This window comes from Paracoccus cavernae (assembly GCF_042430175.1).
Taxonomy (GTDB): domain Bacteria; phylum Pseudomonadota; class Alphaproteobacteria; order Rhodobacterales; family Rhodobacteraceae; genus Paracoccus; species Paracoccus cavernae.
In genome coordinates, this window is sequence record NZ_JBHMDZ010000044.1 from 1 (window position 1) to 57,416 (window position 57,416).

At 63.9% G+C, this 57,416-nt stretch carries 50 protein-coding genes (1 of these 50 running past the window's edge); 36 read left to right on the forward strand and 14 right to left on the reverse strand.

The window, feature by feature from the left end:
• Positions 1-83: 83 nt before the first annotated feature.
• From ACFFUC_RS14065 to ACFFUC_RS14080, 4 genes are all read right to left on the reverse strand, one after another.
• On the reverse strand, positions 84-1,043 hold the full coding sequence (locus tag ACFFUC_RS14065) for a LysR substrate-binding domain-containing protein (protein ID WP_377687259.1): 960 nt from the start codon (positions 1,041-1,043) through the stop codon (positions 84-86).
• 166 nt (positions 1,044-1,209) lie between these two features.
• Entirely contained in the window at positions 1,210-1,884 is a 675-nt protein-coding gene (locus tag ACFFUC_RS14070; protein WP_377687262.1) for a DUF1028 domain-containing protein, read from the reverse strand.
• Positions 1,885-1,888: 4 nt separating this feature from the next.
• On the reverse strand, positions 1,889-2,305 hold the full coding sequence (locus tag ACFFUC_RS14075) for a RidA family protein (protein WP_377687265.1): 417 nt from the start codon (positions 2,303-2,305) through the stop codon (positions 1,889-1,891).
• Between the two features lie 43 nt (positions 2,306-2,348).
• Positions 2,349-3,650: a flavin-containing monooxygenase gene (locus ACFFUC_RS14080; protein ID WP_377687267.1), complete on the reverse strand. Its 1,302-nt coding sequence runs from the start codon at positions 3,648-3,650 to the stop codon at positions 2,349-2,351.
• Between the two features lie 245 nt (positions 3,651-3,895).
• Here ACFFUC_RS14080 and argE point away from each other — a divergent pair, with 245 nt between their 5' ends.
• Together argE and ACFFUC_RS14090 are read left to right on the forward strand one after the other, a co-directional pair.
• A complete protein-coding gene (gene argE, locus ACFFUC_RS14085) occupies positions 3,896-5,107 on the forward strand; it encodes an acetylornithine deacetylase (RefSeq protein ID WP_377687269.1) in 1,212 nt (403 codons plus the stop codon).
• 87 nt (positions 5,108-5,194) lie between these two features.
• Positions 5,195-6,136, forward strand: coding sequence for a nucleoside hydrolase (locus ACFFUC_RS14090; RefSeq protein ID WP_377687271.1), 942 nt, complete (start codon positions 5,195-5,197; stop codon positions 6,134-6,136).
• A gap of 7 nt (positions 6,137-6,143) precedes the next feature.
• Here the strand turns inward: ACFFUC_RS14090 and ACFFUC_RS14095 are convergent, their stop codons facing one another.
• On the reverse strand, positions 6,144-7,421 hold the full coding sequence (locus ACFFUC_RS14095; RefSeq protein ID WP_377687273.1) for an NAD(P)/FAD-dependent oxidoreductase: 1,278 nt from the start codon (positions 7,419-7,421) through the stop codon (positions 6,144-6,146).
• 191 nt (positions 7,422-7,612) lie between these two features.
• Between ACFFUC_RS14095 and ACFFUC_RS14100 the strand changes: the two genes are divergently transcribed.
• The gene (locus ACFFUC_RS14100; protein WP_377687275.1) at positions 7,613-8,368 is read left to right on the forward strand and encodes an alpha/beta hydrolase; all 756 of its coding nucleotides are present in this window, start codon (positions 7,613-7,615) and stop codon (positions 8,366-8,368) included.
• Positions 8,369-8,370: 2 nt separating this feature from the next.
• The gene (locus ACFFUC_RS14105) at positions 8,371-9,732 is read left to right on the forward strand and encodes a glycoside hydrolase family 15 protein (protein ID WP_377687278.1); all 1,362 of its coding nucleotides are present in this window, start codon (positions 8,371-8,373) and stop codon (positions 9,730-9,732) included.
• Here ACFFUC_RS14105 and ACFFUC_RS14110 read toward each other — a convergent pair.
• From ACFFUC_RS14110 to ACFFUC_RS14120, 3 genes are read right to left on the reverse strand one after another with little or no spacing between them, the layout of a single operon-like run.
• Positions 9,690-10,964: a glucoamylase family protein gene (locus tag ACFFUC_RS14110; RefSeq protein ID WP_377687279.1), complete on the reverse strand. Its 1,275-nt coding sequence runs from the start codon at positions 10,962-10,964 to the stop codon at positions 9,690-9,692. The two genes, ACFFUC_RS14105 and ACFFUC_RS14110, sit on opposite strands and share 43 nt — an antisense overlap.
• The gene (locus tag ACFFUC_RS14115; protein WP_377687281.1) at positions 10,952-13,246 is read right to left on the reverse strand and encodes a glycoside hydrolase family 3 N-terminal domain-containing protein; all 2,295 of its coding nucleotides are present in this window, start codon (positions 13,244-13,246) and stop codon (positions 10,952-10,954) included. Before ACFFUC_RS14115 ends, ACFFUC_RS14110 begins: the two co-directional genes overlap by 13 nt.
• A 13-nt stretch (positions 13,247-13,259) precedes the next feature.
• Entirely contained in the window at positions 13,260-15,209 is a 1,950-nt protein-coding gene (locus tag ACFFUC_RS14120) for an ATP-binding cassette domain-containing protein (protein WP_377687283.1), read from the reverse strand.
• 702 nt (positions 15,210-15,911) lie between these two features.
• On the opposite strand from ACFFUC_RS14120, the gene kduD reads away from it, so the two are divergent.
• The 3 genes from kduD (at position 15,912) to ACFFUC_RS14135 (ending at position 20,515) form a co-directional block, all read left to right on the forward strand.
• A complete protein-coding gene (gene kduD / locus ACFFUC_RS14125; RefSeq protein WP_377687285.1) occupies positions 15,912-16,658 on the forward strand; it encodes a 2-dehydro-3-deoxy-D-gluconate 5-dehydrogenase KduD in 747 nt (248 codons plus the stop codon).
• Between the two features lie 224 nt (positions 16,659-16,882).
• Positions 16,883-17,782 (forward strand): hypothetical protein, encoded by a 900-nt coding sequence (locus tag ACFFUC_RS14130; protein WP_377687287.1) that lies wholly within the window; start codon positions 16,883-16,885, stop codon positions 17,780-17,782.
• A gap of 171 nt (positions 17,783-17,953) precedes the next feature.
• Positions 17,954-20,515, forward strand: coding sequence for a GcvT family protein (locus tag ACFFUC_RS14135; protein WP_377687289.1), 2,562 nt, complete (start codon positions 17,954-17,956; stop codon positions 20,513-20,515).
• A gap of 78 nt (positions 20,516-20,593) precedes the next feature.
• Here the strand turns inward: ACFFUC_RS14135 and ACFFUC_RS14140 are convergent, their stop codons facing one another.
• On the reverse strand, positions 20,594-21,523 hold the full coding sequence (locus ACFFUC_RS14140; RefSeq protein ID WP_377687291.1) for a LysR substrate-binding domain-containing protein: 930 nt from the start codon (positions 21,521-21,523) through the stop codon (positions 20,594-20,596).
• 165 nt (positions 21,524-21,688) lie between these two features.
• On the opposite strand from ACFFUC_RS14140, the gene ycaC reads away from it, so the two are divergent.
• A complete protein-coding gene (ycaC, locus tag ACFFUC_RS14145; protein ID WP_377687293.1) occupies positions 21,689-22,336 on the forward strand; it encodes an isochorismate family cysteine hydrolase YcaC in 648 nt (215 codons plus the stop codon).
• A 123-nt stretch (positions 22,337-22,459) separates the two neighbouring features.
• Here the strand turns inward: ycaC and ACFFUC_RS14150 are convergent, their stop codons facing one another.
• A complete protein-coding gene (locus ACFFUC_RS14150; RefSeq protein WP_377687295.1) occupies positions 22,460-23,191 on the reverse strand; it encodes a metal-binding protein ZinT in 732 nt (243 codons plus the stop codon).
• A gap of 349 nt (positions 23,192-23,540) precedes the next feature.
• Between ACFFUC_RS14150 and ACFFUC_RS14155 the strand changes: the two genes are divergently transcribed.
• From ACFFUC_RS14155 to ACFFUC_RS14185, 7 genes are all read left to right on the forward strand, one after another.
• On the forward strand, positions 23,541-24,245 hold the full coding sequence (locus tag ACFFUC_RS14155; RefSeq protein ID WP_377687297.1) for a FadR/GntR family transcriptional regulator: 705 nt from the start codon (positions 23,541-23,543) through the stop codon (positions 24,243-24,245).
• Between the two features lie 45 nt (positions 24,246-24,290).
• Positions 24,291-25,259, forward strand: a complete 969-nt coding sequence (locus ACFFUC_RS14160; protein WP_377687299.1) for a tripartite tricarboxylate transporter substrate binding protein — start codon at positions 24,291-24,293, stop codon at positions 25,257-25,259.
• A gap of 3 nt (positions 25,260-25,262) precedes the next feature.
• Entirely contained in the window at positions 25,263-25,721 is a 459-nt protein-coding gene (locus ACFFUC_RS14165) for a tripartite tricarboxylate transporter TctB family protein (protein WP_377687302.1), read from the forward strand.
• A complete protein-coding gene (locus ACFFUC_RS14170; RefSeq protein ID WP_377687304.1) occupies positions 25,721-27,244 on the forward strand; it encodes a tripartite tricarboxylate transporter permease in 1,524 nt (507 codons plus the stop codon). Before ACFFUC_RS14165 ends, ACFFUC_RS14170 begins: the two co-directional genes overlap by 1 nt.
• A gap of 13 nt (positions 27,245-27,257) precedes the next feature.
• Positions 27,258-27,755 carry a 2,4'-dihydroxyacetophenone dioxygenase family protein gene (locus tag ACFFUC_RS14175; RefSeq protein WP_377687306.1) on the forward strand — a complete coding sequence of 166 codons (498 nt, stop codon included), beginning with the start codon at positions 27,258-27,260 and terminating at the stop codon, positions 27,753-27,755.
• A 16-nt stretch (positions 27,756-27,771) separates the two neighbouring features.
• Positions 27,772-28,518 (forward strand): SDR family NAD(P)-dependent oxidoreductase, encoded by a 747-nt coding sequence (locus ACFFUC_RS14180; protein WP_377687307.1) that lies wholly within the window; start codon positions 27,772-27,774, stop codon positions 28,516-28,518.
• A 70-nt stretch (positions 28,519-28,588) separates the two neighbouring features.
• Positions 28,589-29,593: a zinc-dependent alcohol dehydrogenase gene (locus ACFFUC_RS14185; RefSeq protein ID WP_377687309.1), complete on the forward strand. Its 1,005-nt coding sequence runs from the start codon at positions 28,589-28,591 to the stop codon at positions 29,591-29,593.
• Between the two features lie 30 nt (positions 29,594-29,623).
• Here ACFFUC_RS14185 and ACFFUC_RS14190 read toward each other — a convergent pair whose 3' ends face one another.
• The 3 genes from ACFFUC_RS14190 to ACFFUC_RS14200 all read right to left on the reverse strand — a co-directional run bounded on the left by ACFFUC_RS14190 (position 29,624) and on the right by ACFFUC_RS14200 (position 32,228).
• The gene (locus tag ACFFUC_RS14190; RefSeq protein ID WP_377687311.1) at positions 29,624-29,953 is read right to left on the reverse strand and encodes a potassium channel family protein; all 330 of its coding nucleotides are present in this window, start codon (positions 29,951-29,953) and stop codon (positions 29,624-29,626) included.
• Between the two features lie 223 nt (positions 29,954-30,176).
• Positions 30,177-31,427: a Hint domain-containing protein gene (locus ACFFUC_RS14195; protein ID WP_377687313.1), complete on the reverse strand. Its 1,251-nt coding sequence runs from the start codon at positions 31,425-31,427 to the stop codon at positions 30,177-30,179.
• A 474-nt stretch (positions 31,428-31,901) separates the two neighbouring features.
• Positions 31,902-32,228: an I78 family peptidase inhibitor gene (locus ACFFUC_RS14200; RefSeq protein ID WP_377687315.1), complete on the reverse strand. Its 327-nt coding sequence runs from the start codon at positions 32,226-32,228 to the stop codon at positions 31,902-31,904.
• A 401-nt stretch (positions 32,229-32,629) separates the two neighbouring features.
• Here ACFFUC_RS14200 and ugpB point away from each other — a divergent pair, with 401 nt between their 5' ends.
• From ugpB to ACFFUC_RS14220, 4 genes are all read left to right on the forward strand, one after another.
• Positions 32,630-33,925 (forward strand): sn-glycerol-3-phosphate ABC transporter substrate-binding protein UgpB, encoded by a 1,296-nt coding sequence (gene ugpB / locus ACFFUC_RS14205; RefSeq protein WP_377687317.1) that lies wholly within the window; start codon positions 32,630-32,632, stop codon positions 33,923-33,925.
• A gap of 83 nt (positions 33,926-34,008) precedes the next feature.
• Positions 34,009-34,890, forward strand: a complete 882-nt coding sequence (gene ugpA, locus ACFFUC_RS14210; RefSeq protein WP_377687318.1) for a sn-glycerol-3-phosphate ABC transporter permease UgpA — start codon at positions 34,009-34,011, stop codon at positions 34,888-34,890.
• On the forward strand, positions 34,883-35,743 hold the full coding sequence (gene ugpE, locus ACFFUC_RS14215; protein WP_377687319.1) for a sn-glycerol-3-phosphate ABC transporter permease UgpE: 861 nt from the start codon (positions 34,883-34,885) through the stop codon (positions 35,741-35,743). Before ugpA ends, ugpE begins: the two co-directional genes overlap by 8 nt.
• The gene (locus tag ACFFUC_RS14220; RefSeq protein ID WP_377687321.1) at positions 35,744-36,811 is read left to right on the forward strand and encodes a sn-glycerol-3-phosphate import ATP-binding protein UgpC; all 1,068 of its coding nucleotides are present in this window, start codon (positions 35,744-35,746) and stop codon (positions 36,809-36,811) included.
• Between the two features lie 96 nt (positions 36,812-36,907).
• On the opposite strand, the gene ACFFUC_RS14225 is transcribed toward ACFFUC_RS14220, so the two are convergent.
• Positions 36,908-38,221: a Hint domain-containing protein gene (locus tag ACFFUC_RS14225; RefSeq protein ID WP_377687323.1), complete on the reverse strand. Its 1,314-nt coding sequence runs from the start codon at positions 38,219-38,221 to the stop codon at positions 36,908-36,910.
• Positions 38,222-39,307: 1,086 nt separating this feature from the next.
• Here ACFFUC_RS14225 and ACFFUC_RS14230 point away from each other — a divergent pair.
• The 17 genes from ACFFUC_RS14230 to ACFFUC_RS14310 form a co-directional block, all read left to right on the forward strand.
• On the forward strand, positions 39,308-40,363 hold the full coding sequence (locus ACFFUC_RS14230) for an ABC transporter ATP-binding protein (protein WP_377687325.1): 1,056 nt from the start codon (positions 39,308-39,310) through the stop codon (positions 40,361-40,363).
• Positions 40,364-40,461: 98 nt separating this feature from the next.
• Positions 40,462-41,778, forward strand: coding sequence for an ABC transporter substrate-binding protein (locus tag ACFFUC_RS14235; protein WP_377687328.1), 1,317 nt, complete (start codon positions 40,462-40,464; stop codon positions 41,776-41,778).
• Positions 41,779-41,943: 165 nt separating this feature from the next.
• The gene (locus ACFFUC_RS14240) at positions 41,944-42,882 is read left to right on the forward strand and encodes a carbohydrate ABC transporter permease (RefSeq protein WP_377687329.1); all 939 of its coding nucleotides are present in this window, start codon (positions 41,944-41,946) and stop codon (positions 42,880-42,882) included.
• Between the two features lie 12 nt (positions 42,883-42,894).
• Entirely contained in the window at positions 42,895-43,773 is an 879-nt protein-coding gene (locus ACFFUC_RS14245) for a carbohydrate ABC transporter permease (protein WP_377687332.1), read from the forward strand.
• A gap of 150 nt (positions 43,774-43,923) precedes the next feature.
• Positions 43,924-44,439, forward strand: coding sequence for a MarR family winged helix-turn-helix transcriptional regulator (locus tag ACFFUC_RS14250; protein WP_377687334.1), 516 nt, complete (start codon positions 43,924-43,926; stop codon positions 44,437-44,439).
• 191 nt (positions 44,440-44,630) lie between these two features.
• Positions 44,631-45,656, forward strand: coding sequence for an ABC transporter substrate-binding protein (locus ACFFUC_RS14255; protein ID WP_377687337.1), 1,026 nt, complete (start codon positions 44,631-44,633; stop codon positions 45,654-45,656).
• A 166-nt stretch (positions 45,657-45,822) separates the two neighbouring features.
• Complete coding sequence (locus ACFFUC_RS14260; RefSeq protein WP_377687339.1) at positions 45,823-46,908, forward strand: ABC transporter ATP-binding protein; 1,086 nt, start codon at positions 45,823-45,825, stop codon at positions 46,906-46,908.
• A 3-nt stretch (positions 46,909-46,911) separates the two neighbouring features.
• A complete protein-coding gene (locus ACFFUC_RS14265) occupies positions 46,912-47,769 on the forward strand; it encodes an ABC transporter permease (protein ID WP_377687341.1) in 858 nt (285 codons plus the stop codon).
• On the forward strand, positions 47,766-48,554 hold the full coding sequence (locus ACFFUC_RS14270; protein ID WP_377687344.1) for an ABC transporter permease: 789 nt from the start codon (positions 47,766-47,768) through the stop codon (positions 48,552-48,554). The genes ACFFUC_RS14265 and ACFFUC_RS14270 overlap by 4 nt, the downstream gene beginning before the upstream one ends.
• 33 nt (positions 48,555-48,587) lie before the next feature.
• Positions 48,588-49,418: a polysaccharide deacetylase family protein gene (locus tag ACFFUC_RS14275; RefSeq protein ID WP_377687345.1), complete on the forward strand. Its 831-nt coding sequence runs from the start codon at positions 48,588-48,590 to the stop codon at positions 49,416-49,418.
• Positions 49,415-50,170 (forward strand): SDR family NAD(P)-dependent oxidoreductase, encoded by a 756-nt coding sequence (locus ACFFUC_RS14280; protein ID WP_377687347.1) that lies wholly within the window; start codon positions 49,415-49,417, stop codon positions 50,168-50,170. Before ACFFUC_RS14275 ends, ACFFUC_RS14280 begins: the two co-directional genes overlap by 4 nt.
• A gap of 21 nt (positions 50,171-50,191) precedes the next feature.
• A complete protein-coding gene (locus tag ACFFUC_RS14285) occupies positions 50,192-50,929 on the forward strand; it encodes an SDR family NAD(P)-dependent oxidoreductase (RefSeq protein ID WP_377687349.1) in 738 nt (245 codons plus the stop codon).
• 13 nt (positions 50,930-50,942) lie between these two features.
• A complete protein-coding gene (locus ACFFUC_RS14290) occupies positions 50,943-52,319 on the forward strand; it encodes an amidase (RefSeq protein ID WP_377687351.1) in 1,377 nt (458 codons plus the stop codon).
• A 286-nt stretch (positions 52,320-52,605) separates the two neighbouring features.
• Positions 52,606-53,790, forward strand: coding sequence for a plasmid partitioning protein RepA (gene repA, locus ACFFUC_RS14295; RefSeq protein ID WP_377687353.1), 1,185 nt, complete (start codon positions 52,606-52,608; stop codon positions 53,788-53,790).
• On the forward strand, positions 53,790-54,761 hold the full coding sequence (gene repB / locus ACFFUC_RS14300) for a plasmid partitioning protein RepB (protein WP_377687356.1): 972 nt from the start codon (positions 53,790-53,792) through the stop codon (positions 54,759-54,761). Before repA ends, repB begins: the two co-directional genes overlap by 1 nt.
• 180 nt (positions 54,762-54,941) lie before the next feature.
• On the forward strand, positions 54,942-56,090 hold the full coding sequence (repC, locus tag ACFFUC_RS14305; RefSeq protein ID WP_377687358.1) for a plasmid replication protein RepC: 1,149 nt from the start codon (positions 54,942-54,944) through the stop codon (positions 56,088-56,090).
• A 1,016-nt stretch (positions 56,091-57,106) separates the two neighbouring features.
• Positions 57,107-57,416, forward strand: the 5' portion of a protein-coding gene (locus ACFFUC_RS14310) for a flavin monoamine oxidase family protein (RefSeq protein WP_377687360.1). It continues 1,277 nt past the right edge of the window; 310 of the gene's 1,587 nt are visible here — the first part of the coding sequence; the start codon lies at positions 57,107-57,109; its stop codon lies beyond the right edge, outside the window.

Consider the following 57,416-nt stretch of genomic DNA (forward strand, 5'->3'; position numbering starts at 1 on the left):
CTCGTGATCTTCTCCATCGCGCTCCTCACAACCGTCGAGCTCCTGCGAAGAAGAACCGAAAGGCTGAGGGGCGTCACCCCGCGTTAGGGCTGTTTGCCCGCCTTGCTCCCTTGAATGCGGCCGCCGGTGATGCGGCCGCTATTCGTTGAAATCCACGCTTTCGCGGCATCGAGAAAGGCCTTGTGCAGGCTTGAACGATCAAGCGAGGTATTCATCAACATCCCCATTTTCATCGGGCGCGGATGACCGGCCAAGGGGATGAAACGCAAGGGCTGCCCGTCGGGCGCAAGATCGTTCAACGGCCTGATATTGAAGATGGAATAGCCGAAACCATTGGCGACAAGCGAACGCGCCACCGCCATGTCGCGGGTGCGTTCGGCGATATTGGCGCGCAGGGATTTCTGCGCGAAGAACGACAGGAAATAATCGGCGCTGAGCGGCAGGTCGAGCAGGACCAGCGGCAAGGGTGCGAGCTCCTCGACCGAGACCTCGGCGCGGTCGGCGAAAGGATGGTCGGGTGCGACCGCGACCAGGGGCGGCAGCTCGAGCATCGGGAAAAACTTCAGATCGGCCGGCAGGTTCAGGTCATAGGTCAGCGCGACATCGATGCGCGCCTGACGCAGCAGGCTGAACAGCTCGGGCTGGTCGGCCTCGAGCTGGGAGATGCGGACCTCGGGGTAATCGGCGACGAAACTGCGGCGCAATCCCGGCAACACGACCTGCGCAAAGGTGCTCAGGCAGCCGATCGCCAGAGGTCCGCGCACCTGCCCCGACAATTCCCCCGCGAGATCGCGCAAAGCCGCCGCCTGACGCAGCACCATCTGCGCGTGATCGAGCAGCTTTCTGCCCGCCAGGGTCGGCGTCAGGCCCTGCGCGTGATGGCGCACGAAGAGCTGGACGCCCAGCTCGTTTTCGAGATGCGAGATCCCCGCCGAGATCGAAGGCGCGGTCACATTGACCTGCTGCGCGGCGGCAACGATCCCGCCCGCCTCGCCGACGGCCACCAGATATTCAAGCTGACGCATCGTGTAGCGGATCGACATGGGCGGCCCTCGGGCTGGGATTTCCGGCGCGGCCCGAGCCTTGGGCACCGGCCGCGATCATGGCGCGGAACCTATGCGAAACCGGCCCATGCGGCAAGCGCATAGGCCGGTCGCGGCCCTCGTCAGAAGGCGGCCGAAGGGGCGGGCGACGTGCCCCCGATACGCGTTACTCGTCGCCCGGCACGCCGTAGGACGGCGCGGCGCGCGGGTCGAGCGCGCGTAGCACATAGGCGTCGATCTGGGGCTTGTAGACCTCCCATGCGGAGGCGATCGCCTCGATCGGACAATCCTCGGTCCAGTCACAGCGCAGATCGGCCAGCGGCCAGCTTTGGCGATGCGCGATCTGCATGCCCGCCGAATGGACCGGCCCCGCCTCTCCGCCCGCCGCAAGCCCCGCGCGCATGGCCGCGATCAGGCGGTCGCCGATATGGCCCGAGGCCGCCAGAAAGCCCGCGACAATCGCCGCCGGTACGCCGTCATTGGCCAGAAGGTTGCCGCCCGAGGCCACGCCCTCGCCGCGGGCCTCGGTCCAGATCCCGAGCGAATTCGGCCCCGAATGGATCGCGACACGGCCGTTGCGGTCGACCGCAAGCACCTGCCGGTATTCGGCGAATGTGGCACGACGGCGGATCTCGTCGATGGTTTCCTGCGCCCCGAGCCCGCTTTCGAGAAGATCGAGCCCCATCGGCCCCAGCCGCGGATCGGTGACGTTTTGCGTGGCAACCGCCCCCACGCCCGCGCGGGTATAGGCGCAGCGCGCCGCAACCGCCGGCGAGGACGAGGCGATCGCCACTCCGAACATGCCCGTCTCGGGGCATCGTGCGACCAGTGAAAAGGTCATGGCCTTATTCCGGAATGACGGCGGTGCCGTCGATTTCGACCAGCCATTCGGGCCGCGCCAAGGCCTGCACCACCAGCCCCGTCGAGACCGGATGCACCCCCTGAAGATATTCCCCCATGGTGCGGTAGACCGCCTCGCGGTGGCGCACATCGGTGATATAGACCACGACCTTGACGAGATGCTCCATCTTTCCGCCCGCCTCTTCAATGAGTTGGCGGATGTTTTGCATGACTTTATGGGTCTGCTCGACCGGATCGTGACTGTCGAGATTCTTGCCGTCGTCGAGGCTTTGCGGGCATTGGCCGCGCAGCCAGATGATCTTGCCGCCCTGCGTCACCACCGCCTGGGCCAGATCGTTGTCGAGCTTTTGCTCGGGATAGGTGTCGCGGGTGTTGAAGGGGCGGATGCGGGTATGGGCCATGTGGGTCTCCGGATGGCAGGTGTTTGGGGCGGATGAAGGGGCCTCAGGCCGGTTCGCGCAGGGCGGCCCGTTCTTGGGCCTGCGCCTCGTCGTTATAGGCACGGTATTTGCGCTGGATGCCGATCTGTTCGGCGACATGTTTGGCATCATGCCAGACACCCCAGATAAAGCTCGATCCGCGACGCGATTGCCACGGCAGGCCGAGGAAATAGAGCCCCGGCTCGCGCGAGACGCCGCGCTGGTGGATCGGGCGGCCCTGCGGGTCGAAACTGTCGCTTTTGATCCAGCTGTAATCGGCGGTGAAGCCCACCGCCCAGATCACGGTCGAAATCCCCGCCTGTGCCGGATCGAGTTCGCGCAGGGGCGTGGTGATGCAGCCTGCATCGGGGTAGCGCGCCCGTGCCTGCGGATCCTCGGGCAGATCGAGGCCGTTCTTCGCGACATAGGCATCGGCCTCGTCGAGCAGCGCGTTGTGGTTGGCATCGCCCGCATCGAGATTGCGGCCGAGATCGCCGGCAAGAAGCAACTTGCCGTCAGCATAGCCTTCGGTCCGCCCGAGCAGCGTGATCCCCTCCTGCGCGAGGCGGCGGAAATCGATGGTCTCGCCATTGCGCGCGCCGCTGACGGCGATGGTGACATGTTCAGTGCCGGGCGCGGGTGCGGCCATGTCCCATTTGCCCAAGACACCCAGCCACCAGCAGAAATCGCGGCCGCGATAGGCGCGCGGCGGACGGTCGTGCGGCCCGACCGAGAGATAGACCTTGCGCCCCGCGCGATTGAGCTCGTCCGCGATCTGGACGCCCGAAGAGCCCGCGCCGACGATCAGAACCGCGCCCTCGGGCAGCTGGTCGGGGTTGCGGTAGCCGCTCGAATGGATCTGGGTGATGCCCGCGCTTTCGGGGATCACATCGGGGATGATCGGCGTCTGGAACGCGCCGGTCGCGGCGACGATGCTCTGGGCCTCGTAATCGCCCGCGCTGGTCGAGACATGAAAACCCTGACGCCCCTCCAGCCGCTCGACGCCCAGAACGGTGACGCCGGTCTTGATCGGCGCGTCGAATTTCCGCGCATAGGCGGCAAGATAATCGGCGACGACCTCTTTGGCGGGGAAGGCGTCGGGGCCGACGGCGGCATCGACCTCGTCGAAGGTCATTCCGGGAAAGCGGTCATGCCAGGCGGGGCCGTTCGCGACCAGCGAATCCCACCGGCCCGAGCGCCAACGCTCGGCGATGCGGTCGCGCTCCAGCACGATATGGGGCACGGAGGCCGCGCTCAGATGCTCGCTCATCGCGATTCCGGCCTGGCCCGCGCCGATGATGAGAGTGTCGATTTTTGTAACCGGCATTGGACGATCCTTTGGCAGGGTTCTGCCCTTGGAGTAATGCCGGTTTTGCCGCGCAGGATATTACAATATGGCGTTGCATTGCTTAGGCTGAGCCTAACGCCACCGCATCAACTCACTGATATTGAAATAGATTCGCGAAACGGTGCCGCGTCCGCGAAGCCGCGCCGCAAACCCGCGCGGAATGCCCGCTTGCGCGCGGGCCGCGAACATCCGAGCAAGGGACAACGTCTTTCCGAGGGCCCGAGATGACCGCGCAACACCCCCAGACCACGCCTTCCCCTGCCGCCATGACCCGCCCCGTTCCGCCCCCGCTCGAGATCCTCGCGCGGCTGGTCGCCTTCCCCACGATCTCGCGGCGCACGAACCTCGACCTGCTCGATCATATCGAGGCGCTGTTCGCCGGCTCCGGCGCGCGGATGCACCGTTTCGCGCATGAAGACGGCAGCCGCGCCAATCTGTGGATCTCGATCGGCCCCGATATTGCGGGCGGGGTCGTGCTTTCGGGCCATAGCGATGTCGTCCCCGTCGAGGGGCAGGACTGGAGCAGCGATTCCTTTGCGCTGCGCATCGCGGACGGGCGCGCCTATGGTCGCGGCACGGCGGATATGAAGGGCTTTCTCGCCTGCGCCATCCATGCCGGTTTGCAGGCGACGGGGCGCAAGCTCGCCCGCCCGCTCCATCTCGCGATTTCCTATGACGAGGAGATCGGCTGCCTCGGAGTGCGCGGCATGATCGAGGCTCTGGCCGCCCGACCCTCCCGCCCCGCGCTTTGCATCATCGGCGAGCCGACCGGCATGAAAATCGCCTCGGGCCACAAGGGAAAGGCGGGCTTTCGCGCCTGCTGCCACGGCCGCGAGGGGCATTCGGCCCTCGCCCCCCGCGCGCTCAACGCGCTCCATCTGGGCGCGCGCTTCGTTCAGGCGCTCGAACAGCGTCAGGAGGCGCTGGCGGCGACGGGGCCGCGCGATGACGATTACGACATCCCCTATTCGACGATCCATGCCGGCGTGATGCGGGGCGGAACCGCGCTCAATATCGTGCCGAACCTGTGCGAGGTGGATTTCGAGATCCGCAATATCGCCGAAGACGACCCCGAAACCATCCTTGCCGGCATCCGCGCGGATGCCGAAACCATCGCCGCCCCTTATCGCGCCACCTTCCCCGAGGCGCGCATCACCATCGATCCGGTCACCGCCTATCCGGGCCTCGCGACGCCCGAAGACGGCGCGGCCCTCGCCTTGCTGCGCCGCATAACCGGCCGCAACGATCCCGCGATCAAGGTGGCTTTCGGCACCGAAGGCGGGCTTTTCGCGCAGGGTCTGGGGATCTCCACCGCGATCTGCGGACCGGGCTTCATGGATCAGGGCCACCGCCCCGACGAGTTTGTCGCCCTCGACCAGCTCGCCGAATGCAGTCGGGTGCTGGATAATCTGCTGGCAATTCTCGCCGAGGCTTAGCAAAAGAGGCTTTTGGCCCTGCGGCCCTGTCCTTTGCCCTCGCGGCAAGGGCCGCAGGCCGGAGTTTTCGTGCGAGAGGATGCGGCAATGGTGAAACTGGTGATCGACACCGATCCGGGCGTGGACGATGCCATGGCGATCCTTTTTGCGGCGCGTCATCCCGCGATCGAGCTCTTGGGCATGACCTCTGTTTTCGGCAATGTCACCGTGGCGCAGGCCACGCGCAATGCGCTCTATCTGGCTGAAAAGGCTGGGTTCTCCGGTCTTCCGGTCGCCGAAGGCGCGGGCGCGCCCTTGGTGCTGCCGCCCTTCCCGCCCTCGCGGCAGGTCCACGGCGACGAGGGGTTCGGCGATCTGCCCGCCTTTGTCCCGCAAGGCCGTGCCGTCACCGAAACCGCGGCGGAATTTCTGGTCCGACTGGCGCGCGAACATGCGGGCGAGCTGGTCCTCTGCCCCGTCGGCCCGATCACCAATATCGCCGAGGCGATCCGTCTCGACCCCGATTTCGCGCGCAATGTGAAGAAAATCGTCATCATGGGCGGCGCGCTGGATGTGGCGGGCAATATTACGCCCCATGCCGAGGCAAATACCTATCACGACCCCCATGCGCTCGATCTCGTGCTGCAAAGCGGGGCCGATATCACAATGGTCGGGCTGGATGTGACGCTGCAGGTCCTGCTTTCCGAGCCCGATTTCGCCGAGCTGGCAATCCGCGCGCCGCGTCACGGCCGCTTCCTGCAAGACATCAGCCATTTCTACCTCGACTTCTACCACTCGGTCGGGCTGACGGGCTGCGGGCTGCATGATCCGATGGCCGTCATCGCCTGTATCGCGCCGGAGCTGTTCGAGGCCGAGCGTACCGGCCTTGCCGTGACGCTCGACGGCGAGGCGGTGGGCCGGACCATCCGCGACCCCGCCCGCCCGCCGGTTTCGGTCCTGACCGGCTGCGACGCCGAGGCGATCCGCTCGCTCTTTTTCGACATTCTCGACGAAGGCGCCGAGGCCATGCCCCTGGCCGCGCGCGGCTGAGGGCGGGCTAGCGCAGCAAGAGCTTGAGGTCGCTGGCGGGATCGGCGACCAGCGCGGGATCGGCCGACTTTTGCGCCTCGATCAGGCGTTTTCCGACCATATAGGCGCGCGGATCGTTCATCGCATCCACCGCGAGAAGCCGGTCCCCGCGATAATACCAGATGCTGAGCGCCGTCTCCGGTCCGGCAACCGGTCCAGCGTCGGGGCCGGTATCGCGGGCGGCATCCCTATCGGGGGGCGCGCGACGGACAATGCGGTCATAGCCGGTATTGAGCCCCGCGATCTGCAGTTTGCAGCCGTATTGATCCGACCAGAACCACGGTTTCGCGTGATAATCCTGCGCCGCGCCAAGCAGGTTGGCCGCGACCAGCTCGGCGTGATCGATCGCATGGCCGACCGATTCCAGCCGCGCCTGCCCCCCATCGAGCGGGAAGGAGGCGCAATCGCCCGCCGCCCAGATATGGGGCCGAGAGCTGCGCCCGCGCGCATCGGTCCTGATGCCGTTCTCGATGGCCAGCCCCGCGCTTTCGGCAAGGGCGCTTGCGGGGGTGATGCCCACGCCCGCCACCACGAAATCCGCCGCGATCTCGCGCCCGTCCTCCAGAACCACCGCCTCGACGCGTCCCGTTCCGGCAAGGCGCGCGACGCCCACGCCTTCGATGATGCGCACGCCGTGCGCGTGATGGAGCGCGCGGAAGTAATCCGCCGTCTCGGCTGCGGCAACGCGGCCCAGAATGCGCGGCGCGGCCTCGACCACCGTGACCGAGAGGCCGATCTTGCGCGCAACCGCCGCCGCCTCGAGGCCGATATAGCCGCCGCCCACCACCACCAACCGCCGGCCCGGCTGGAACTCGGCCCGCATCCGCGCGATATCGGCAAGGCTGCGCAAGGGATAGACGCCCGCGAGATCGCCCCCGATCGCGGCCGGCAGACGGCGCGGCTCCGCGCCGGTCGCCAGCACCAGCTCGTCATAGGACAGAACCTCGCCGGCAAGGGTCACGGTCTTTGCCTTCGCATTGAGCGCCAACACCCGCGCGCCGAGTTTCAGCGTGATATCATGCTCTTGCCAGAAGCTGTCCGAGCGAAGCCACAGTCTTTCCTCGTCGATCTCGCCCAGAAGATAGGCCTTGGAGAGCGGCGGGCGCTGATAGGGCGGCGCGGCCTCTTCGCCGATCAGGGTCAGACGGCCGCCATAGCCCGAGGCGCGCAGTTTCGCGACCAGCGCCGCTCCGGCCTGACCGGCTCCGACGACGACGATATGGGCGGGCGGGGCATGGTCCGGCATCAAAGGCTCCTGTGGGGATCGGGGCGCCGTCGGGCGCCGTTCGGCCGCAGAATGCCGCCCCGCGCCGCAGCGAAACATCAGATTCTCGCGATGCTTTGTTTCGGATTTGCCTAAGCCCTATCGAGGGCACTTGACGCAAAGGGCACGAGCCTAGCCTATGGGAGGCGGAAACGCGCGGTTGGGGGCGGCCTTTGACTTCTGAACTCTGGACGCAAGCGGCGACGCGCCACATGATTGACGGCGCAAGCGGCAAGATCGCGACTGTGGTGGCAGAGCCCCATGACGCGCCCGGAGGCGGGACCAAGGGCAGCGTGCTATTGGTCCACGGCCGCAACGGCGCGCCCGAGCAGCCCCAGATCGCGGAAATGGCGCGCGCCTATCTGGCGCGTGGCTGGCGCGTGGTTGCGCCGGAACTGCCCCATTCCGCCGCCCTGCCCGAGACCGGCCCCGCCAATCAGGTCACCTTCAGCGGCCATACCAAAGCCGCCGCGCAGATCTGGGACTGGATCGCGGAGCAATGGCCGGGCCAGCCCCGCGCGCTGGCGGGCCACAGCCTCGGCTCTTTCGCGATCGCCCAGCTTGCGACCCATATGCCGCAGCCGCATCACCTGCTGGCGATGTCGCCGCCTTTGTCGGGCAAGGTGCTGTACAATTCGCGCCTTGCGATGGGCAAAGCCGCAATCGATGCCGTCCGTGCCGAGGCGCCGCTCTTTCTCGACGAAATGGCCACGGCCGATGCGGGCCCCTCGTTGCGCCGCAGCCCCGCGCCTCTGGCGGTGGTCACCGGCGCCTCGGACGGGCTGGTGCGGATTGCCGATGCCCGCGCCTATTTCGCGGCCTCGCCCAACGGCCGCTATTTCGGCGCGCTCCCCGACGAGCATCACTGTCCTTCGGGCGCCGCCTGCGCCGAGATGTTGCGCGCCGCGCTTCTGGCGCTCGGGGCCTGACATTGAGCCGCGCGTTGCGTCCGGTCGATCCCGCATGGATCGCGGCGCAGCGGCTGGCCTCGGCGCGCGAATTGCGCCGCGCCTGTTCGGCCACCGACATCGAGCGTTACCGCGAGGGGTTCGGCTGGCGGCTGTCTCCGGCGCGCGGTTCGGTACTGGCGTCCTACCGCATCGCCTGCTGGAACCCCGAGCCCGATTATTTCCACCACTGGATCCGCGACAGCGCCATCGTTTTGCGCGCGGTCCCGCTGGCCATGACCGCAGATCCCGGGGCCGCGCGCTTCTGGGCCGGTTTCATCGCCGATTTCACGGATTTCTCGCTAAAGATTTCCGATCCCGCGCGGCGCGGCCCCGCCGTGAACCCGCTGCGCGCAACCGCGCGGGCCGACCACCTGCGCTTTTTGCGCGATGACGGCGAACTCGCGGCGCTGACGGGCGCGGCCTGGCTCGAAGAGCCGCGCTTTGCCCCCGACGGCAGCCCCGATCTCGAAAACTGGAGCCGCCCGCAAGACGACGGCCCCGCTTTGCGCGCCACGAGCCTGATGGCGGTTCTCGCCGCCGTGCCCGAACCAGCCCTGCCGCAGGCCCTCCGCCTGATCGCCCGCGATCTCGGCCATACCCTCGCCGTGGCCGGACGCGCCGCCATCGGGCCGTGGGAGGAAGCACCGCCCAAACGCACGAGCTTTGCCCTGATCGCGCAATGGGATGCGCTGGATCGCGGCGCGGATCTGCTGCGGCGCGGCGTGCTGACAGGCCGCCCGTTCTCGCCCCAGCAATCAGGCCCCGAACTATGCCCCGATGCGCTTTCGGCGGCGGCCAAGCGGCTCGAGGCGCTGATCCTCGGGGCGCGCGACGCGGCAGGCGCTTTGCGCGAGAGTATCGAGAGCGAGACCCTCGATGCGGCAAGCTGCCTTGCGCTTTTGCACGCGGATCGCACGGCGGGGCCCTTTGCCCTGACCGGCGATCTGATGGAGGCGACGATGGGCGCGCTCGATCAGGAATTCGCGGCGCTTTATCCGATCAATGCCGGCCGCGCCGCCCCTGCCGTCGGGCGCTGGCGCGACGATCTCTATTTCGAGGGGCAGCCGTGGTATCCGACCACTCTGGGCTTTGCCGCCATCGGCTACCGCATCGCGGCGATCGCGGGCGATCCTGCCGCTTTCGCCCGCGCCGAGGCCCGCCTTGCCCTGATCGCCCAACTGGCCCCCGATCCGCCGGGCGCGCTGCCCGAGCAATTCGACCGCCAAAGCGGCGCGCCGCGCTCCTGCCTTGCGCTGAGCTGGTCGGCGGCGGCTTTTCTCGAGACCGCCCATGCCCGCGATCAGGCAATCGCCGCGCTTTCTCCGGCTCGCGCCGCCAGATAAGGCGCGGTGAAACCCAGCGCCCTCAGGCCCCTTTGTACCTCGGGCCGACCCGAAACCAGCCGCCACAGCAGGCCCGAACGCGCATTCTCCAGCCCGATCACGATCGGGGCCTGATCGATCGCGAGGCGGCTGTCGGCCACCCAATCGCGGCTCGCATTGAACGCATCGACAAAGCCCGCCTCGCCCCAGATCCGCCCGCCGAGATCGTCATGCAGATGGCGCAAAACCCTCATCGCGTGATCTGGGACAAAGGGAAAGGACGACAAGGCGGCAGTCGGGGTGATTGTGCCGTTGTCGTTGGTCGGCGCATGGGCGCTGTAGCCGTCGGGGTCGTCGCTGGCGGTCAGGCCCCAGCAATCGTGACCATAGCCGCGCCAGCCCTGCGGGTTTTGCAGGCAATGGGCGCGGTTGACCAAAGCATGGGCACACGCCTGTTCGCCGTAATCGGCATATCTGTCGCGAAGCCCGCGCGGATCGATCCCTAGAAAGGGATATTGCGACAAAAACAGCGGCCCGCCCCAATCGGGTCCAAGCGGCAGAACCGTTCCGGCATAATCGCGCCCGTTCAGAAAGGCCGGCGCTGCGGCCCAGCTTTGGTGATAGCTTTCGGGCGCGACCGGATGGGTTTGCGAGCCGGCGGCCAGGACGAAGACCACAAAGGCCTCGTTCCAGCCGCGGATCGGCAAAGCATCGGGGCGCCACGGGCGGGCGGGATGGCGGTGCCACATCAGTGCGCCGTCCGCGCGCCGGTGCGCGGCCCAGTTGACGCCTGCCGCAATCGCCTCGATCCGGCGGACGAGCTCCGGCGCCTCGGTGAAATAGGCGGCGGCGCCCAGAAGGCCGGTCACCAGAAAAGCCGTCTCGACCAGATCGCCGCCGTCGTCGCCCGCCATGAAGGGCAGAACGCGGCCGGTGGTGCCATGCAGGAAATGCGGGAAAACCCCGTCGAAACGGTCGGCGGCCTCCAGAAAACCGACCAGCCTTTCCAGCCGGTCGAGGATCTCGCGGCGCGGACGCCAGCCGCGCTCGGCCGCGACGATCTGGGCCAGAAGGCCGAAGCCCGTGCCGCCGGTGCAGGTCGTCTCGTTGATGTCGTAACCGAAAGCACCGCCGCTACGTTCGCGCGCCATGCCGCTGACCGGATGGCTCCAATCGAGAAAATAGCCCGCCGTGGCCTGTGCCACGCGGTCGCGCAGGGCCGTATCGTCAAGGCCGGTGATCAATCGCGCCATGTCAGCTCCACCATCTGGGTATCGCGGCTGTTTGCCCCGACATGCAACCGGATCAGACCGGGGTCGCGCTGCCAGCACGCGGTCTCGAGCGCTGGGGCGACGGGATAGGCGAATTGCGCCGCGCTGATCGAAAAACCGATCTCGCGGCTTTCGCCGGGGGAAAGGCTCACCTGCATGAAGTCGATCAGCTTGCGCGCGGGCCGCGTCACCTGCGCCACCGGATCCGAGGCGTAAAGCTGGACGGTTTCGATCGCGGTGCGCGTGCCGTGGTTCACGACCATCACGCTCAGCGTCACCCGATCCGAGGCGGGGGCCGTATCGCGCGAAAGGCGCGGCGGACCGTAGCCCACCGGCGCATAGCCCAGCCCGAAGCCGAAGGGGAAATGCGGCGCGTCATCCTCGAGATCGAGCCAGCCGGTCAGGAATTTCGCGAACCGCCCCGGCGAGGGCCTTCCGCTCGGGTCCGACGCATAGGTCACGGGGGCCTCGGCGCCATGGCGGGGCATCGAGATCGCGAGCCGCCCCGAAGGCTCGGCCGCGCCAAAGAGCAGATCCGCCACCCCCTCGGGGCCGCCAACCCCGCCGTGCCATGCGTAAAGCAGCGCATCCGACTGCTTTGACAGCGCCGCGAGCGACAGGGGACGGCCCGCGAAGACAACCGTCACCAAAGGTTTGCCCAAAGCCGCCAGAGCCGCGAACAGCCGCAACTGGACCGCAGGCAGATCGACCGAAAGCCGCGAGGAGGATTCCCCCGCATGCTCCTTGGCCTCGCCCAAGGCCGCGATCACGATATCGGCCCCGCGCGCCACGGCCACGGCCTCGGCGATCTGTTCGGCCTCGGGGCGGGGGTCGCGGTCGACGGTCACGCCGTGGACATTGAGCCGCGCGGCAAGCCAGCTTTCATCGACGATATCGGCCCCCCAGGCGCGGGCGGGCGTCACGCCGGTCAGCGCCGCAACCGCCTGATCGAGCGGCACGACATCCTCGGCCCGCCCCGAAACCGACCATGTCCCCAGCATATTGGCGCGATCGGCAGCAAAGGGCCCGATCAAGGCGACACGGGCCCCGCGCGCAAGTGGCAAAATCCCGTTGTTTTCGAGCAATACCGCCGAGGCCGCCGCCGCTTTGCGGGCCAAGGCGCGGCCCTTGTCGCGGGCGGGGGGGCGCGCGGTTTCGGCCATTCCGCGGAACGGATCATCCAGCAGGCCGAGCCGCGCCTTGAAGGTCAGCACCCGCCGGCAGGCGCAATCGATCATCGCGCCGATACGCTCGGCGCCAAGCGAAAAGCCCGCATCTGGCGCGTCTATCCCGTGGTGCGCCAGCGCGGGCAGCTCGCGCCAGTAATCCTCGCCGACCATATCCATATCGATGCCGGCATGAAGCGCGCGGGCCACGGCGAGTTGCGCGGGGCCAAGCCCGTGGGGGGTGAGTTCCTTCACGCCGGTATAATCGGAGACCATGAGCCCGTCGAACCCCTGCCCTCCCTCTGCGCGCGATGCGCGCAGCCAGCCCTCGATCAGGGGGTGATGGGCATGCATCGGGACTTTGTTGACCGCGTTGAAAGCCGCCATGACGCTGAGCGCGCCCGCCTCGAGCCCTGCCGCGAAAGGAGGCAGATAGGTCTCGAGCAGATCCTCCCACGAGAGGCTCGCATTGTCGTAATCGCGTCCGCTTTGCGGCGCGCCATAAGCCACGAAATGCTTGAGGCAGGCCGCGACATGGCCGCTCGCCCCCAGACCCGAGGCCGAACCCGCGCCGAGCATCGCCCCCAGCCCCGGCCCCTGAAAACCCTGCACCATCGCGGTGGCGATGCGCGAAGCCAGAAGCGGATCCTCTCCCGGCCCTTCGGCCACGCGGCCCCAACGCGGATCACGCGTGACATCGACCATCGGGGCATAGACCTGATGCAGCCCTTCGGCGGCGGCTTCTGCGGCGGCATAGGCGGCGGTCTCGCGGATCAACCCCATGTCCCAACTACAGGCCATGGCAATGCCCAAAGGGAAAATCGTGCGGTGGCCGTGAATCACATCCTCGGCGAAAAACAGCGGAATCCCGAGCCGCGATCCGGCCAACGCGCGCTCTTGCAGGGCCCGCGCCGAAGCCAACGATTTCGTCCCGAATATCGCGCCGACCCCGCCGTTTGCGAGGCGGTCGGACAATGCCGTCGGCTGGCCCGCGCCGGTCACTAATCCCTCGCCGGCGGCCAAAAGGTTTAGCTGGCCGATCTTTTCGGCAAGGTCCATCGCGCCAAGCAGGCTCTCGACACGCTCGATTATGGTCATGCGCCTTTTCCTTTCACTCCGCCGCATGGCGGGACGCGCCGAATTCATGCGCAATCCCGTGCCGCAGAATGGCCGATCCGTCGCGAATATCGAGCATGGATTGATAGTAGGACGCGCCATCGGGCGTCACGGGCAGGGATCCGCCATGGAGGACGGCAAGCACCGCCGCCTTGGGCAGGGACTCGTCGAGCGTGGCGTAGAAATCCATCGTCGCCTCCACATCAAGCGCGGCCGTCGCCTCGTCCAGAAGCAGGATATCGGGCCGCGCGATCAGGATTCGCGCCAGAACGAGGCGCTGCTTTTGCCCGCCGGAAAAGACGTTGCGCCAGTTCTTGCCCTGATAAAGCGGCTGGTCGAGGACATGGACGAAATCGCCCAAACCCACCCGCGACAAGGCCATCGCAATCGCGATGTCGCTGTGATCCTCGGGCGCGTCGGGATAGCTGACCAGCGCCTTGAGGCTCAGCCGGTCGGGCAGGTCCGGCTCTTGTCCGGCAAAAAAGATCCGCGCGCCGTCGCGCCGCGTGATGCGGCCCGAACCATAGGGCCAGATCCCGGCCACCGCCTTGAGAAGGCTCGATTTTCCGCAACCGTTCACCCCGTTCAGAAAGACGCGGCTGCCCTCGTCGAGACGCAGATGGGCAAGGTGGAGAAAGGCCGGTGCATCATGACCGCGGTGATGGAGGCGCAGATCTCCCGCTTCCAGAAGCGGCCCCTTGGCGCTGCTGCCGCGCTCGAAGGCGCTGGCGCCGGTCTCGGCATAGAAGGCGTCGCGCTCGCGCACGCGCTCGATCGCTTGGGCAAGCTCGGTCAGGCGCGCGGCATTGGCCTTGAGCGTGGCGATGGCGGGCATGACGTTGATGAACCACGACACATCGCCGATCAGCTCGGCGGTCAGCTCGCTGCTGGCGATATAATCGCGGAAATTCATGTTGTTCGCCATATAGGCGGGCAAAGCGGGCAGATAGGCGAGCAGCCGCGCGGAAAGGAAACCATAGGTGCTGTTGAACATCATCAGCCCGCAGCCCAGCCAGTTCTGCTTGCCCCAGGTCGCGTCCAGATCGGCATAAAGCGCACGGTTGATGCGCTTTTGCGCCCTCTCGCCGCGCCCGATCGCGAGCTGGGCGACGCGGTTCATCATCACGCCCCATTCGCCGCGCCATGCCCCGTCGCGGCGTTGGCGCAAGATGGTCAGCCGCTCGATGATGCGGCCGAGTTTCCAGGCGATCAGCGTGGCGCAGGGCACGAAAACCGCAACCAGCCCGAGGCTCAGCAATCCCGAGCCATAGGCCCCAGGCACGAGATCGATATGCGCGGCGGCCTCGGGGCCGATCAGCCGCGCAAGGCCCGCATTGGCTTCCGCGCCCCAGCGGTCGAGAAAGGGCACCGCCTCGCCGCGTTCCAAAAGCGCGGCAAAGACGAAATAGATCGAGGTCACCGCCCCCCAAAGCCCCATCGCAAGGCCGATGACGCCCCCGTAAAGCCCGCCGGTGCATTCGTCGACGCGCTGGTCGACCGCATCGGGCATGCGCGACCGGTCGCCTCCGTCCGAGCGGTCGCTCATCAGGTCGAACGCGATCCGTTCATCCGCGAGAATGGCATCGTTGAACTGCGCGACCAGCCAGCCGCGCGCGCGCCGGTGCAGCGTCGAGGAGACGAAATGGCGCAGCGCCACCCCCGCCGTCCGCGCCAGAAAAATCGCGAGATAGGCCCCCGCCGCCATCAAAACGACATGGCCGGAGGCGAGGGACGAGGATGCGGAAAGGGCGGAATCGCCGCTGGCGGGCTGGATATTGACAAGGGCGGCCATGAAATCTGCGCTGGCAAGGGCGACCCAGACGCTCGCCTTGCTCAAGACCGTCGTCAGCACGAAGACGATTGCCGTCAGGGTCCAGGCCTCACGCCAGCGCTCCGAGCGCCAATAGGCCGAAAGCAGCCCCCAAAATCCCGTCAGCCTCCCCATCCACACCGCCTTTCGGATGCCGGAAAAACCCCTCTCCCTCCCGCAGCAACATGACGTTGCCTGCGGGCCGTTTCCGGCACGTTGTCAGTATTTTTCAGCGAGTCGCGCAGATCGGATCCTCTGCTTGCGACCAGTCCATAACTGAATCATAGACCCGTCCCCGATCGGCAGTAAATCGCCGAGATGCGGCAAGCGCCTATCCTTATCGCCAGATGGTTAAGGGTCCGCGCGCGCAAAGGGCACAGGCGCGCCGTGGCACCGCCCCGAGGAGGGGCCCGATCGGGCGCACCGGATGGCGGAAATGCTGCGCGCGCACCAAAGATCGGGCTGGTATCGCCGCGATTTTGCCAAGCAACTCTGCGCTGCGGCGCGAATGGCTTTGCGGATGCGGCACGAAACGCGGGCCCGCGGATCGGGGTTAACCCCGCGCATCACGCCAGCCCCACCTGTTGCCGATCTACGCCAGTAGCAGGGAAAAGCCCGCGCCCCGGGGGATTTCCTTCAGCCTTTTGTGCCCTCCTGCCCGACTATTGCCGCGTCGTTTCCCGCGCGGATCCACCACCACCACCCCGATCTGCGGGCCTAGGCACGGGAACGCACAAAGGAGGGGGTGACAGCCACCGGTCTTTGCGTCTCAATACCGCAGGGCGCGGCAGAGCGGCAGCGATCCCGTTGAAAACGCTTGCAGACAAGGATCTCGACATGAGCTGGTGGTCACTTTCCGGACATCGCGCCCTCGTCACCGGCGCCAATACCGGCATTGGACAAGCCATTGCGATCTCACTCGCCCAAGCGGGGGCAGAGGTGATTTGCGCGGGGCGCTCAACGTCGGCGGAAACGGTGCAAAAGATCCGAGACGCGGGCGGGACGGCGCGGGAAATCCACCTCGACCTCGCCGATCCGATGGCGGCGCGGGATGTCTTTTCGGGCGCGGGCATCGATATTCTGGTCAATAACGCGGGTATCATCCGCCGCGCCGACAGCCTCGACTATACCGAGGCCGATTGGGATGCGGTGATGGACATCAACACCAAGGCACTGTTTTTCACGGCCCAAGCCTTCGCGCGCGAGATCCTTGCGCAAGAGGGTGGCAGGGGCGGAAAAATCATCAATATCGCCTCGCTTCTGGCCTTTCAGGGCGGGATCCGCGTGCCGGCCTATACCGCCTCGAAACATGCGGTCGCGGGGCTGACCAAGCTTTTGGCCAATGAATGGGCGTCGCGCGGGATCAACGTCAACGCGATCGCGCCTGGCTATATCGCGACGAACAACACCCAAGCCCTGCGCGAGGACCCCGAGCGGACCCGTCAGATCCTCGAGCGCATTCCCGCCGCACGCTGGGGCCGTCCCGAAGATATCGGCGCGACGGCGGCCTTTCTTGCCTCCGAGGGCGCGGCCTATATCCACGGCGCGGTGATCAGCGTCGACGGCGGCTGGATGGCGCGCTAGGACGGCGGCGCGAGGCACCGGACAGCGACTGCGAGCATGCGGCTGCGAGCAGCGGCCCTTATCAGAGAATGATTGCGCCGATTGGCACCTTATGCCTATGGTTTGCCTGCCTGCAAACAGCCGGACCGCCCTTGCCTGATGTGTGCCCCACACCCTGCGCGCCGGCCGGTCGCGATGCCCCGATCTTTCGGCCGATCCCGCCCGATCCTCGCCAAAGGCCCGACATGCTTGAAGAATTCGACCTTTATGCCGCCAGCCTTCCCCCGCTCGATCCGCGCCCCATGACCGGCGAGGCGCTTGTTTTGCGCGCGATCCTGCTGCTGGCGCGGGTCACGCAAAGCCCGCCATGGATCGGGCATCTGGGCACGCAGCTCGCCCCTTTCGCCGAGCCCTTTCCGCGCCGACGCTTTGCCGCTCAAGGCCCGCTCAGCGATGGTGAGGCCGTGGCGGGGGGCGTCGCTTTGGCGCTCGCCGGCAGCTCGGGCGGGGGCGAGTGGCACCATATTCCCGACCATTTGCGCAAGCGCGCCCTGCAGGAGGACGCGGGCCATGCCTCGGCAATGACCGGCCCTTTCCTCATCGAATGCGGTCTGGCGAACTCCAAACCGGCGCTGATCGAGGCGGGCGTCGCACGGCTCCACCACGGCACGACCGGATGGACGGCGCTGGCCCTGTGCGATGCATTCTCGCTCATCGACGAGGCGGCCGATCAGGACCATGCCCTCTCCCGCGAATTTCTGGCGGTTCTGACCAAACATGCCGCCCCGCTCGAACTCAGGATGCGCGACATGCTGGGCGGCCTGCTCGAACGCCAGGGCCCCGAGGGGAGCTGGCCGGGCGGGTCGGGGATCGACCTAGTCACGGAAACCGCGCTCCATCTGTTCGTCCTGCGCGAGGCCGAACGACTCGATATAGGCCCCGAGGACGGCGGCCGCGAAGGGAGCGGGACGGAAATCCTCGCGGCCCCCATTGCCGCAGCCGAGGCCTTTCTGACAACCGCCTTGCCGCCCGGGACTTTGGCCAGCGCCGCCCCCGCCACCATCGGCGCGCGGATGATGGGCGAGGCCTTGCGGATCGCCGCGCGGCGCGACAGCGCGATGCACAGCTATTTCGACTATGTTTGAGCCCCGCCGCATTTCCCGACACATCTCCTGACAGGAGCGCGCCGAATCCGGCACGCCGCACCTCGAATGCCCGCCTTTGTCGCGAAACCGCGCGGACAGGTCGGAAATCCTCCATCCGGCGGATTCGGCCCCCCCTATTCTCGAAGGGTCAACGCATGCCACGAGGCCTTCATGTCGCAATTTCCAAACCACGCCAAAGTCGTCATCGTCGGGATCGGCGGCATTGTGGGGGCCTCGGTCGCCCATCACCTGATCGAGCGCGGCTGGGACAATATCGTCGGCATCGACAAATCCGGCATCCCGACCGATATCGGCTCGACCTCGCATGCCTCGGACTTCTGCTATGTCACGAGCCACGATTTCTTCTCGGTCTGGACCACGCAGTATTCCGTCGATTTCTTCGACAAAATGGGCCATTACGCCCGCGTCGGCGGCCTTGAGGTCGCGCGGACCGGCGACGAGGAATGGCTCAAGGAAATCAAGCGCAAGGTCACATCCGGCAAGGCCTTCGGCAGCCGCGCCACGCTGATTTCGGGGGCGGAGGCCAAGGCGAAATTCCCGCTTCTGGAAGAGGACATGGTCGAGGCCGCGCTGTGGGACCCCGATGCCGGTCTGGTCATTCCGCGCTCGCAGACGGTGGCCGGCAAGCTGGTCGATCAGGGCGAGAAAACCGGCAAGCTGCGCGCTTTCGCCAATACGCCCGCGCAATCTCTGGTGATCGAGGGCGGCCGCGTGAAAGGCGTCGTGACCCATCGCGGCACGATCATGGCCGATCACGTCATCGTCTGCACCGGCCTTTGGGGCCGACTGATCGCCGAAATGGCGGGCGAGGATCTGCCGGTCATGCCGGTCGACCACCCGCTGACCTTCTTCGGCCCCTATGACGAATTCGCCGGCACCGGCAAGGAAATCGGCTATCCGCTGCTGCGCGATCAGGGCAACTCGGCCTATATGCGCGACACGGGCGATCCGACCACGGCCGAGGGCGGCCAGATCGAATGGGGCTATTACGAGCCCTTCGAGCCCCGTATGTGCCACCCGAGCGAGATCCTTGAAAAGGAGCAGTCGCGCCTGTCGCCGTCCCAGCGCGATCTGGAGCTGGATCAGGTCATGACGGGTCTGGAAAAGGCGATGGAGCTGACCCCGATCCTTGCGGAACTGGGCTATAATGAAAGCCATTCCTTCAACGGGTTGTTGCAGGTTTCCGCGGCCGGCGGGGCCTCGGTCGGGGAAAGCCAGAAGGTGCGGGGCCTGTGGTATTGCGTGGGCATCTGGGTCAAGGACGCCCCCGCTTACGGCAAGATCATCGCCGATTGGCTGACCGACGGGCGCACCGAGATCGACCATAACGGCATCGATTACGCGCGCTTTTATCCCTATCAGCTTGAACGCAGCTTTATCGACGCGCGCTGCACCGAGGCCGCGAAAAAGATCTACTGGCCCGCGATCCATCCGCGCGAACCCTATGCCAGCGCCCGCAACATCCGCCGCTCTCCCTTCTATGCCCGCGAAGTCGCGCTCGGCGGTCATTTCATGGAACTGGGCGGCTGGGAGCGCGCGCATGGCTATGCCGCGAACGACCACCTGCTCGAAAAATACGGCGACCGCGTGCCGGTTCGCGAAAACGAATGGGACAACCGCCATTTTTGGCGCGTCTCGAATGCCGAACAGCTGCATCTGAGCGATGATGTCGGCATGATCAACCTGTCGCATTTCGCCATCTACGACGTGACCGGCCCCGATCACGAGGCGCTTCTGGAATGGGTCTCGGCCGCGAAAATCGGCGGCGAGGGCAATATCGGCAAAGGGATCTACACCCATTTCCTCGACGACGAGGGCATGGTGCGCGCCGACCTCACGATCTTCCGCATGAAGGACCGCGCCCGTGTCATCGACGGGGCCGATGCGGGGCCGCGCGACTTTACCTATCTCAAGCGCGTGGCCGAAGACAAAGGCTTCGACGTGACGATCACCGATGTCAGCGAAGAGATCGTGACGCTCGGTATCTGGGGGCCGAATGCGCGCGAAAACCTCAAGAAAGTGGTCGAGGATCCCGCGCAGCTCGATCTTGAAAACTTCGCTTTCGGCACGCTCAAGGATATCCGCATCGCGGGTCAGGATGTCATGGCCTTCCGCATCTCCTATGTCGGCGAACAGGGCTGGGAGCTGCATATGCGCTATGGCGATGCGCTGGCGGTTTGGGATGCTTTGGCGGCAATCGGCGTCACGCCGGTCGGGGTCGAGACCTATGCCAACTCGCGCCGGATGGAGAAAAGCCTGCGTCTGCAGAACGCCGATCTTCTGACGCAATACAACCTGATCGAGACGGGTCTGGCCCGTCCCAAAGTCAAAGAGGCCGATTTCCGCGGCAAGGAAAAGCACGTCGCCTTCAAGGCCCTGCCCCATCAGGCCGCGACGCTTTGCACCTTGGTCATGCTTGAAAACACCGACAAGGACGGCGTCAAACGCTATCCGGTCGGCATCATGCCGGTCTTCGATCCGGCCACCGGCGAAACGCTGGTCGATGCCTTGGGGCGGCGGTCCTATACGACCTCGGTGGCTTTCGGCCCCACGATCGGCGCGAATATCGCGCTGGCCTGGTTGCCGCACGGCTATGCCGAAAAGGGCCGCAAACTCGCCGTCGAATATTTCGGCGAGACCTATGCGGTCGAGGTGGCGGGCGTGGGCTATGCGCCGCTTTACGACCCCGAAAACCTCAAGCCGAAATCCTGATCCGGTCCGGTTGCGGGGCCGCGCAATGCAAAAGGGCGGGCCTTCGGGCCCGCCCTCGCCATTTGCGGGGATCGCGGATCAGGGCCTGACCGGTTCGGGATCGCGCAGGGCGTCGCGAAACTCCGCCTCGAGGAAATCGAGGAAGGTCAGCACCGTCGGAGAGCGTCCGCGCCTGCTCGGGAAAACCGCATGGACCACGCCCGAACGGGGCCGCCAGCCGGGCAGGATCTCGACCAGACGGCCGGTCTTGAGATGGGGCCGCGCCACCGCCGCCGGCAATTGCGTTACGCCCAGCCCCGCCAAAGTCGCCTCGACCAAGGCCGCCATGTCCTGCGTCAAAAGCCGCGGCTGGAACGAGATGCGGGCATGACGCCCCTCGGGACCGACCAGATCCCAAAGATGGCTGGTGTCGTCGGGGTTCCACGACAGGCTCGGCAGGCGCGCGAGATGCTCGGGCTCGCGCAGCCCCTCGGCATGGGCGTCCTGCACGCAACCCGGGCTCGCGACGAGATATTGCTCGTCGGTCTCGAAGCGGCGCACGATGAGATCGCTGTCCTCGAGCGGCGGAAAGCGCATGCGGATCGCCATGTCGAAGCCCTCGCGGAGCACATCGACGCGACGGCTGGTGCTTTCGAGGATGATCGTCACCTTGGGATATTTGCGCATGTACCGCGCCGCCATCCCCGCGATCTGGTACTGGATCAACGACGAGGGGCAGGAGATGCGCAAGGTCCCTACCGGCTCGCTGCGCTGGATCTCGATCACGGCGGCGGCGGCCTCGGCCTCGGCGATCATCGACAGGCAATGCTGGTAGAATTGCTGCCCCAGCTCCGAGACCTGGAAGTTGCGGGTCGAGCGTTGCAGAAGCCGCATCCCGAGGGCATCCTCCAAAAGCTGGATGCGCCGGCTGACGAACGAACGCGTCAGCCCCAGCCGCCGTCCGGCAGCGGCAAAACCGCCCTCGTCCACCACGAAGGCGAAGAGGCGGAAGTCGTTAAGATCATACATGGTCTGTCCCACCTATAGGACACTGTGTGTCATTTTACGAAACTACTAGGCTGTTTGTCGTTTTGATATGTATTTTTTCGCGGGATCGGTCGTCAGCTTTGCTGTGCCGGCTGTTTGGAACCGCAGGCCAGCTCCCGGCCTTACCGAGTTAAAAAGGAAGATGAAATGTCCAAACCCTATGTCCGTCTGAACAAGGAAGATGCAGCGGTTCTTTTGGTGGACCACCAGACCGGTCTGTTGTCGCTCGTGCGCGACATCGACCCCGACAAGTTCAAGAACAACGTTCTCGCACTGGCCAATCTGGCGAAATATTTCAACCTGCCGACCATTCTGACCACCAGCTTCGAAGCAGGCCCGAACGGCCCGCTGGTTCCCGAGCTGACCGAGATTTTCCCCGACGCGCCCTATATCGCGCGCCCCGGACAGATCAACGCCTGGGACAACGAGGATTTCGTCAAGGCCGTCAAGGCAACCGGCAAGAAGCAACTGATCGTCGCAGGTGTCGTGACCGAGGTTTGCGTGTCCTTCCCGGTGCTTTCGGCACTCGAAGAGGGCTATGACGTCTTCGTCATCGCCGATGCTTCGGGCACCTTCAACCCGATGACCCGCGACGCCGCCTGGGACCGCATGTCGCAAGCCGGTGCGCAGATGATGACCTGGTTCGGCACCGCATGCGAGCTGCACCGCGACTGGCGCAACGACATCGAGGGTCTGGGCGCGCTGTTCTCGGCGCATATTCCGGACTACCGCAACCTCATCAACAGCTACACCACCCACCGCGAAAACGGCAAGAAAGACGCCCAGAACGGCTAAGCCGCACAGTTTCGGGACAGATGATCACGACGCCCCCTCCGCAATGCGGAGGGGGCGTTTTCGTTGCGGCCCGCGCCACAGAGGGCGTTCGGCGCGCGTTCGGGGCGACGTGTCAGGTCGTGCTTAATGCGCCATCATCTCTTCGCGGATCTGTGCCCCGTCCATCGCGGCGGGGTAATAGGTCGGCCAATGCTCGACCTCGGCCAGAAGCGCGGCGCGATCATCGCCCCAATAAAGGTGGTAATGCCCCGCCTTTTGCGGCGCGATGATGTGGTCCGAGAACTGGATGAAGGCGGGCGTGCCCTCGTCCCCCGCCACCTTGGCAAAGACGAAGCGCACGCCGCGATTGCCCTTGGCATAGGTCAGGATCTCGAAACCGTCGGAGCGGTAGGTCGCGCGGCGGGTGGTGCCCTGCGTGGTAAAGGCCACCTCGTCGCCCGCGATGACGATGCGGTCGGTGTCGGTGCGGTAGCCCGCCTCGTAGGTGGCGCGGTGCTCGGCTGCGGTTTTGTCGCCCTGCGCGGCCTTATGGGCCATGACGGGATCGAGCGTCCCGTCCTGCAGATAGGGATAGACCGACTGCCACTCTCCCTCCCAATCGCCAAGCACGCGCGGCTTGACCTCGTCATCGGCAAAATAGCCCTTGGCGATTTCGGCGGCGCGCCCGCCCGCGGGGGTCTCGGTCTGGGTGCCGGTATGGCTATGCCCGTGGTCATGGGCGTGATCATGGGAATGGTCATGCGCGTGGTCCTTGGGCGCGGCTTCTTGTGCCGCCAGCGGCAGCAGCGCCAGCGTCGAGAGGACCCCCGCCATCACCAAGGTCCGGCCGCAAAGGATCGATCTGTTTTTCGTCATGTGCTTTCTGTCCCGATTGATTCTGGTCCGGCCGATTCCCCCGCAGCGCCGCACCTCATGGCAGGTGGGGGCGCGGGTTTTTCGGCACTATAACTGTTATGTTATTACATTACCGATTCTCAAGCCGAAATCGTGGTGCAGGGCGAAGAAAATGTGGCGGCCGTTCAAAATCATGCCTTTACCGCGTGAAATTCAGGCGTGGGGGCCGCAATTTTGCGCGACTTTGCCTAATGCCTGCGACATAAGCGCAGGGGTTTCCCGCTATGATCTGACTTGACGCATCATTCATCAGATGATTAATCGCCCCAGCCTGTGAGGAGGCATGCCACTTGGGGGAGGATCAGCCTTGGTGAAGGAAAAGCGCGCCGACAGCGTGTTGGACAGCCTTGGTGCCGATATTGCCGCCGACCGTTTTGCGGCGGGCGAAGCCATTCCGACCGAGCCCGAGCTCATGGTGCTTTACGATGTCGGTCGCTCCTCGATCCGCGAGGCGATCCGCACGCTTTCGAGCCTCGGCATGGTCGAGACCGCACCGCGCCGCGGCACCACCGTCACGCCGCGCAAGCAATGGAACATGCTCAGCCGCGAGGTGATGGGCTGGGTCATGGCGGGCAAAAACCACACCGCCGATCTTCTAGCCGCGATCGACGAGGCGCGGATGATCTTCGAGCCCTCGGCCGCGGCCCTTGTCGCCAGCCGCGCGACGCGGATGCAGGTCATCGCGATCGAAACCGCCTATGCCCGCATGGAAGAGGCCGCCGCCTCCGGCGCGCCCGATGCCGCGATCCTTGCCGACCGCGAATTCCACCTCGCGATCCTGCAGGCGACCGGCAATCCCATTCTCGAGGCCTTCGATGCCGCGATCGATGCGGTTCTGGGCGTGCTTTTCTCGGTCACGGCCAATCACATGGAAAATTTCCGGGCCAATCTGTCGAACCATCTTGCCGTGCTGGAAGCCATCCGGCGCGGCGATCCGGAGGCGGCGCGCGATGCGATGACCGTCACCATCGGGTTTACCACCGTCAAAATGCGTGACGCGGGGTTGATCCATTAATCGGCGATGCCCCGAAGGGCGCGCTTGTCTACAGGAAGGGATGAGATGAAAAAATTCATGATCGCCGCAGCGGCAGTTGCGCTCGGTGCCGGGGCCGCCATGGCCGAATTTCCGGAAAAGCCGATCACGCTGATCGTGGCGTGGAATGCCGGCGGCGGCACGGATGCGATTGCCCGCGTCGTCGCGGCAGGCATGGAAAAAGAGCTGGGCGTGACGGTCAATGTCGTCAACAAGCCCGGCGGCGGCGGCGTCATCGGCCATTCCGAGATGCTGAACGCGAAATCCGACGGCTATACGCTCGGCTTCGCCAGCGCCGAAATCGCCAGCTATTACTGGGCGGGCAACGCGCCGTTCAAGGCCGACGAATTCACCCCGCTCGGTCTGGTGAACTTCGACGCCTCGGCCTTCCACATCTCGACGGATTCGCCGTGGACCGACGCCAAAGCCGCGCTGGAAGACATCAAGGCGCAGCCCGCAGGGACCTACAAACTGTCGGGCATGGGCGCGGGCGCAGCCTATCACCTTGCTTTCGCGGGCTTTCTCAAAGCCAACGGCATCGACCCGCTGGCGGTGACCCATGTGCCGTCGCAAGGCGCGGCGCCGGGCTTCCAGGAGCTTGCGGCCGGCGGCGTCCAGATCATCCCCTCGTCGATCCCCGAGGGGCTCTCGATGATGCAGGCGGGCAAATCCAAGCCGATCGCGGTCCTGTCGGAAACCCGCATCGCGGCTTTCCCCGATGTTCCGACCGCAGAAGAAGCGACCGGCGTGGCCTTTGCGGGCGGTACCTGGCGCGGCGTCGTCGGCCCGAAGGATCTGGACCCTGCAGCAGCGGAAAAGCTCGCGGCAGCCGTTTCGGCCGTGGCGAATTCCGAGGAGTTCAAGAGCTTCATGGACGAAAAAGGCTTCGGCACCGCAGCCTATGATCCGGCGGCTTTCGCCACCTTCCTGAGCGCGCAGCATACCGGCGTCGGCGAGATCATGAACGATCTCGGCCTCGCGCAGCGCAAGGAATAACCGATGCGCCTGCCGGATTTCTGGACTGGGTTGGCCTTTGCCGCCCTCGGGCTCGCGATTGCCTTCATGGCGCGCGGATTTCATGTGCCGGCAGGCGCAGCCTCTCCCAAACTGCTGCCGATGATCATCGGCGGCACGATGGCGGCGATGGGGGCGGCCGTCGCCTTGCGCGGTCTGCGCGAGGCGGGCAGCTTCTCGCGGCCGCAATGGCTGGGCTCGCCGCGCCGCATCCTGCTTGTGCTTTACCCGCTGGCGGCAATCGTCGTCTTCATCACCTTCGCCCCCGAGCTCGGCACAATCGCCCTCGCGGTACCGATGGTCGTCATCCACTGCCTGATCTACGGCCTGCGCCCCGCAAGCGCGATTGCAACCGGTCTGGTTGCGGGCGTCGGGATCTCGCTGGTCTTCACCCATCTTCTCGGCGTCGCCCTGCCGGAAGGCATTATCGAGGGGCTGCTCTGATGGACGCATTCATCTCCGGCCTCGGATTGGTCATGCAGGCCGAAGTCCTGCTCACCATTTTCGTCTCGGCCTGTTTCGGCCTTTTCGTCGGCATGATCCCCGGCCTCAGCGCGACGATGGCGGTGGCGCTTCTGGTGCCCGTGACCTTCACCATGTCGCCGGTCGCGGCGCTGGCGGCGATCATCACCTGTTCGGCCATGTCTATCTTTGCGGGCGACGTGCCGGGTGCGTTCCTGCGCATTCCGGGCACGCCCTCCTCGGCGGCCTATACCAACGACATGAACGATCTCGTCCGTGCGGGCCGCGTCGGAGACGCGCTCGGCATGTCGGCCGTGGCCTCGGTTTTCGGCGGCATCATGGGCACGATCATTCTGGTTTTCGGCGCGCCCTTCCTTGCCGAATTCGCTTTGAATTTCTCGAGCTTCGAGTATTTCTGGCTGGCGCTTCTGGGCCTGTCCTGCGCCACGCTGGTCGCGGGCGACGACGCGCTCAAGGGCAGGATTGCGCTGATGATCGGCCTGTTCTTGTCGATGGTCGGGCTTGATTTCGTCACCGGCATGCAGCGCTATACCTTCGGCCTGATGGAGCTTCAGGGCGGTGTCGGCTTCATCTCGGTGATGATCGGTGCCTTCGCTCTGGCCGAGATCCTGCGCCGCGGCGCGGGCTTTACCCGCCAGAATGCCGATCTGCCGCAAGCGCCGAAAGTCGATGTGAGCGGCGCGCCGATGCCGTCCCTGTCCACGATCTGGGCGCAGCGCAAGGCGATCGGTCGCGGCGGGATCGTGGGCACGATGATCGGCGCATTGCCGGGCGCGGGCGCCGATATCGCGGCCTGGGTCTCTTATGCGCTGACCAAGAAGTTCTCGAAAAAGCCCGAGACTTTCGGCAAGGGGTCGGTCGAGGCGGTCGCGGGCGCATCCTCGGCCAACAATGCGGCGCTGTCGGGTTCCTATGTGCCGACGCTGGTCTTCGGCATTCCGGGCGATTCCATCACCGCGATCGTGGTGGGCGTGCTGATCCTCAAGGGCATCCAGCCCGGGCCGCTGGTCTTCACCCAATCGGCCGATATGGTGAACGCGCTTTACATCATCTTTCTGCTCTCGAACCTGCTGCTGATCCCGCTTGGCATCCTTGCGATCTATATGGGCCGCTTCGCGATCCGCGCGCGCGACGAGATGCTGTATCCGGTCGTGCTGCTGCTCAGCCTTTACGGGGCCTATGCGGTGTCGAACAACCTGTTCGAGCTGTGGATCGTGCTGGCGATCGGCTTCCTCGTCTGGATCATGCAGGACAATGACTATCCGGCCGCGCCGCTGATCCTCGGCCTCGTGCTGGGTCAGGTGCTCGAGCAGAATTTCATGTCCTCGATCATCAAGTCGGACGGCAAGCTGCTGGCCTTCTTCGACCGTCCCATCGCAGGGGCGCTGGGTGTGCTGACCATCATCGTCTGGCTCTACCCCCTGCTTTCCTTCGCGCTGCGCCGCCTGTCCGGCAAAGCGAAATCCACTGCCTCCCCGCTCTGAAAGGACCTTTCCGATGTATGCCAACATGACTGGCTCGACCCATCCCCTCGCCCCGAGCGAAATCGCGATCAAAGCCATCCCCGAGGATGACCGCGTCTGGGTTCCGCAGGCCCCGAACGTCTTCTTCCGCCCGATGTTTCTCAACACGCTGACCGGCCAGTGGTGCAACCTTTTGAAGGTCACGCGCTCGGGCATCCTGTCGCGCCACCTGCACCCCGCGCCGGTCTTCGGCATGGTGCTGAAAGGCAAGTGGCACTATTTCGAACATGACTGGGTCGCCGAAGAAGGCTCGTTCGTCTATGAACCCCCGGGCGAGATCCACACGCTGAACGTCCCCGAGGATTGCAGCGAGATGATCACTTTCTTCAACATTTCTGGCTGCATGGTCTACCTGAACGAGGAAAACAAACAGATCGGCTACGAAGACGTCTTCACCAAGATCGACATGTGCCGCGCGCATTACGAAAAAGTCGGTCTGGGTGCCGATTATGTCGACCAGTTCATCCGCTGACATGACGGGTGCAGTCATGAACAATGCCGGTTGGGCCAAGGATTGGCTTGAAGGTCGCGTGGTCCTCGTGACCGGCGGCACCGGCGGGATCGGCGGCGCGATTGCCGAGGCGTTCCGCGATGCGGGCGCCGAGGTCATCGCGACGGGGGCGAGCGGGCGCGAGGTGGCTGAAGCCTCTGCCCGTCCGCAGGCTGCGGGCATCCGGCATATCGTGCTGGATGTCCGCAGCACCGAAAGCGTGCGCGCGATCGTGGGCGGTCTGGAGCGCCTTGATGTCGTGGTGAACTGCGCCGGCATCATCCGGCGCGGCGAGGAGCTTGCCTCCGAGGTCTTCGAGCAGGTCGTCGACATCAACCTCAACGGCTCGATGCGGGTCTGCGAGGCGGCGGCACCGCTGCTGGAAGCGACCGGCGGGACGATCATCAACATCGCCTCGATGCTCAGCTTCTTCGGCGGCGGGCTGGTGCCGGGCTATTCGGCATCGAAAGGCGGCATCGCGCAGCTCACCAAATCGCTGGCAATCGCCTATGCTCCCAAAGGCATCCGCGTCAACGCCATCGCGCCGGGCTGGATCGCGACGCCCCTGACCGAGGCGCTACAAAACGACCCCGCACGTTCGGGCCCGATCCTTGGCCGCACGCCTTTGGCACGCTGGGGCCGCCCCGAGGATCTGCACGGGCTCGCGCTGTTCCTGACCAGCCCCCATGCAGCCTTCATGACCGGAAACGTCATTCCGGTCGACGGCGGCTATTCGATCAGCTGACGACACCCCGACGGGCGGCCCCGCGCCGCCCGTTGCCGTTTCCCCTTTCCCATTCCATCCCGAGAGTGCCATGAAAGCAGTCGTTTACGACGGGCCGATGCAGGTCGCCGTCAAGGATCTTCCCCTGCCCGAAGGTCGGGGCGTGCTGGTTGCGGTCGATGCCTGCGGCATCTGCGGCACCGATCTCACGATCTACAAAGGCGCCCATCCCCGCGCCAAGGGCCCGCTGGTTCTGGGCCATGAATTCGTCGGCCGCACCACCGAGGATTGCGCCGAATTTCCCAAAGGCAGCCGCGTCACCTGCTATCCGCTGATCTCTTGCGGGGAATGCCAGACCTGTCTGTCGGGCCAACCCCATATCTGCGAGGTGCTGCGCCTTTACGGCATCGACACCGCCGGCGGCATGGCCGAGATGGTGCGCATTCCGGCCTCCGAACTGCTGGCAGTTCCCGAAAGCGTCAGCGATGCGGTCGCGGCGCAGGCAGAGCCTTTGGCGGTTTGCGTCCATGCCGCGCGGCGCGCAGGTTTTGCGGCGGGCGATCATGTCGCGATCATTGGCGCGGGCCCGATCGGGACGACGCTTGCCGCCTATCTGCGCCGCATGGGCGCGGGCTCCGTCGCGCTGTTCGACACCAACGAGGCACGGATCGCCCAGCTTCGCGACGCCGGTTTCGACGCCCGTTCCACCGCGAGCGAAAGCTATGAGGCGGCACTTGCCGCGCAAGGCCGTGCCGGTTTCGATCGCGTTTTCGAATGTGCCGGTGCTGCGCGCGCGGTCGAGGATGCGTTGCGCTACACCCGCGTCGGCGGCAGCGTGGCCATCGTCTCGATCCACAAGGGCGCACAGCCCGTGGACCTGCAATTGCTGGCCTTCCGCGAGCTTTCTGTCATCGGCACCCGCGTCTATACCCGCGCGGATTTCGCCGAGGCCGTCGCCATGCTGGCCCCTATGGCCGAAGAATTGGGCTGGCTCGCGGGCGCGCCCTGCCTGCCCGAAGAGGCCCCCGCCCTGTTCGAGGCGCTGACCCAGGGGCGCGGCCCGATGAAGGCCATCATCCATTTCGCGCGCGAATGAGCCGCGATCGGCATCAACGCGAAGGGCCGCTCACTTCGGCCCTTTGCCCCCGTTGCGCGCCGAGACCAGCGCCTCTGCAACGGCGGCCGCCGCGCTGACGAAAAGGCCGACGCCGCACATCAGATAACCGATGGTGAAAAGCTTGCCCAAATCGGTCTGCGGCACGAAATCGCCATAACCGACCGTCGCCAGAGTCACGACCGAAAAGTAAAGCGCATCGATCAGCCGCCAGCCCTCGACCAGATGGTAGAAGGCGGTGGCGATCGTGATCAGAAAAGCGCTCAGCACCATGAGCGCACGGGCATGTGGATCGCGCAAGGCGCGCGCCAACCCTTTGAACAACGTCACGAAATTTCCCATCTTACCCTTTCCGGCCCGCCTCGGGACGCGTGGCGATCCCGCCGCAACCCCATCGCCCGATTGTGCGCGAGGCGGACGGCTTTGTGCCAGCCGAAAAGAAAAGGCCGCGACCAAGGCCGACTCGGGACGGGCGGAGCACCGCGTCTTTTGTCGCCATTGGTCACGGCCGCAGGCGCGGCCCGAACGTGCCGAGGCACGTCCGGACCGCATTTTCGGTGCAAGTTTACGACAGGGTCGCGATCAGCGGCTGCTGGTTGTGCATGTGGCGCATGGCGAGCTTGCGCCCGTTGCGGCCGCTCAGCAGCGGGCGGGCGGCGGCCGGAACATGGCCCTCGTCGCGCAGTTCGGGGAACAGCGCGAAGACTTCTTCGGCTGCTGCCGCACCAATCGATTTCAGAGCCTCGGCACCGGTGTAGAGCGATTCCGTTTCCGCACCGTTCGAGAGGACGATCTCGTGGCGATCGAAGAGGATGTGGACATAGGTCACCTCCTCGAGATCGGTCGCGATATCAATGCCGTCGAGCTGGAGAAGCTGCTTGGCGGCAACCAGAACCTCGGGCGTGCCGAACATGCGCATCGCGATTTTCGAGCGGATCAGGACGCGGTGCTGCGGCGAGACCAGCAGGTCGCGCGCGGGGCAGCCGTCACCCAAAGCACCGGCTTTGATGCGGATCGGCAGGAGCTTCGGCGCGCGGGCCAGATCGGCTGCGCTAAGAGTGCGCGTCCCGATCCAGCGCATCGGCTGCGCCCCGTTGTCGCCGGTCAGAACCAGATCGCCAAGCGCCAGCGTCTCGATTGCAACCTCGCCCGAGGGCGTCGCAACCATCGTGCCTGCGACGAAGCAGACGATATCGCCGATCTCGCCCGACGGGATGATGAAGTCCTTGGCCGGATCGGTCGTGAGCGGCGTGCTCGGGCGCGAGCCGTTGACCTGGCCGTTCCAACCCGATTCCTGCTCCCAGACGAAATCCTCCAGCCGCGGATCAATCGTGCTCGCAGCCGTTGCCAAACGCTCGATCAGCATGTCGAAGGGTTCGTTAACGGTGACGGTCTCGCCATTGAATTCGATCGTCGCCGTCACAATGACTTTGCTTTTGTCGAAATCGGTAGCGGTCAGGACGTAAACCTTGCCGTCCGCACCCTCAATGATGCTGCCCGGAACAGAGGCAACCTGGAAGTTGACGCTCAGATCGGCGAATTCACCGGCATTGATGGTCAGGCCGACCGGTTCGAAGGCGACCTCGACGCCGCCGATATAGGTGCCCGCGATCGGGGTGCCGTTCACCACCGCATCGACGCGATCACTAGTGCTCAACGTGCCTGCGCCTGAAGCATCGTTTTCGACATTGAACTGGGTGACTTGTTTGGTGGAGCCGAACATATTCCCGAAGTTGGGACGGCCTGAGAATTCGAGCTCTGGGCCATTGCCCTTGTCGACGACAGAGGCTCTCGGCAAGTCGAATAGATAAGACATAGACATACTTTCTTCGTCCGCCGAACCGGGGAAATCCGGTCAGACAGGAGGACATAGATAGAGTGGGTGTTCTGCGCGTAACCCGCTGCTAAAAAGCACACCCGCGGCTGTCAACCGCTGCGCGTTCACAAAAAATTATCGTAAATATTTGAATTATATGATAAATACTATAGGTATATTGCAATATGCCGTGATTGGACTAAGCCCATAAACTCATGGTGTCTGCCCATATGGCGGGCATGTCCGCAGACTGCTTTCCTTAACGGAAAGCAGTCTGGCCGGGATATCCGTTTTTGTTGGGAAATGCGGTGTCAACCCGAGGCATGCCCTTCGGCTGCAATCGAGTGCAGAACGGGTTCCGCCAGAGCCGACGAAATGCCATCACAAAAGCGTGAAGTCCCGACCGGCAGGCTCCGGTCGGGCGAATGGTTTGATCCGTTCGGCCGCGCGCCCGCGAGGCGCGGCGGGCCGGACTCAGCCGCAGCTGACTTTGATCAACTTGCCGCTGCGGTCATAAAGGAAGTTGATCCGCGCGGGCTGAAGGTCGAGCGTGACCGGATCGCCGTCGCGCATGCTGCGATGGACGGTTCCGGCAGGGACCGAAATCTGCGGCGAGGTCTGGCCGACGAGGCCCGCATAGCGCGCGGCGCCGCAGGCATCCGGCCCGCCGCCGGTACCGGCATCCACGATCCCCTGATCGGTGATCACCGGCGCATCGATCGCGACTTGGGTTCCGTCGGTTTCGCAAGCAGCCAGCAACAGGGTTGCCGAGAGCAGGGCCAGAGGGGCGAAAAGCTTCATCACGGTTCTCCAGGGTTGGGGGCATGTGTTGGTCAACGCCCGCCCCCGCTTCCGGTTGCGCGCGATTTGTGCCTCCACAGGGCTTGGCGCGCCAAAAGCGGCGGAAATTCCGGAATCGGGCAAAATCCTGCCGATGGTCAGAAAGATTTTGTGCTGCGCGCAAAGGAGGTTACAGTCATATCGGACGAAACGTCGACCAGCCTTGCCCAAACCGCCCGCAACCCGAACGCATCCGGCCTCACGCCACATATCGGGCCTTTGCGCCGCGCGCGGGCCAGCAAGGAAAGACAACAAAGAGACACGGACCCGACGAAAGCCAAACCGAAAGACACTCTGCGACAGACAAACCGAGACCGCACCAACAGGGCCCGACAAAGGCCCATCCTCCGGGGAGAGAATACATGCGTCACATCTCTTGGATCATGGCCAGCGTCGCGCTGATGCCTTTTGCCGCTCAAGCGCAAACCGAAATCTCGTGGTGGCACGCCATGACCGGCGCCAATAACGAGGTCGTCGAAAAGGTCGCCGCCGATTTCAACGCAAGCCAATCCGATTACGTCGTCAAACCCGTCTTCAAGGGCACCTATCCCGAGACCCTGAACGCGGGCATTGCCGCTTTCCGTGCAGGCCAGGCCCCCGACATCATGCAGGTCTTCGACGTCGGAACCGGCGTGATGATGTCGGCGCAAGGCGCGATCAAGCCGGTGGCGGATGTCCTGACCGAGGCCGGTTTCACCTTCGACAAAAGCCAGTATCTGCCCGGAATCGTGGGTTATTACTCGACGCCCGAGGGGGTGATGCTGTCCTTCCCGTTCAACTCCTCCTCGCCGATCCTCTACTACAACAAGGACATTTTCGAGAAGGCCGGCCTCGATGTGAATACTCCGCCCAAGACCTGGGCCGAGGTTTGGTCGTCGGCGCGCAAGATCAAGGAGAGCGGCGCGGCGAGCTGCGGCTATACCTCGACCTGGCTGACGTGGATCCATACCGAAGTCTTCGCCGCCTGGAACAACACCCCTTGGGCCAGCAACGAGAACGGCCTTGCGGGAACGCCCGAACTCGCGATCGACAGCGCGCTTTATGTCAAACATTTCGGCGAGTTGGCCGAACTCGCGAAGGAAGGCGTCTTCGTCTATGGCGGGCGCACATCCGAGGCGAAGCAGAACTTCACCTCGGGCGAATGCGGCATGCTAACAGAAAGCTCGGGCGGGTTGGGCGATATCGTCAAATCGGGGATCAACTACGGCATCGGCCAGCTTCCCTATGACGAAACCGCCGAGGGCGCGCCGCAAAACACCACGCCGGGCGGGGCCTCGCTTTGGGTGATGGCGGGCAAATCCGACGAGACCTACAAGGGCGTCGGCGCATTCTTCAACTACCTCTCGCATACCGCGGTTCAGGAAGAGCTCCACCAGAAATCGGGGTATCTGCCGGTGACGATGGCCGCTTACGAGGCGACCAAAGCCTCGGGCTTTTACGAGGAAAACCCCGGCCGCGAGACGCCGATCCTGCAGATGATGGGCAAGGCTCCGACCGCCAATTCCAAGGGGGTGCGCGCGCCGAACCTGCCGCAGCTGCGCGATATCCAGAACGAGGAATACGAAAAGATGCTCTCGGGCGGACAAAGCGCCGAGGAGGCGCTGAAAAACGCCGTGACGCGCGGCAATGCGGCCATTGCGGAGGCGGCGGGCGGCTGATCGCGCAGGCCCGATCCCGAGCCCCGGCTCCCCTGTCGTTCCCGCCCCCGCGGGAACGACGCCCCTGCAAGCGCGAGGAACGGATGCGCAGAACCGTCTTTCCCCACAAGCTCCTGCCCTGGCTGCTGATCGCGCCGCAGCTCGCGATCACGCTGATCTTCTTTTACTGGCCCGCGCTTCAGGCCTTTCGCCAATCGCTGCTCAAGGAAGACCCTTTCGGGCTGAAGACCAGCTTCGTCGGTCTGGCGAATTTCCGGAAGGTTCTGCTGGATCCGGCCTATCTCAACGCGGCGAAAGTCACGGTGATTTTCTCGGTCATCGTCGCTTTCGCAGCCATGGCAATCGCACTTTTCCTTGCGGTTCAGGTCGAGAAAATCCGCCGCGGCAAGGGCTTTTACCGCACGATGATGATCTGGCCCTATGCGGTGGCGACGGCGATTGCGGGGATGATGTGGCTGTTTCTCTTCAACCCGACCTTCGGCACATTCGCCAAGCCCCTGCGCGCGATGGGGATCAACTGGAACCCGCTGTTGAACGGCGACCATGCGATGATCCTCGTGATCGCGGCCGCGACCTGGAAGCAGATCAGCTACAATTTCCTGTTCTTTGCGGCGGGGCTGCAGGCCATCCCGAAATCCCTGATCGAGGCCTCCGCCATCGACGGTGCCTCGCGTCGTTACAGTTTCTGGACGATCAGCTTCCCGCTCCTGGCGCCGACCACCTTCTTCTTGCTGGTGGTCAACACGGTCTACGCGCTTTTCGACACATTCGGCATCATCCATGCCGTCACCGGCGGCGGGCCGGGGAAATCGACGGAAACGCTGGTCTACAAGGTCTACAACGACGGTTTCGTCAATCTCATCATGGGCGAAAGCGCGGCGCAGTCGGTGATCTTGATGGTAATCGTCATCGCGCTGACCGCGATCCAGTTCCGCTTCATCGAGAGGAGGGTCCATTATGGATGAAGGCCCGCTCGCCCCTCGCGCCTCCGCCCGAATTCTAGCCCATTTCTGGATGGTTCTGGGCGTCATCATCATCGCCTTTCCGATCTATTACGTCGTCATCGCCTCGACCTATTCGAGCGGCGCGATCCTGCGCCCGCCCCTGCCGCTGACGCCCGGACCAGAGACGGCCACCAATTACCGCGAGGCCTTTTCCGGCGGAATGGGACGGATCGGCGGGGTCGGGCTCGGCACGCTCTTGCTCAACAGCACCGTCATGGCCCTCGGGATCGCACTGGGAAAAATCGCGATCTCGATGGCTTCGGCCTATGCGATCGTCTTCTTCAAATTCCCGCTGCGCATGGTCTGTTTCTGGCTCATCTTCATCACGCTGATGCTGCCGGTCGAAGTCCGCATCATGCCGACCTACAAAGTCATGGTGACATTGGGGCTGATCGACAGCTATGCGGGGCTGATCCTGCCGCTGATCGCCTCGGCCACGGCCACGCTTTTGTTCCGGCAGTTCTTCATGACCATCCCCGACGAGCTGCTCGAGGCCGCGCGGGTCGACGGGGCGGGACCGTGGCAGTTCTTCCGCGACATCCTGTGGCCTTTGTCGCTGACCAATGTCGCGGCGATCTTCGTGATCCAGTTCATCTATGGCTGGACGCAATATCTCTGGCCGCTTCTGGTCACGAATTCCAACGAAATGACCACAATCGTCATCGCTTTGCGCAAGATGATCTCTTTTGCAGATGCCGATACGCCGTGGAATCTTGTGATGGTGACATCGGTTCTGGCGATTGCGCCACCGATCATCGTCGTGGTGCTGATGCAGCGCTGGTTCGTGCGCGGACTGGTCGAGACGGAGAAATAAATGGCACGCATCATTCTGGACGAGCTGCGCAAAAGCTATGGCGGCACCGAGGTCATCCACGGCATTTCGATCGATATTGCGGATGGCGAATTCATCGTGATTGTCGGCCCTTCGGGCTGCGGGAAATCGACGCTTTTACGCATGGTCGCGGGGCTCGAGGCGATCAGCGCGGGCACGATCTCCATCGGCGGACGGGTGGTCAACGAGCTTGACCCGCGCGCCCGCGACATCGCGATGGTTTTTCAGAACTACGCGCTTTATCCGCATATGACGGTGCGCGAGAACATGGCCTACGGGCTCAAACTCGCGGGCATGCCCAAGCCCGAGATCGCCGAAAAAGTCGCGGCCACGGCCGAAATGCTCGAACTTGCGCCCTATCTCGACCGCAAGCCGCGCGCGCTTTCGGGCGGGCAGCGCCAGAGGGTGGCGATGGGGCGCGCGCTGGTGCGCGATCCGGCGGCATTTTTGCTCGACGAGCCGCTCTCGAACCTCGATGCCAAACTTCGCGTGCAGATGCGGCTCCAGATCCGCGAGCTGCACCTGCGCACCGGCCAGACCTCGCTTTATGTCACCCATGATCAGGTCGAGGCGATGACTTTGGCCGACCGGCTCATCGTGATGAACAAGGGCCGCGCCGAGCAGATCGCCACCCCGATCGAGGTCTATACCCGCCCCGCAACCGAATTCGTCGCGGGTTTCATCGGCTCTCCGGCGATGAACATCCTCACGGTGGAGCGGAGCGAGGGCGGACTGCGTTTCCCCGACGGCACGGTTTTGCCCCTGCCCCGCCCCGTGACAAGCGCGAAAACCCTGCGCTTCGGCGTGCGGCCCGAGCACCTGCGCCTTGTCGAGGCGGAGGACCATGCCCTCGGCTTCACGCTGCAATCGGTCGAGCATCTGGGCGCCGATGCTTACGGCTACGGCCGCATCGACGGGGCCGAGCAATTGATGACGATCCGGCTGGCGGGTACGACCAAAGCGCAGCGCGGGGACCGGCTGGCGGTTCTGCCCGATCCCGCGCATCTGCATTTCTTCGATGCCGAAAGCGGTCTGCGTCTCACCGGCTAAGGCCTGCCGTTCCCCTGCGCGAAACCGGCACCACGCATGAAAAAGGGGCGGTCGCGACCGCCCCTTTTCCCGTTTCCAAGCCCCGCGGGGCCGCGCTCAGATCGCCGAGACCAAAGCGCGCTCGTTGATGCGGTGACGCTCGGCCATCTTGCGGCCGATGCGGCCGGAAACCAGCTGGCGGGCCGGCTCCGCACTATAGTCGCGGTCACGCAACTGAGGAAAAAGATTGAAGATTTCCTCGGCTGCGGCACGACCCACGGCCTTGAGCGCCATCGGTCCGGTAAACAGCGATTCCGTTTCCGTACCGTTGGAATAGACGATCTCGTGATGTTCGAAGAGCATGTGGAAATAGACAACCTCGGTCGCATCTTCGGCGATCTCGATTCCGTCGATCCCCACCAGTTGCTTGGCCGCGACCAGAACTTCGGCGCAACCGAACATGCGCTGCGCGATGGTCGAGCGCACCAGAATGCGGTGTTGCGGTGAGACCAGCAGATCGCTTTGCGGGCAACCCCGTCCCAAAGCGCCGGCGCTGATGCGGATCGGCAGATATTGCGGGCATTCGGCCAGCTGGCGCGCGGAAAGATGGCGCGAACCGATCCACTGGATCGGCTGGAAGCCGTGGTCGCATGTCGCGATCATATCGCCGACAGAGAGCTTTTCGATCGCGACCATGCCGAAATCGGTCCGGATCATGCTGCCCGCGGCAAAACAGGGAACCGCCAGAGCGCCGGGAAAAGTAAAGGAATTGCCGTTCAGATAGCGACCCGGGTCGGCTTTGAAGAGCTCGAATTCCGCCTGCGTCATTGGGATCTCGACGTTGACGGTCTCGCCAACGATGACCGAGCCCGGCGAAGTCAAATGCAGCACGCCGTCGCGGTAGGCGTTATCAGGCGTCGCCGCACGACCCAGACCAACCTGCTTGAGCTGGAAGTTCGTGCGACCCTCAACCTCGAAGACATCCGTGGCGTCCATGCCGGTCACACGGAAGGTCTGCGGCACGACTGCGAGAAGTGACAGCCCCGGCGGCTTGTAGATGAATGTCCCGGTGTCGTAATCGCCGCTATAGTTCAGATCGAAGCGGTTGAGCAGAGTATCGAGCAGTCCAACTTTAAGCGCCGATGCGTCCAGTTTGATCGTGCCGCTGTCGCGGATATCGAACTTGGGGTTGGTCAGCACATCGACCTCCAGCAACCCTTGGTTGATTGTCAGCGAACCGCCACCTTGTGCCGCAAAAGTCGGCGACCCGATCGCCCCGACGCCGACCAGCTTATTGAGCGTGACATCAACGCCATCAACAACCAGTGTGCCCGATCCGATAAGCTTCAGATCAATGGTATCACCGTTATTGGCATTTTCATCGGAAATAATGGTCTCGGAGTTGCCGAGCTCGATGTTCAGGAGCGCCATGATTCAATCTATCTATAGTTGCAATGATTTTCGAACCATCGACCAAATATAAAAGATCAATCATTAAAGGCAGCTAACAGACAGCCAAAGCCGGTCGATGCATGCCTAAATCAAGACATTGACGGCAGTATCATGAACGGGCGCACAGAGGTCAACACAAGAAATTAACTATTTTTTAACCACTCGTGAAATCATTGAAAAACTTCATTCCTTGCGAGAATTGTCCCGGCCCATTCTCAATTGACCCCACCCCGGAGTGGAGGAAAACGGAGAAATCACCTTGACGAAAAGACCGCTCCGAATCGGTATCCGTATCATGTAATTCGGCTTGGGGATCATCGTTAAAGTCCAATGTTTTCAGGTACATTGTATAGATCCGGAAAAGCGTATTTCCCGTGAGAAAGGCCGCTCCGAAATCGCGGTTTCCTCCGTTCCGGCATATTGAAACGTGGCGCCGCATCCGGCCATAAGTCTTATCGATCAAATAGAATTATGCATATCAATATTAAAGCATATCGAGCATATTCGACGCAGGTTTTTTCCGGCAGCGCTTGCGCCTTTTGATGAAGCGCCCTTCACTGGACCCCGCGTCCTCGGCCTATCCGGTCACCCCGAGTAATCGGCGTTATGCATTCAATCGAACGCGCCATCAAGCGCCGCATGGCTCAACGAGAAACGCACCGGTATCCGGTTGCGCCATCACCCTTCATCCAAATGCGAACCCGACCGATCGCGAATGCCGCAATCGCATAGCGCAATAAGCCGCAACGACGAGCGAAATCCCGACCCCGCCGCTCCCGCCCGCAATTCGCAATTCCGCAGCACCTCGATTAATAAAAGAAACTTGGTTTATTTACCTGAACCGCGCGCACAAACTCGCCTTAGGCGTGTGTCATGCTGTTTTCTCCACGCTGCCCGAGCGCGGAAGCAGCGATCCTTTCGGGAGGGATCTGCGACGAAAGCAGCGGCAGGCCAGACGAAGGTCTATGGTTTTAAAAAATAATATGCCTAGCCGTAACTAATGCTTGCTCGAGAGCGAGCTACCGCTAACATCCCTCCTGTAGATGCCTTTGGGAGGAGGGATCAGTGGCTTCAGTGACCATTGACGACGCGCGCAAGTCCTATGGCGCCGTAGAGGTGCTGCACGGCATCGATATCGACATTGACGAAGGCGAATTCGTCGTGCTTGTCGGCCCTTCGGGCTGCGGAAAATCCACGCTTTTACGAATGCTTGCGGGGCTTGAAAAGATCTCGGGCGGGCAGATCCGCATCGGCGAAAAGGTGGTGAACGACCTGCCGCCCAAAGAGCGCGACATCGCGATGGTGTTCCAGAATTACGCGCTTTACCCGCATCTTTCCGTGGCCGAGAATATGGGGTTTTCGCTGAAACTCGCGGGCAAGCCCAAGGCCGAGATCGCCGAGAAAGTGCGCCCCGCCGCCGAGATTTTGGGCCTCGCCCATCTGCTCGACCGCTATCCGCGCCAGCTTTCGGGCGGCCAGCGCCAGCGCGTCGCCATGGGCCGCGCCATCGTGCGCGATCCGCAGGTTTTCCTGTTCGACGAACCTTTGTCGAACCTTGACGCCAAGCTGCGCGTCTCGATGCGCACCGAGATCAAGAACCTGCACCAGCGCCTCAAAACCACGACCGTCTATGTCACCCACGACCAGATCGAGGCGATGACAATGGCCGACAAGATCGTCGTCATGAATGCTGGTCGGGTCGAGCAGATCGGCGCGCCCTTGGAGCTTTACGACCGTCCGGCCAATCTGTTCGTCGCGGGCTTCATCGGCAGTCCGGCGATGAACATGATCCCGGGCGAGATCGCGGACGGCGGTTTCCGCACCAGCGACGGAACGATTCTGCCTCTGGCCGATGATTTCGGCGCGGCTGCGGGTCAAAAGCTGGTCTACGGGTTGCGTCCCGAGGCGATCACCCAAGGGGGCACGATTGCCATGCGCGTCGAGGTAACCGAACCGACCGGCGCCGAGACCTATGTCGTCGGCAACCTTGGCGGGACCGCGATTACCGGCGTCTTCCGCGACCGCGTGACGGCTCAGGCCGGTCAGTCGCTTGCGGTTTCGATCGACCCCAATGCCGTGCATCTGTTCGACGCCGACAGCGGCAAACGCCTGTCGCGCTGATCCGTGAATACCCCGCGGAGGGAGGCCCCGAAACATTTCGGGGAGCCGTGGGGAACAGGGGCGGGTCAACCGCCATCATCACAGGAGAGGAGGAAGTCATGACGATTGACCGCAGAAAGCTTCTGCAGGCCGGTGCCGCTTTGGCGGCAAGCTCGGCGCTGGTCGGCCCCTTCCGGGGTGGCCGTGCCGCGGCGCAGGCGGCCCCGCTGACCTTCACGCCGGAGGCGGGCGCGAGCCTGCGCCTTTTGCGCTGGGTTCCTTTTGTCACCGCCGAGGAAGAGGCCTGGAACGCCAATACGAAAGCCTTCACCGAGCTGACCGGCGTCGAGGTCAAAATCGATCAGGAAAGCTGGGAGGACATCCGCCCCAAAGCCGCCGTGGCCGCCAATGTCGGCACCGGCCCCGATATGGTGATGGGATGGTTCGACGACCCGTTCCAATATCCCGACAAGCTGGTCGATGTGACCGATCTTTGCACCATGCTGGGTGAAAAGAACGGCGGCTGGTATGACGGTCTGCGCATGTATGGCGAGCAGGACGGCAAGTTCATCTCGACCCCGCTTTGCGCCATCGGCAACGCCGTCTGCTACCGTGACAGCCATATGAAGGCCGCCGGTTTCGAGGAGTTCCCCACGGATACCGAGGGCTTCCTCGCTTTGTGTACCGCGCTCAAGGAAAAGGGCACGCCCGCGGGTTTCCCCTTCGGCAAGGCGGTCGGCGACGGGAACAACTTCGTCCATTGGCTGCTCTGGAGCCACGGCGGCAAGACCGTCGACGAACAGGGCAATCCCGCGATCAACAGCCCCGAGACCGTGGCCGCGATCGAATATGCCAAAAAGCTTTACGCGGTCTTCATTCCGGGCACGGAAAGCTGGCTCGACATCAACAACAACCGCGCTTTCCTTGCGGGGGATGTCTCGCTGACGGCCAATGGCGTCTCGCTCTACTACGCGGCGCTCAAGGACGAGGCGCTCAAGGATCTCGCGGCCGATATCCGCACCCATATCCTGCCGATCGGGCCGGTCGGGACGTCGGTCGAGCTGCACCAGACCTCGACCATCTCGATCTTCAACCACTGCAAATTCCCCAATGCGGCCAAGGCCTATCTGGAATTCATGTATAGTGCCGACCGCATGAATGCCTGGATCGAAGGCGCGAGCGCCTATTGCTGTCAGGCGCTCAAGGGCTTTGCCGACAATCCGGTCTGGACCTCGAACCCGATCCACACGCCCTATGCCAATGCCTCGGCATCCCTGCGCGTGAACGGCTTTGCAGGCCCGCTCGGGCCGGCATCGGCGGGGGTCATGGCCGATTACGTCCTTGTCGACATGTTCGCCGAAGCCGTCACCGGCCAACGCACGACCGAGGAAGCCATCGCCAACGCAGAGCGCCGCATCGCGCGCTACTACCGCTAAGGCGGCTCCGGCGCGCGGGCTTTGCCCTTCGAGGGCGGCCCGAACCCGCGCGCCGGTCCCATCCGATCAGGGGCTCGGGCTCCTTTCGGGCCACGGGATGCCCCCGACGATACTGCAAAGACACAGCAAAGACCCTGCCAAGGCCCGCCAAGGAGAGAGAGGCTGATGACCACTGTGCCAGACCCCCAAAAACCCGGGCGCCGGTCGCTTTTCCAAAGGCTCGGCGAAAGCAGAAACGGGCTCGGCCTGCTGTTCATGCTGCCTACTGCGGTGTTTTTGCTGTGTTTTCTGACTTACCCCTTGGGGCTTGGCGTCTGGCTCGGCTTTACCGATACCAAGATCGGCCGGCCGGGCGTCTTCATCGGGCTCGAGAATTACGAATGGCTCTGGCATGACAGCGTCTTCTGGCTCGCGGTCTTCAACACGCTGTTCTACACGATCATCGCCTCGATCCTGAAATTCGGGCTCGGGCTGTGGCTGGCGCTGCTGCTGAACCGCAACCTGCCGTTCAAGAACTTTTTCCGCGCCGTGATCCTGCTGCCTTGGGTGGTGCCGACCGTGCTGTCGGCGATGGCCTTCTGGTGGATCTTCGATTCGCAATTCTCGATCATTTCCTGGGTCTTGCAGAAATGGGGCGTGATCAGCCAGCCGATCAACTTCCTCGGCGATCCGTGGAATGCGCGTCTTTCGGTCATGGCGGCGAACGTGTGGCGCGGCATTCCCTTTGTCGCGATCTCGCTGTTGGCGGGGCTGCAAACCATCCCGCAATCGCTGAACGAGGCCGCCGCAATCGACGGGGCGACGCGCTGGCAGATGTTCACCAAGGTGACGCTGCCGCTGCTGACGCCGATCATCGCGGTGGTGATGACATTTTCGGTCCTGTTCACCTTCACCGACTTCCAGCTGATCTATGTGCTGACGCGCGGCGGGCCGGTGAACGCGACCCATCTGATGGCCACGCTGTCCTTCCAGCGCGCCATTCCGGGCGGCCAGTTGGGCGAGGGTGCGGCAATCGCCGTGGCGATGATCCCCTTCCTTCTGGCGGCGATCCTGTTCAGCTTCTTCGGCCTCCAGCGCCGCAAGTGGCAACAGCAAAACGATTGAGACGAGGGCGTCATGGCGAAAGAAAAAGACGAATCCACCGAAGCCCTCGGCCAATACGAAAGCCGCGCCCGCCGCATCATGGTGGTCTGGCTGCCGATGGCCTGCTTCATGTTCGTGCTGCTGTTCCCTTTTTACTGGATGGCGATCACGGCGGTAAAACCGAACTACCAGATGACGGATTACCGCAACTACAACCCGCTTTGGGTGGTCGAGCCGACGCTGCGCCACATCAAATTCCTGCTGTTTGAAACCAGCTATCCGGCATGGATGTGGAATACGGTGATCGTCTCGGTCTGCTCGACGGTGATCTCGCTGGTGGCCTCGGTGCTGGCAGCCTATGCGATCGAGAGGCTGCGCTTCAAAGGGGCGCGCATCACCGGCCTGCTGATCTTTCTGGCCTATCTGGTGCCGCCCTCGATCCTCTTCATCCCGCTGGCCTTCATCGTCTTTCAGGTCGGCATTTTCGACAGCAAGCTGGCACTGATCCTGACCTATCCGACCTTCCTGATCCCCTTCTGCACATGGCTGCTGATGGGCTATTTCCGCTCGATCCCCTACGAGCTCGAGGAATCCGCGCTGGTCGACGGGGCCTCGCGCTGGCAGATCCTGACCAAGGTCGTGCTGCCTTTGGCCGTTCCGGGGCTGATCTCGGCGGGAATTTTCGCTTTCACGCTGTCGTGGAACGAATTCATCTATGCGCTGACCTTCATTTCCTCGTCGGAAAACAAGACCGTTCCGGTGGGCGTTCTGACCGAGCTGGTGCGCGGCGACATCTATGAATGGGGCGCCTTGATGAGCGGCGCGCTGCTTGGCTCGCTGCCCGTTGTGATCCTCTATTCGTTCTTCGTGGATTACTACGTCTCGTCGATGACCGGCGCGGTCAAGGAGTAAGGCGGAGGGGCGGAAAAGCGACCGCCCCCCAATCGCCCCTCTGCGCCGCCGTCGCGGCTTCGGCGCAGAAAGCGGCGGAAATCGCGGCGTAGTTCCTTTAAATTATCTTTTGCGAATGATAATATCACCGCAACCGGCATGAGGATTGCGATGAATTATCTGGATCAGGAACGCGACGTCGTCGACCGCGGCATCGCCCTTTGGGACGCCGAAAAGCCCGAACTGGATTGTTCGGGCAAGGCGATCACCGGCCGCATCTTGTCGCTGAGCGAGATCGTCGAACAGGCCATGAATGCCTCGCTGCGCGATCTGGGCATCCGCTATTCCAGCTATGCCATCATCGCGACCCTGCGCGCGGTCGGCGCGCCCTACAAGATGTCGCCGGGACAGCTGCAGAACACACTGGTCTTTTCCTCGGGCGGGATTTCCAACCTCATCCGCCGCGTCGAGAAAGAGGGCTATATCACCCGCGAGACCGATCCCTCGGACGGGCGCGGCGTTCTCGTGGCGCTGACCCCCTCGGGCATCGATCTGGCCGATCGCGCCATGCCCCTGCAGGCCGCGGCCGAGCTGCATCTGATCCGCATGCTCACCCCCGAAGAGCAGGCCGTCATGACCAATCTCTTGCGCCGCATGCTGGTGATGAACCGCAACGGCCTGCGCTGAGACCCGCCGCACGCCCGAATCCCTGCGCAAAATCACCGCCCTGCCCGCCCCTGCAAAGACGCTGCGAAAGAAAAGATCGCGCAAGATCCTTTCATATACCTTTCGTAAAAGATTATTCTGGACAGAAACGCGGAATCTGTCCTAGGTTTGCCAAAAGAAGAACCGGATATGTCACGACAGGGACGCCAACCATGCGCAAAACCGCCATCCTTCACGCCGGCCTTTCGGCGATCGCTTTGGCCGCAGCCGGCCAATCCGCAGCGGCCGACGAACTGATCGTCGGCGGTTTCGGCGGCAATTTCGCCAAAGCGGTCGAGGCCTGCCATATCCCCGCTTTCGCGGCGGCGACCGGCGACACGGTCGTGCTGCAGGAGGGGAACTCCTCGCAGCTTGCCGCCACGATCCGCGCCACGCGGGGCCAGTCCGATTACGATATCGTCTATATCGACAATTCCTTTTCGACCCAGCTTGCCGCCGAGAGCCTGCTGGAACAGATCGCGGTCGAGGGTCTGACCAATGCTCCCGATCTGGTCGCCGGCGCGATCAGCGAAGACAAGACCGCCGTCCAGTACCAATGGGGCGCGACCGCGCTGGCCTATGATCCCGAGGTCTTCCCGACCGCGCCCGACAGCTGGGAGGCGATCTTCGATCCCGCCAATCAGGGCAAGATCGCGCTGCCCGATATTGCGGGCACGGCGGGCGTCCATTTCCTGATCGCGGCGGCCAAGCTGCGCGGCGGTGATATCGACAATCTCGACCCCGGTTTCGCGGCGATCAAAGAGATCACCCCCGGCATCGTCGCCTATTACAGCCAGGCCGACCAGCTGATCTCGATGTTCGAGCGCAAGGAAGTCGCGCTGGCGCCGTGGTATCCCGACCGCGCGGCGGCCGCCGCCGACGCCGGTCTGAAGATCGCGACCGTCTATCCGAAAGAGGGCGCGATCGGGATCAAGGTCACTTTGGTCATCCCCAAAGGCGCGCAGAACCCCGAGGCGGCGCTGAAATATATCGACGCGGTGCTCGCCCCCGAAGTCCAAAGCTGCTTTGCCGAAAAGATGTATGCAGGCCCCGTCAACACCAAGACCGAGCTGACCGGCCGCGCCGCCGAAACCGTGCCGCAATCGGTCTATGAGGCGCTTTATTTCCCCGATCCCGCGACGGTGGCCCAGAATGTCGCCGATTGGCGCCAGCGCTGGCAGCGCGAGATCACGCGCTAAGACCGGCCGATACCCCCGCGTGCAACCTGCCGGATGATCGCCGGCCGGATGGATGCGGAACCACCAGAACCCTCGCCCGCACCGACAGGGCCCCGCCGCCGCCCGTCCGGTCGGGCGGGGCCGCCGCCACCCCGCCCGACCCGCATTTCCAAGGACGGAGATCCCCTTGTCCTCGCTATCCATCCAGTCCCTGACCAAAAGCTACGGCGAATTGACCATCGTCAAAAGCGTCTCGCTTGATGTCGCCGAGGGGGAATTCCTGTCGCTATTGGGGCCCTCGGGCTGCGGCAAGACCACGATCTTGCGGATGGTGGCGGGGCTTTTGCCGCCAAGCGGAGGCCGCATCATCATCGGCGGCAAGGATGTCACCACCTTGCCGCCCAACAAGCGCGATATCGGGCTGGTCTTCCAGTCCTATGCGCTGTTTCCGCAAATGACGGTCTTCGACAATATCGCCTTCGGCCTGCGCCGTCAGGGCGTGAAGGGGACCGAGCTTGACCGCCGCGTCATGGAGGCGCTCGATCAGGTCCGCCTGACCCAGATGCGCGACCGCTATCCGCGCCAGCTTTCGGGCGGCCAGCAGCAACGCGTGGCGCTGGCGCGGTCCATCGCGCCGAAACCGGGGATTTTGCTTTTCGACGAGCCACTCTCCAATCTCGACGCGCAATTGCGCGAGGAAATGCAGATCGAGATCAAGCGCCTCCAGACCGAGCTGCGCCTGACCTCGGTTTTCGTGACCCATGACCAGCACGAGGCCATGTCGCTGTCGGACCGGATCTGCCTGCTCGAACAGGGCGCGATCCAGCAGATCGGCACACCGGAGGAGATCTATTTCACCCCCGCCAACGGTTTTGTCGCCGGTTTCGTCGGCAGTCCGAACAAACTGTCGGGTCGGGTCTCGGGCGGGCGCCTGCATCTGGCGGAGGGGCTGTCCTTTTCCCATGCGGCGGAGGGCTTTGCCGACGGCACGCCGGTGACCGCCCGCATCCGTCAGGAAGATGTCGCCGTCGCCGCTTCGGGCGCAAGCAGCAGCATGGCAAACAGCGCGGTCGGGGCCAGCGCGGTTCCCGCCCGCATCGCCATGCGCATTTTCGAGGGGGCTTCGGTCCAGCTTGTCCTGTCGCTTGCCGGCGGCACCGAGATCCTTGCGCGGATCGGCTCGCGCGCGCCGCTCGCCTCGTTCCCCGAGGGTTCGGAGGTCTTGGTCTTTATCGCGCCCGACCGCATCCATCTGTCGCAGGCGGAGGGCTGAGCCATGGCGAAAGCCCTGCCGCGCGGTGCGGCCCTGATCACGCCGGTTCTTGTGCTTCTGGTCGCGGGCTTTCTCGCCCCGAGCCTGATCATGTTCGCGCTCAGCCTGCGCAATTACGACGGGCTTTCGGGGATGGGGGACAGCTGGACGCTGGTCAATTACCTCTCGATCCTGAGCGACGGTTACTACCTCGAAATCATCGCCCGCACGCTGCTTTTGGGCTTCGGCGTGGCGCTGGTCAGCCTGATCCTCGGCTTTCCGCTGGCGCTTTTCATCCTGCGCACTACGCCGCGGATGCAAACCGTCGCGCTTTTGCTGGTGATCTTCCCGCTGCTTTTGAACATCGTCGTGCGCTCTTTCGGATGGATGGTGATTCTTGCGCCGAAAGGCATCCTGAACCAGACGCTTCTGGATCTGGGTCTTATCGCGCAACCTCTTGATCTGATGTATAACACTTTGGGCGTCATGATCGGCTTGGTGCAGATCTATGTGCCTTTCATGGTGCTGATGCTGGTCCCCGCATTGCAGGCGATCCCTGCGGATGTCGAGGCCGCCGCCTCGATCCTGAAAGCCGGACGGGCGCGGATTTTCTTCACGATCACCCTGCCCTTGGCCCTGCCCGGCATCGTCACCGGCTCGATCCTCGTCTTCGTGCTGACGATTTCGGCACTGGTGACGCCCCGGATGCTGGGCGGGCCGACCTATCAGGTGATGGCGACGCAGATCTATGACGAATTCATGACCAATCTCGACTGGCCCTCGGGCGCGGCACTGGCCTTTGTGCTGACCGCGATCGCGCTTGGCCTGATCTGGGGCGCGAACCGGCTGTCGGCGCGCGTGACGCGGGGGATTACCGGATGATGGCGAAAGCACCGGGCTGGAAGCTCGCCCTTGCGGCGACGCTGATCCTCGCCTTTCTGAACCTGCCGACGATCGTGATCATGCTCGCGGCCTTTTCCAAAACCACCTATCTGACGATCCCGCCGCAGGGCTGGACGCTGGACTGGTTCCGCGCCGTGCTGAATGACGCGAGCTATCTCAAGGCGATCTCGACCAGTCTCTGGCTTGCGACTTTGGCGACGGCGCTGTCGCTGATCCTCGGGACGGCGGCGAGCTATGCGCTCCATCACCGCCTGATCCCCGGCCGCGACGCGATCATGTCGCTGATCATGGCGCCGCTGGTTTTTCCGGCGGTGGTGATCGGGGTCGCGCTTTTGCAATATGTCACGATGATCGGGCTGCGCGGACATTTCTTCGTCCTCGTTCTAGCCCATGCGATCATCACTTTGCCCTATGTCGTGCGCTCGGCCATGTCCTCGCTGACCGGCATCAACCCCCAGATCGAGGAAGCCGCGACCGTGCTTGGCGCGAACGGCTTTACCGCTTTCCGGCTGGTGACGCTGCCGATCATCAAACCGGGGCTGGTGGCGGGCGGGATCTTCTCTTTCGTGACCTCGCTCGACAACGTGCCGGTGACGATCTTCCTGCTGACCCCGCGCCAGACGACCCTGCCGGTCAAGATCTTCGGCGCGGTCGAACATGGCGTCGATCCCTCGATCGCGGCCGCCTCGACACTGATGATCGCGGGCACGGCCGTTGCGCTGATCCTCGCGCAGCGCTGGGTGAATTTCACCCGCTTCTTCTGAACCCTTCCCGACCTTTCTACGCGGAGCATCCCGATGAGCCTCACCCCGCACGGCTTTCCCCTTCTGCTGACCTTCGATCTCGATTGCGAAACCATGTGGACCGCCCGCGACCCCGAGGCGCACAAGCGCCCGATCCTGATGTCGCAAGGCGCTTACGGCTGGAAGGTCGGGGTCTGGCGCGTGATGGATGTGTTGCGCCGCTACGGGCTGCGCTCGACCTTCTTCGTGCCGGGTCAGGTCGTCGAGGCCCATCCCGAAGTCATCGAGGCCCTGCTGAAGGACGGCCACGAGATCGCCCACCACAGCCATACCCACCGCTGGATCGTGACCCTCACCCCCGAGGAAGAACTGGAGGAGATGGAAAAGGCGCAGGCCGCGATCATCAAGGCCACCGGCGAGGCCCCGCGCGGCTGGCGCAGCCCCGCGGCAGAGGTCACGCCCTATACGATGGATCTGATCAAACAGTTCGGCTTCGGCTATTCCTCGAATTTCTTCGACGACGACAGCCCCTATCTGCTCAGGATCCGCGACGAGGTGAGCGATGTGGTCGAGCTGCCCTTCCGCTACATCAACACCGACAGCCCCTATTTCCAATTCTCGAAAATCCTGCCCGGCCGCACCATCACCTCGCCGCCGCAGGTGCTTGATACCTGGAGCTGGGAGCTCGACACCCTTCACGCCGAGGACCGTCTGATGGTTCTGGCCTGCCATCCCGAATTCATCGGCCAGCCCTCGGGCGCGATCCTGCTCGACCGCTTCATCCAGCATGCGCTGACCAAACCGAGGATCTGGATCGATCGCTGCGACCGCGTGGCCGAGGCGCTGCGCCCCGCGCTTCAGGCCAAGCTGGGCGCCGCGGCATGAGCGAGGGGCTACACGGCAAGCGCGCGCTGGTGACGGGCGGTGCGGCGGGGATCGGGCTTGCGGCGGCGCGGATGCTGGCCGCGCGCGGGGCCCAAGTCGCGATCATCGACCGCGACCAAAGCGCGCTTGATGCCGCCGACGGATTTGCCGCCAGCGCCTGCGCCGATGTGCGCGATACGCTTGCGATCCGTGCGGCCATCGGCGGCGTGATCGGGCGGCTTGGCGGGCTGGATATTCTGGTCAATTGCGCGGGCGTCGATCTGGAAGCGCCGACCGCCGACATGTCGGACGAGGCATGGGAGCGCGTGCTCGACATCAACCTGACCGGCACGATGCGCATCTGCCGCGCGGCCTATCCGGCGCTTGCGGCATCGGGAGGCGCAGGGGGCGCGGCGATCGTGAACCTGTCCTCGGGTGCGGGCCTGTCGCCCTTGCCCGAGCGCGCGGCCTATTGCTCGGCCAAGGCGGGGCTGGTGATGTTCTCGAAATCGCTGGCGATGGAATGGGCCAAGGACGGGATCCGCGTCAATGCGATCTGCCCCGGCGCGGTCGATACCGCGCTTTTCCGCACGAGCTACGAAAGCCACCCCGATCCCGATGCACGGCTCGAACAGATCCGCGCGCGCTATGCGCTCGGCCGCATCGCGGGCCCCGACGAGCTGGCCGAGGCGATCGTCTGGCTTGCCTCGCCCGCCGCATCCTATGTCACCGGCATTGCCCTTGCGGTCGATGGCGGGCGGACCTTCCACTAAAGCGCAGCAAACGAGGTTGCCATGAACAGACTGGACGGCGCGACCGCCATCGTCACCGGCGGCGCGGGCGGGATCGGCCTTGCCGCCGCGCACAGGCTTTGGGCCGAGGGCGCGAATGTCGTCGCCGTCGATCTGCGCGCAGCCCCCGCCCCTGCCGAAGACGAGGGCCGCTGGCTTTCGATCGCGCTGGACGGGACCGACCCCGATGCACCGGCCGAAGTGCTGGCGGAAACCGAGGCGACTTTCGGGCCCGCCGATATCCTGTTCAACAATCTCGGCCAAAGCGGGCGCGAACGCGCGGGGCTGTTTTGCGACTCGGACGAGGATGTCTGGCGCTTCGTCACCGAAATCAACCTGATGACGACCATGCGTTTCTGCCGTGCCTTCGCACCCGGAATGCGGGACCGCGGCGCGGGACGCATCATCAATATGGCCAGCGACGCGGCGCTTTCGGGCGATCTGCGGCTGGCCGATTACGCCGCCGCGAAAATGGGGATCATCGGCTTTACCCGCGCGCTCTCGCGCGAGCTGGCCCCTGCCCGCGTCACCGTCAATGTGGTCTGCCCCGGCGCGATCCGAACCGAGGCCCATGCCCGCATCCCGCAGGAAACGCTGGCGGCTCTGGTCGCGGCGACGCCCCTCGGCTTCATCGCCGAACCCGAAGAGGTCGCGGGCCTTGTCGCCTATCTCGCCAGCCCCGAGGCCCGTTTCATCACCGGCCAGACGATCGCCATCAACGGCGGCCGCAACATGATCTGAAGGAGGGCCGCGCATGGCCGCAATCATCGACATGACCGCCCGCGAGATGGCCCGCGCCTTTCGCGACCGCAGCCTCTCGCCCGTCGAGGCAACTCAGGCCGCGCTTGACCGGATCGCGGCCCGTGCCGATCTGAACGCTTTCGTGACCGTGGTGCCGGAACTGGCGCTTGAGGCCGCCCGCGACGCCGACGCACGCGCCCGCGTCGGCGCGCTGCGCGGCCCGCTCGACGGGATTCCCTATTCCGCGAAGGATCTGATCGACACGGCGGGCGTGCGCACGACCCACGGCTCCAAGGTCTTTGCCGACAATATCCCCGCGCAGGATGCGGTCTCGGTGGCGCGACTGCGCGCAAGCGGCGCGGTTTTGCTGGGCAAGACCACGACGCCCGAATTCGGGCACAAGCCCGAGCCGGTCTCGCCGGTCTCGGGGCGGACCTATCACCCGACCCATCCCGACCGCACGCCGGGTTTTTCCAGTTCGGGCGCGGGCGTCGCGGTTGCCGCGAAAATGGGGCCGATCGCGCTTGGCAGCGACGGCGGCGGCTCGATCCGGATTCCGGCGGCCTGTTGCGGCGTGGTCGGCATGAAGCCCACGCTCGGCATGGTGCCCCATCTGCAATTGCCCGATCTCTTCGGCGCGAACTCCTATATCGGCCCGATGGCGCGCGGTATCGCCGATACCGCCCTGATGTTCGAGGCAATCGCCGGTTTCGACAGCCGCGACCCCTATGGTCAGGCCAGCCTGCCGCCCGAACAGGAGCTTGACGGGCTCAAAGGTCTGCGCATCGGCTGGCTGCCGGTTGCGGGTACCCCCATCGAGGCCGAGACCCTCGCCGTCACCTCTGCCGCCGTCGGGCGCCTTGCGCGCGAGGGCGCCGAGGTCGAAGAGATCGCGATGGATTTCCACGCGCTCGAGCCGGTGTTTCTGACGGTTCTGCGCGCGGGTCTTGCCGCGCGTTCGGGGCCGCATATGGACCGCCACGGCGATCTTTTGGACGAGACCCTACGCCAGCGCATCACCGAAGGGCGCGCGCTTTCCGCGATCGACCTGTCCGAGGCGGCCTTTGCCCGCACCCGCTGCTTCCGCGAGATCCAGGACCAGCTTGCGCGCTTCGACGTGATTATGTCGCCGGTGCTGACCGCGCCGCCGCTGCGGATCGACCGAGACCCGAACGGCATCGTCGAGATCGCGGGCAAGCCTGCCGGAACCATTCGCGGAGCATGGTACCCCTATACCTATCCGATGAACCTGACCGGCCACCCCGCCCTGTCGATGCCCTGCGGCAAAACCCGCGACGGACTACCCGTCGGCCTCCAGCTTGTGACGGGCTGGTATCAGGACCGCTACCTTCTCAAGATCGGCGCGCTGGTCGAGACCGCGCTGGCCTGAGCCCCCTGCCCTCCCCTACGAGAACCCCGCGCCCGAATCGTCGCATTCCGGCGCGGGACGGGGTAGTTTTCCCGCAGGGCGCCGCACCGCGATTCTGCACCCTCAAGATGCGGACCTGTCGCCTCCTTGTCGCCAAAATGGTCCAATTCACGCCAATTGGCCGCTTTCCTCGAGACAAGGCGGCTAAAGTGGTGAAAACACTTGCAAGAAATGGGCGGCTGATTGATAGTCACGAAAAATGGCGCTCAAACGACAAAAAACGTGAACACGCCTTGGGCAGGATAATATGAGCAGAGACGACGCGAACGGTGATCTTAATACAGTCATCCGGGAACATTCGGAATGGCTTGCCAACCAGCTGCATGCGCAGCGCGCAAGCCTGTTTCCGCCCGATGCCGCCAAAACCATGCGCAGGTTCACCTCCGGCGAGGCGGCGACGCTTCTCGATGTGAACGACAGTTACCTGCGCAAACTGCATCTCGACGGCAAGGGCCCCTCGCCCGAAATGTCCAGCGGCAACCGGCGTCTCTATTCGGCGCAAGATCTGCAGGATTTGCGCGAACTCCTTGAAAAGACTGCACGAAAGCCCGGCGACTACCTGCCCGGACGCCGCGAGGGCGACCATCTCCAGATCATCGGCGTGATGAATTTCAAGGGCGGCTCCGGCAAGACCACGACCTCGGCACATCTGGCGCAGCGCCTCGCCCTCAAGGGGTACCGCGTTCTGGCGATCGACCTTGACCCGCAGGCCTCGATGACGGCTTTGCACGGGGTCCAGCCCGAATACGACCTGCAAGACGGCGGCACGCTTTACGACGCGATCCGCTACGAGGACCCCGCCCCGATCCGCGAGGTCATCCGCAAGACCTATATCCCGAATCTCGACCTGATTCCGGGCAACCTCGAGCTGATGGAATTCGAGCACGAGACCCCCCGCGCCCTTGCTTTGGGCAAAGCGGGGCTGTTTTTCTTCCGCGTGCGCGATGCTTTGGCGCAGGTCGATGCCGATTACGACGTGGTGGTGATCGACTGCCCGCCGCAGCTGGGTTTCCTGACGATGTCGGCGCTTTCGGCCGCGACCGGCGTGCTGGTCACGATCCACCCCGAGATGCTCGACGTCATGTCGATGAGCCAGTTCCTGCGCATGACCGCCGATTTGATGGATGTCATCGCCGAAAGCGGTGCCGATATGTCGCATGACTGGATGCGCTATCTGCTGACGCGCTACGAACCGACGGATGCGCCGCAAAACCGCATCGTGGCCTTCCTGCGCACGATGTATGGCGACAAGGTTCTCAATGCGCCGATGCTGAAATCCACCGCGATTTCCGACGCCGGCCTGACCAAACAGACGCTTTACGAGGTCGAACGCTCGGCGTTCACGCGCTCGACCTACGACCGCGCGATCGAAAGCGTGAATGCGGTCAATGACGAGATCTCCGACCTCATCCAGAAGACATGGGGTCGATGATGACGGATAGCAAAAAACGCCGCATGTCGATGCTCGATACCCTAGCGAATGCGGGGACGCCGGCCGCGACGCCGTCGATGATGATGACGAACCGGGCCCTGCGCTCGGCGCGTGACGCCGTCGACAGCCACCGCATCTGGGAGCTCGACCCCGAGCAGATCGCCGACGACCGCAAGGCCGACCGCCTCGATCTGACCGATATCGCGGATCTGCGCGCCTCGATCGAATCGGTCGGGCAAACCGTGCCGATTCTGGTCAGGCGCGACCCGCAGGACCCCGAACGCTACCTGCTGGTCTACGGGCGGCGCAGGCTCGAGGCGGTGCGCTCTTCCGAGCGTGTCGCCAAGGTCCGCGCCATGATCGCGGCGATGGATGATGCCGATGCAATCAAGGCGCAAGCCTCTGAAAACACTGCAAGACGTGACCTGAGCTTCATCGAGCGCGCCCTGTTCGCTCATGAGCTTCTGGAAAGCGGTTTCGGCACCCAATCCGAGGTGGCCGAGGTGCTGAACGTCTCGAAATCGGCGATCTCGATGGCGCTTTCGGTGGCCCGTTCGGTCGGCCGTGACCTCGCCTATGCGATCGGTCCGGCCCACGGGATCGGACGGCCGCGGTGGGAGGCTCTGGTGGCCGAACTGGCGGCTTCGGACGCCCTGCCCGAGGATCAGATCGACATCGCCCTCGAGGCACGCCGCAGCGCCGATCCCGAAGCAACGGACCCCTCTGTTGCAGCGTTCGATGCGGTAAGCAAAGCTTTACGCAAAGCGGCGACAGTGCCGAGCGCACGGGTGAAAGCGGTCAAGCTCGGGGTTCTGACGCTTGGCGGCAAGCCCGCCGGGAAGATCAAGCGCACCAAGGACGGTCTGCGGCTCGATCTGACCATCGAGAACGAGGAATTCGCACGTTGGCTCGAAAAAGAGGCCGCCGATGCGATCGAAGACCTTCACAACCGCTGGCAACAACGCGGGTGAAGTTTGAGGCAGTTTAGAAACAGGTAAGGAGGCACGAACAAGTCAAAGAAAAAGGTCCCGCAAAGCATTCACCTCACGAGACCCCTTCGATTGTAGCAAGTCCAAGGTAATCGTAACCGGCTGAAACTGCAAGTCCTTGTGATTCTGCAGACGGGATATCTTTGTCTTCGTGATATTTGAATGGGTTACACCCCTGTAACGCCGTTTCGGCGGATGATTGATGCTGCGCAATTGCAACATCAGGCGATGGCGGCTGCGCCGCTTCCGGCACAAGCCATCGCGAAATGGGACGTATTGCGCGAACTCTCGGTCGCGCGCGCCGATTTCAACCTCACCGACCGCGATTTGGCGGTTCTTCAGGTTCTGTTGAGCTACTATCCGGCCGTGACGCTGGACCAGCCGCAGAAAATGGTTGTCTTTCCCTCGAACCAGTCGATCTGCGAGCGTCTGAACGGCATGCCCTGTTCGACCATGCGGCGGCATCTCGGCAATCTGGTTGAGGCCGGCGTCATTCTGCGGCGCGACAGCCCGAACGGCAAACGCTACCAGCGCAAGTTTGGCGGCGTGGCCCAGGCCTTCGGTTTCGACCTCTCCCCCCTGCCCCACCTGTTCCCGCGCATTCTCGCCGCTGCTGATCGCATTCGTGCCGAAGCCGCAGAGATCGCCTCCTTGCGGCTGACCATCAGCCTGATGCGGCGGGATCTGCGCGGGCTGGTCGAGCTGATGCAGATGGATGGACAGGACGCGCTTCAGGGACTGCTGGAGGACGATCTGGAGCTCACCAAGATCTTGCGCCGCAAGCTTGACCTCTCTGCCCTGCAAAGGATCGCCGCCCGCCTCGAAGAAGTTCTGTCGCGTCTTCGCGGCACCCTTGTGGAAGCCGTTCGAACCCCTGCCGAAACGGTTGAAACGAGCACCACTGACGTCGAAAACGAGCAGCACTATCAGAGTCAAAAAAAAGAAATTAATGAATCTGAATCTTGCATAGAAAACCGGGATACGGAACGGTTGGAGCCTCAGGCGGTCCCCTTGTCGATGGTGATAGGTGCTTGCCCAGAGATTTTGAACTATGCGCTTGATCCGGTCAGGAATTGGACCGACTTCATGCGGCTTGCCGAGCAAGTGCGGCCGATGTTGGGGATTTGCAGCTCTGCTTGGGAACATGCCAAGAGTGCAATGGGTGCGCAGAATGCCGCGACGACTTTGGCGGCGATCCTGCAACGACTGAACGATATCCGCTCGCCGGGCAGTTATTTGCGCAGTCTGGCCAAAAAAGCGGTTGCTGGTGAGTTCTCGACCATGCCGATGATCCGAGCGCTGGCCAATTGACCGACGGGGCGTGTTCACAGCTGTGAACTTTTCCCGAAGCCGCCTGGATTGATTGGCGATCTTTGTGACCTCTATTCGAGCTTTTCGGGATAGCCTGTGATCTGGCGAAATCGTGGCTGGTCGATCTACGATCCAAAGCCGGATCAGCGCAATCAGGATTTGCGTTCGTTTTGACGCGTCGAGACAAAGATGGAAGCCGCTGCGACAGAAGTCTCTGTTGAGTGGACGCGGCAAGGGTTGATGTTGCGGATAATCCTTCGCATCAATCCCTCCTTCATATATTTCAGTGGCACATGCCCAGGCTGCCAAAGACAATCGATCAGAAGCCCGAAGGGCAACATCCTTCCCGCGCCACGACGAGGCATTGGTCAATCCTCATGCGGGAGCCAACAGCCGCCAAGGGATCTCCGATCAAAACTTTCTCGCATTCCTGATCCGGCCACGGCCACGGAACCAAGCTGAACGGTCAACCCGATTGCCGGATCGCGCTAAGGCAATAAGAATAGATGCTAGGGCAGGGCGGTTCTGTTGACGATCCGTGATCAACTAAATCGAAACAGGCATTCCTTCTTTCGTTGCGGAATGCTATGATGATCGCAGTCCGCTGGTTTCTCCACCAAACGTCACGCGAATGCAGAATGCGCAAAGGACCCAAAAACCACATCGACCTTTTTTCATCCGCTCTGCGACAAGACCCGCAAAATATCACCAGACAGGCTCCTTGCGGTTTGGTTCACAGATGAAAATGAGGGAGCTTGCAAGCCATTGGAATCCTTGTGGGCATATGATACAAAAGTATGAGTATCGCGCCAAAGCACCTGTGCCGATTGATGTGGCTGTCACAAACCCGTGAGAGTCCGTGATAAGGCAGCAAAATTTACTTATTTCAATCTAACCAACTGAAATAGCACTGAAATCTTGTCAAATCGATATAGGATCTTGCTTTTCCTTGTCGATCGGAGCCAGAGATGCTGTGTCAAAAGGTCGCAAGACTTTTGGGTGAAGGAGAAAAAAGCGTGTCAGAGATTTCAAAAGGAATGTCGCGCCGGGACTTGCTGGCGATGGTCGGCTTTGCCGCCGGCGCTTCGGCAATGTATTCGGCGATGTCGGGCATGGGCTATGCGGCCCCCTCGACCTATACCGGCCCGATCAAGCTCGAAGGCGACCCCAAGGGCGCCTCGGTCCTGATCCTCGGTGCAGGCCTCGCAGGCATGACCGCAGCGCTCGAGCTGCGCAATGCCGGCTATAAAGTGCAGGTTCTGGAATATCGCGAAAAAGCGGGCGGCCGTTGCTGGACGCTGCGCGGCGGCGATGTCTACACCGAAC

Excerpts from the sequence above, each read along its gene's own strand:
- ACFFUC_RS14200 (WP_377687315.1), bottom strand. The coding sequence starts at position 32,228 with ATGAAGCTTTTCGCCCCTCTGGCCCTGCTCTCGGCAACCCTGTTGCTG.
- ACFFUC_RS14065 (WP_377687259.1), bottom strand. The coding sequence starts at position 1,043 with ATGTCGATCCGCTACACGATGCGTCAGCTTGAATATCTGGTGGCCGTC.
- ACFFUC_RS14135 (WP_377687289.1), top strand. The coding sequence starts at position 17,954 with ATGTCGCAATTTCCAAACCACGCCAAAGTCGTCATCGTCGGGATCGGC.
- ACFFUC_RS14225 (WP_377687323.1), bottom strand. The coding sequence starts at position 38,221 with ATGGCGCTCCTGAACATCGAGCTCGGCAACTCCGAGACCATTATTTCC.
- argE (WP_377687269.1), top strand. The coding sequence starts at position 3,896 with ATGACCGCGCAACACCCCCAGACCACGCCTTCCCCTGCCGCCATGACC.
- ACFFUC_RS14265 (WP_377687341.1), top strand. The coding sequence starts at position 46,912 with ATGGCGAAAGCCCTGCCGCGCGGTGCGGCCCTGATCACGCCGGTTCTT.
- ACFFUC_RS14175 (WP_377687306.1), top strand. The coding sequence starts at position 27,258 with ATGTATGCCAACATGACTGGCTCGACCCATCCCCTCGCCCCGAGCGAA.
- ACFFUC_RS14280 (WP_377687347.1), top strand. The coding sequence starts at position 49,415 with ATGAGCGAGGGGCTACACGGCAAGCGCGCGCTGGTGACGGGCGGTGCG.
- ACFFUC_RS14130 (WP_377687287.1), top strand. The coding sequence starts at position 16,883 with ATGCTTGAAGAATTCGACCTTTATGCCGCCAGCCTTCCCCCGCTCGAT.
- ACFFUC_RS14245 (WP_377687332.1), top strand. The coding sequence starts at position 42,895 with ATGGCGAAAGAAAAAGACGAATCCACCGAAGCCCTCGGCCAATACGAA.
- ACFFUC_RS14180 (WP_377687307.1), top strand. The coding sequence starts at position 27,772 with ATGAACAATGCCGGTTGGGCCAAGGATTGGCTTGAAGGTCGCGTGGTC.
- ACFFUC_RS14095 (WP_377687273.1), bottom strand. The coding sequence starts at position 7,421 with ATGCCGGACCATGCCCCGCCCGCCCATATCGTCGTCGTCGGAGCCGGT.
- repA (WP_377687353.1), top strand. The coding sequence starts at position 52,606 with ATGAGCAGAGACGACGCGAACGGTGATCTTAATACAGTCATCCGGGAA.
- ACFFUC_RS14170 (WP_377687304.1), top strand. The coding sequence starts at position 25,721 with ATGGACGCATTCATCTCCGGCCTCGGATTGGTCATGCAGGCCGAAGTC.
- ACFFUC_RS14285 (WP_377687349.1), top strand. The coding sequence starts at position 50,192 with ATGAACAGACTGGACGGCGCGACCGCCATCGTCACCGGCGGCGCGGGC.
- ACFFUC_RS14275 (WP_377687345.1), top strand. The coding sequence starts at position 48,588 with ATGAGCCTCACCCCGCACGGCTTTCCCCTTCTGCTGACCTTCGATCTC.
- repC (WP_377687358.1), top strand. The coding sequence starts at position 54,942 with ATGGGTTACACCCCTGTAACGCCGTTTCGGCGGATGATTGATGCTGCG.
- ACFFUC_RS14160 (WP_377687299.1), top strand. The coding sequence starts at position 24,291 with ATGAAAAAATTCATGATCGCCGCAGCGGCAGTTGCGCTCGGTGCCGGG.
- ycaC (WP_377687293.1), top strand. The coding sequence starts at position 21,689 with ATGTCCAAACCCTATGTCCGTCTGAACAAGGAAGATGCAGCGGTTCTT.
- ACFFUC_RS14070 (WP_377687262.1), bottom strand. The coding sequence starts at position 1,884 with ATGACCTTTTCACTGGTCGCACGATGCCCCGAGACGGGCATGTTCGGA.
- ACFFUC_RS14120 (WP_377687283.1), bottom strand. The coding sequence starts at position 15,209 with ATGGGGAGGCTGACGGGATTTTGGGGGCTGCTTTCGGCCTATTGGCGC.
- ugpB (WP_377687317.1), top strand. The coding sequence starts at position 32,630 with ATGCGTCACATCTCTTGGATCATGGCCAGCGTCGCGCTGATGCCTTTT.
- kduD (WP_377687285.1), top strand. The coding sequence starts at position 15,912 with ATGAGCTGGTGGTCACTTTCCGGACATCGCGCCCTCGTCACCGGCGCC.
- ACFFUC_RS14185 (WP_377687309.1), top strand. The coding sequence starts at position 28,589 with ATGAAAGCAGTCGTTTACGACGGGCCGATGCAGGTCGCCGTCAAGGAT.
- ugpA (WP_377687318.1), top strand. The coding sequence starts at position 34,009 with ATGCGCAGAACCGTCTTTCCCCACAAGCTCCTGCCCTGGCTGCTGATC.
- ACFFUC_RS14240 (WP_377687329.1), top strand. The coding sequence starts at position 41,944 with ATGACCACTGTGCCAGACCCCCAAAAACCCGGGCGCCGGTCGCTTTTC.
- repB (WP_377687356.1), top strand. The coding sequence starts at position 53,790 with ATGACGGATAGCAAAAAACGCCGCATGTCGATGCTCGATACCCTAGCG.
- ACFFUC_RS14140 (WP_377687291.1), bottom strand. The coding sequence starts at position 21,523 with ATGTATGATCTTAACGACTTCCGCCTCTTCGCCTTCGTGGTGGACGAG.
- ACFFUC_RS14270 (WP_377687344.1), top strand. The coding sequence starts at position 47,766 with ATGATGGCGAAAGCACCGGGCTGGAAGCTCGCCCTTGCGGCGACGCTG.
- ugpE (WP_377687319.1), top strand. The coding sequence starts at position 34,883 with ATGGATGAAGGCCCGCTCGCCCCTCGCGCCTCCGCCCGAATTCTAGCC.
- ACFFUC_RS14080 (WP_377687267.1), bottom strand. The coding sequence starts at position 3,650 with ATGCCGGTTACAAAAATCGACACTCTCATCATCGGCGCGGGCCAGGCC.
- ACFFUC_RS14235 (WP_377687328.1), top strand. The coding sequence starts at position 40,462 with ATGACGATTGACCGCAGAAAGCTTCTGCAGGCCGGTGCCGCTTTGGCG.
- ACFFUC_RS14290 (WP_377687351.1), top strand. The coding sequence starts at position 50,943 with ATGGCCGCAATCATCGACATGACCGCCCGCGAGATGGCCCGCGCCTTT.
- ACFFUC_RS14075 (WP_377687265.1), bottom strand. The coding sequence starts at position 2,305 with ATGGCCCATACCCGCATCCGCCCCTTCAACACCCGCGACACCTATCCC.
- ACFFUC_RS14115 (WP_377687281.1), bottom strand. The coding sequence starts at position 13,246 with ATGACCATAATCGAGCGTGTCGAGAGCCTGCTTGGCGCGATGGACCTT.
- ACFFUC_RS14220 (WP_377687321.1), top strand. The coding sequence starts at position 35,744 with ATGGCACGCATCATTCTGGACGAGCTGCGCAAAAGCTATGGCGGCACC.
- ACFFUC_RS14255 (WP_377687337.1), top strand. The coding sequence starts at position 44,631 with ATGCGCAAAACCGCCATCCTTCACGCCGGCCTTTCGGCGATCGCTTTG.
- ACFFUC_RS14250 (WP_377687334.1), top strand. The coding sequence starts at position 43,924 with ATGAATTATCTGGATCAGGAACGCGACGTCGTCGACCGCGGCATCGCC.
- ACFFUC_RS14110 (WP_377687279.1), bottom strand. The coding sequence starts at position 10,964 with ATGGCGCGATTGATCACCGGCCTTGACGATACGGCCCTGCGCGACCGC.
- ACFFUC_RS14190 (WP_377687311.1), bottom strand. The coding sequence starts at position 29,953 with ATGGGAAATTTCGTGACGTTGTTCAAAGGGTTGGCGCGCGCCTTGCGC.
- ACFFUC_RS14150 (WP_377687295.1), bottom strand. The coding sequence starts at position 23,191 with ATGACGAAAAACAGATCGATCCTTTGCGGCCGGACCTTGGTGATGGCG.
- ACFFUC_RS14090 (WP_377687271.1), top strand. The coding sequence starts at position 5,195 with ATGGTGAAACTGGTGATCGACACCGATCCGGGCGTGGACGATGCCATG.
- ACFFUC_RS14195 (WP_377687313.1), bottom strand. The coding sequence starts at position 31,427 with ATGTCTTATCTATTCGACTTGCCGAGAGCCTCTGTCGTCGACAAGGGC.
- ACFFUC_RS14165 (WP_377687302.1), top strand. The coding sequence starts at position 25,263 with ATGCGCCTGCCGGATTTCTGGACTGGGTTGGCCTTTGCCGCCCTCGGG.